Source organism: Erwinia aphidicola (assembly GCF_014773485.1).
GTDB lineage: Bacteria > Pseudomonadota > Gammaproteobacteria > Enterobacterales > Enterobacteriaceae > Erwinia > Erwinia aphidicola.
The window spans coordinates 338,343-395,865 of record NZ_JACXBP010000005.1; the positions used below are offsets into that span (position 1 = coordinate 338,343).

Genomic DNA, 57,523 nt, shown 5'->3' on the forward strand with positions numbered 1-57,523 from the left:
GCCATCCAGCAGCGCGACCCGGCCGCGAATATAGCCTTCATCCTCCAGCCTTTTCAAGCGCTTCCAGCAGGGGGTGGTGGTCAGGCTGACGGCATCGGCCAGCGCCTGCAAAGAGAGTGTGCAATCTCGCTGCAGCAGATCTAGCAGCATTCTGTCTTTTTTATCCAGCGGATTTGGGAGCAAAATTTTCTCTCAGAGATAAGAAAGGGAGTAGAATTATAGCAACCTTTTCCCCAGGCGTTTAGTTAATCTGGTCCCCTACTATTACAATCTTCAGGGATGACCAAAATGAACGCTAATCGTTACCATAATCTACTGATTATCGGCCTGTTTACGGCTGTTGCTCTGACCTGGGGCACGACGTGGATGGCGATGAAAATTACCGTGGCGACCGTGCCGCCGATTTTCGCTACCGGGCTGCGCTTTCTCTGTGCTGCACCGCTGCTGCTGCTGCTGGCGCGTTATAAAAAGGTGCCACTACTGTTTCCCCGTGGTCAGCGTGGCTTCCAGCTCTGCGTGATGCTGTTCTATTTTGCCATCCCTTTTACGCTGATGATTTACGGTGAGCGCTACACCTCGTCGAGCCTCGCAGCCATTATCTTTGCCACCATGCCTGCTGCCGTGCTGGCCGCTTCAATCCTGTTTTTACGTGAAAAGACCACGCTACAGCAGCTGCTGGGGTTGGCTATCAGTATCGGCGCACTGAGCACTATTTTATGGCATGAAACTCGCGCCAGCGGCGACAGCCAGTGGCAGGGCGTGGCCGCGCTGGTGGCGGCCGTGGTGATCCATGCGCTGATGTACGTACAGTGCAAAAAACGCTGCTCGGGCATCTCGGTACTGAGCTACAACGCGCTACCCTGCCTGGGTGCGGGCGTGCTGCTGACGCTGGCTGGCCTGACGGAAGCGCCGGATTATCACAGCTTTACCCCTCAGGCTCTGCTGTCTATTGCTTATCTCGGCGTAGTGGCGGGAGTGGGCGGTATTCTGGCGTACTTCGCGCTGCAGCAGGTGGCTAAGCCGTTTCAGGCCTCGCTGGTGTTCCTTGTGTTCCCGCTGATTGCCGTGGCGCTGGAGAGTGCGCTGAGCGGAAACAGCATCAGCCGCGAATCGCTGTGGCTTCTGCTGCCCTTCCTGCTGGGAATTTTGCTGACGCTGTACCGTGGCGCGCGTGCTCGACAGGCCATTTTGGCCGCAGAGCGTGCTGCACGTCACTAAACGAAAAAAGCCGGACATCCTGTCCGGCACACTGGATAACGGGCCTCATTATTCGGGGGAATAGTCGAGGTGTGGTGTGTTCAGCCAGTGATTCAGGTAATGAGACACGCCCTGTGTCGCACAGTCTCCAATGATCGGCAGCTGGGGCAGCATCGCTTTCAGCTGCTCCATCGCATTACGCATAATAAAGCCGTGACCCACGCTGCCCAGCATCTCCAGGTCATTCATCGCATCGCCAAACGCCATACACTCCGTCATTTCCACACCCAGCCGTGCGGACAGGCGAGCCAGTGCGGCGCCTTTATTGCAGCTGAGCGGCAGCACTTCCAGACAGTCGCGCGCAGAAAAACAGAGATGGACACTGTCGCCAAACGCTTCGCGCAGCTGGATCTGCAGCTGGCATAGCGCCTGATAATCAGCGATAAAGCAGACTTTCGTCACCTGATGCGCGGGGATCCGGCGCAGGTCGGTGAGCTGATAACGAAAACCACTCAGCTGATGCGCCCGCAGGATCTCTGGCACATCGTACTGCGTAAACCAGCCATTATCGTTAAACACGTGCAGGCTGGCGCGCGTCTCCCAGTGGCTGTGAAGAACCTGCCAGGCAGCATCGGGAGGGAGATCGCAGGCGTACAAAGGGTTCCCCAGCGGGTCGTGAATGCGGGTGCCGTTGCCGCTGATCAGATACGCCGGCAGATCGTACTGCTGCATCAGCGGCTGCATCTCAAGAAAATGGCGTCCTGTGGCAAACGTGAGCTGAACCGGATGCGATCTCAGCGCCCGCAGGCTTTGCAGGGTCTGCTCACCCAGTTTGTGGTCTGGCAGCAGCAGCGTACCGTCCATATCAAAAGCAGCAAGGCGCACCATTTTCTCTCCAAGTGGTCGAATTTTCATCTGCCAGGAGTATCCCCTGGTATTTGCGGAACTAATAGTGAATACTTTTTAAAAATTGTTCCGGGTTTGGGGCGAGATGCGACAGCTCAATCGATTGAACCAGTACCAAAGGCTCTGGCAGCACAGCGCCGGGCAGCCGCAGTCCACCAGCGTAAGCGAAATTGGCAGCCGCTGTTTTTGCAGCGAGCGCCATGCCCGAACCCTGTTACGCCAGTGGCAGCAGAGTGGCTGGCTGGACTGGCAGGCCAGTTCAGGGCGCGGCAAGCGCGGCACGCTGATTTTTCTGCAGTCCCCCGCCGCGTTACGCAGCGATCTGATGCTGCAACAGCTGGATAACGGCCAGCCGCAGCATGCGCTGCAAATGGTGGCGCTGGCGCCGGAACAGCTTAGCCAATTACTGCAGCCCTTTATGGGCGGCCAGTGGCAAAATAACCAGCCAACGCTGCGTATTCCCTACTATCGTCCGCTCGATTCGCTGCGCCCCATGCAGCAGGCCGGGCGCGCAGAGCAGCATCTGGCCCAGCAGGTGTTTGCCGGGCTGAGCCGCCTGGCGGGTGATGAGGCCATTCCCGACCTCGCCCATCACTGGCAGGTCAGCGATGATGGGCTAAGCTGGTATTTCTTTTTACGCCCGCAGCTACGCTGGCATCACGGTGAAGCCGTCAGCGCCGGACAGCTACAGCAGCGCCTGCAGGCTATCGTCGCCAGTCAGGTCGGCCAGCAGCTACTCCCGGCGGTAAAAACCGTCTGCGCCGCGCACCGGCTCTGCCTGCGGATTGATTTACTGCGGCCAGACTGCTGGCTGGCACATCGCCTCGCCAGCGTTCACTGCCTGCTGCCCCATCCGGACAATCCGGATATCGGCTGCGGCCCCTGGCGCGTGATGATCAACACACCCGCACTGCTGCGCCTGGAAAGCCACGGCTGGTATCACGCCGCGCACCCGCTGATGCAGGCCATAGAGTACTGGATAGCGCCGCAGCTCTTTGACCGTGAGCTCGGCACCAGCTGCCGTCATCCGGTGCAGATTGCGATTGGCACTCAGCACGAGCTGGCGCAGCTTCAGCCGGTCAGCCAGCGTATCAGCCTTGGCTTTTGCTATCTGGCGAGAGGCCAGCACAGCCCGCTGTCGGCCGCGCAGGCGCAGCAAATTATGGCGCTGGTACATCAGCCTGAAGTGATTGAACAGCTGCCGCTGGAAGAGGGATTAATTACGCCGAGCCGGGAAATGCTGCCGGGCTGGCAGATCCCCGACTGGCAGCCGCAGGCGCAGCTCTCTCTGCCTGCGCACCTTAGCCTGCACTACCATCTGCCGGTTGAACTGCATGCGATGGCGGAAAAATTACGTCAGCTGCTGGCGCTGCATGGCTGTGAGCTGACGCTCTGTTTCCATGCGGCAAAGAACTGGCAGGATTACCCGTCGCTGGGCCAGGCCGACCTGGTGATGGGCGACCGTCTGATTGGCGAAGCGCCGGTGTTTACCCTGGAAAGCTGGCTGCGGCTCGATCCGCTCTGGCCGGAGATGCTTGGCCAGCAGCGCTGGCAACGCCTGCTGCGCCAGCTTGACCATTTACAGCAGCATACTGAACTGACTCAGCGACACGCCGGGCTGCAGGCGCTGTTCCAGCAGCTGATGAGCGATGCCATCATCACCCCTCTGTTTAACTACCGCTATCAGGTCAGTGCCCCGCCGGACGTGGAGGGTATTCACCTGAATGCCTGGGGCTGGTTTGATTTCTCCCGTGCGTGGATCCCGCCTCCGGTTGCTATCTCCTGAGCAGTGCTGTTTTTATTGCGCATCAGGCAGTACCATAGCCGGCAGCAAATCATGAGGAAAAGATAATGAAACGTGCAGTGGTGGTATTCAGCGGTGGGCAGGACTCAACGACCTGCCTGATTCAGGCTTTGCAGCAGTATGATGAAGTGCACTGCATTACCTTTGATTATGGCCAGCGCCACCGTGCGGAAATCGACATTGCCGGCGAACTGTCGCAAGCGCTGGGCGCAAGGGCGCACAAAGTGCTGGATGTCACCATGCTCAACGAGCTGGCAGTCAGCAGCCTGACGCGCGACAACATTCCGGTACCGACTTACGACCCTGAAGCCAGCGGCTTGCCAAGTACCTTTGTTCCGGGCCGTAATATTCTGTTCCTGACGCTCGCCTCGATTTACGCTTACCAGATCGAAGCGGAAGCGGTGATCGCCGGCGTATGTGAAACCGATTTCTCGGGCTATCCGGACTGCCGCGATGAGTTTGTTAAAGCGTTGAATCATGCCGTGGCGCTGGGAATGGCGCGGGATGTCAGATTCGAAACCCCGCTGATGTGGCTGAATAAAGCCGAGACCTGGGCACTGGCCGACTACTGGCAGCAGCTGGCGCTGGTGCGTGACCAGACGCTGACCTGCTATAACGGCATTAAGGGCAGCGGCTGCGGTGACTGTGCCGCCTGCCATCTGCGTGCCAACGGGCTGCAGGAGTACCAGCAAAATCCGTCAGCGGTGATGCAGGCGATGAAGACAAAAACCGGACTTCAGTGACTAAAACGGCATGCTTAAAACCAGGGCGAGGCATGCCTCGCCCCTACGGGTAGGTTAGTGATATTCAGTCAAGCTAGCATACTTTCGAGGTGGGCTTTCAGTTCCCCTTCCAGCGGCAGCGCTTTCTGGCTGTGCAGATCGATGCAGACAAAGGTCAGCTGCGCATCAGCCACCTCAGTGCCATCGCCATCCAGCGTAATGCGCTGAGCAATCACTCCGCTTTTGCCTCCCAGCTTCAGCAGCTGACTGTCGATATTCAGCACATCGCCCATCACCGCCGGGCGGCGATAGTTAATGTTAATATTTACCACCACAAACGCCAGATTTCTCTGCGTCATCCACTGAAAGGCGCTTAGCTGTTCAAACCACGCCCAGCGCGCTTCTTCGAGGAATTCCAGGTAGCGGGCATTGTTCACGTGTTGATAGATATCCAGATGGTAGCCGCGTACTTTAATGGTGGTGGTTGTCACGATAATCTCCCGATAAAAAAGGCCATACCAACTGGTATGACCTCTGAGATTAGCAGCCAGGCTGCATTTGTTGCAGGTCGAATTAAAGACTCTGGATGCGGATCACAATTTAATATGTGACAGATTCCTTTCCACCAGCGTGCTGCCCATCCCCGGCACCTCTTTCAGCTGATCCAACTGAGTAAAGGGACCGTACTTCTCGCGGTAGCTAACAATCGACTCCGCCTTTTTCAAGCCGACGCCGTTCAGCGCTGCCGCCAGCTCCTGCGCGCTGGCGCTGTTAATGCTTACCTGCCCGGCGCTTTCCGCGCTGCCTTTATCATGCGGCGCCGTTTTGACCTCGGCGACCGCCTCTTTCGGTGCCGCAGCGCTGACCGCGACGGGTAGCGTGATGCCGATAGCCAGCGCCAGCGAAAGTGCCTGTAAAGTACGATTAAACATGCTGTTTTCCTCCATGTGTTTGACAGCACCGCCACCCTACTCCCGCGCCGTCACCCCGACAAACAGCCGATCCCAGAAATGGAAAAGGCCGCATAAGCGGCCTTTGGGTGTTGCAGTAAGTTGCAGTGAATTTGCGAGGCTTATTGCGCCTGCGCTGCTGCACCGTACTTGATCTTGGCTTCTTTGCGCAGGTTGCTCAGCAATGCAGCGAAGGCCAGCTGGGCATTGTTCTGGGTGATACCCTGAACCATTGCCTGCTTCTGCGCCTCCGGCAGGTTGCCGCTCTGCACTTTGTCCAGCGCCAGCAGTACGACGTTGCCCTGAGCATCTTCACTGATGCCGTACGACGGCTTGTCTGCGGCTGGCAGTGGCAGCGTGAATGCCGCCTGTGACAGTGCATCCTGACCGGTACGTGCCAGCGTCTGCTGAGCACCGAAGGTCAGACCGGCCGCTTTCAGCGCTTCATCGCCCTTACCTGCTTTCAGCTCGGCCAGCAGTTTCTCTGCCTGAGCTTTCGCCTGCTGCTGAGCTTTCTGCTGCTTCAGCGCAGCGGTGATCTGCGCGCTGACCTCAGCCAGTGGTTTTTCCGCTTCCGGTTTGTGCTCGCTGATGCGCAGTACGAAGGCACGGTCACCATCGACGGTAATAATGTCAGAGTTACTGCCCGGAGCACCGCCCTGACCAACCAGACCACCGTTGAAGATAGCATCCTGCACCGCTTTGAAATTCAGCTCGGCAGGCACGTTGTCGTGACTAAACCAGCTGGTTTCAACCGCTTTCACGCCCGCAACCTGCTCTGCGCTGGCCAGTGACTCATTGTCATTGCTGGCAGCATCGCTGACTTTGGTCTGCAGTTTGTAATAGGCATCGATGGCTTTTTCCTGCTTCACTTTCGCCGCGATGTCGTCGTGAACTTCAGACAGCGCTTTGATTTTTTGCGGCTGAATATCATCCAGACGGGCAATAATGAAGCCAACGGAAGATTTAATCACCTCAGACAGCTGGCCCTTCTCTTTCAGACCTGCGCCTTTCAGCTCGTCCGGCGTGGTATCCGGCTCAAGCCAGCCCATATCACCGCCGTTACGGGCAGAGATTGGGTCAGCGGATTTCTCTTTCGCCAGTGCGGCGAAGTCAGCGCCTTTTTTCAGCGCATCCAGTACCGACTGTGCTTCAGCTTCGGTTTTGGTCTGAATGATGCTGTAGCGCTCGCGCTGTGGCTGCGTGTAGTCCTGCTGATGTTGATCGTACCAGCTCTGAATATCCGCTTCGCTGACCGGCTGCTGCATGCTGGCTGCATCCAGCTTGATATAGCTGACGCGGAACTGCTCCGGCGACATAAACTCATTTTTATGCTGCTGGTAGTAGCTGTTAATCTCATCCGCGGTCACGTTCTGCTTCGCCGCCAGTGCATTGACGTTAATCGTCACTTCCCGCACCAGACGCTGCTGAGCGACCAGCGCTGCCAGCGAGTCTGCTTCGTTCCCCAGCACAAAATCTGTACCGGTAACGGACTGGATCAGCTGCTGAGTGGTCAGCTGCTTACGCAGCGCTTCCGCATACTGATCGGCGGAGAAGCCCAGGTTGCCGATCATGCCAAGGTATTTCGCATTATCAAACTTACCGTTGGTCTGGAAAGCGGGCTGGGTGAAGATTGCCTGTTTGATCTGGTCATCGCTAATCGCCAGGCCAATATCTTTCGCGTACTGGTCAAGCAGCTGCTCATCAATCAGCTGCGACAGTGCCTGCTGGCGGATCTGCTGCATGTAGCCTTCATTGCCTGCCAGCTGAGAGAACTGCTCGCCCAGCATCTGCTGCTGACGAGAACGTTCGCTGCTAAAAGCGCGCTCAAGCTGAGCACGGCTGATTTCCTGACCGTTCACTTTCGCGGCGTAATCACCGTTTCCGCCCGTCAGATAACCACCTACGCCGGTGAGGACGAAGGAAAGGATGATCAGACCCAGTAAAATTTTGAGCACGACATTGTTCGACGCCGCGCGTAAATTGTCCATCATGGTGTGACAACACTCCGCTGTAGTATGAATGTAAAACCCTGCGCTTATCATCCCTCCAGGGACGGACTACGCCGATGCGCTGCGGCAACTCAAAAACAACGTGGAGTTGCACTTTGTCGACAACCGCATTGCGCGTTTGTCATTGAAACATAAAAAAAGGCACATCATTATGCTGATGTGCCCGGTATGTTACATGAGAACGCGCGGGCGATCCTCACTCCGCCGAAGAAATCTGCTTCAACGGCAGCTTAATTAACTTAGTTTACTGAATCTTTCAGTGCTTTACCGGCACGGAAGCCAGGGACTTTGCCCGCAGCAATAGTGATCTCTTTACCGGTTTGTGGGTTACGACCGGTACGCTCAGCGCGCTCACGCACTGAGAAGGTGCCAAAACCAACCAGCGCTACTTCGTCGCCAGCCTGCAGAGATTCGGTGACTGAACCGATAAATGCATCTAATACACGTCCGGCTGCCGCTTTAGAAATATCGGCGTTTGCAGCAATTTTGTCGATCAACTGTGACTTATTCACTCACTCATCCCCTATTATTTTATACACCGTGAGTCGGACTCTTCCGCTCACCTGGGTGCAATCATTTGTTATGGCCGTTTAGCCTGAGTTTGTTGAGCCTCAGAGACTCGCAACCTTGCCGTCACTGGCTTAACAGCACTTAAAGTAGCGGCACATAAAAAAGCTGGCAAGCACCATTTCACTCGCCAGCCTTAGTTTTACAGTGAATTTGCCTTAAATCACTATTTCGCGGTGACAACCTGCATGCCGTAAGGGGCATTTTGCAGGGCCAGAGCCAGAACTTCCTCGATGCGTTTCACCGGGTGAATATCCAGATCGGCAATCACGTTGTCCGGGATCTCTTCCAGATCGCGCTTGTTCTCATCCGGGATCAGCACGGTTTTGATGCCGCCACGGTGAGCCGCCAGCAGTTTCTCTTTCAGGCCACCGATCGGCAGCACCTGGCCACGCAGCGTGATTTCACCGGTCATTGCCACATCGGCACGTACCGGGTTACCGGTCAGGCAGGAAACCAGCGCAGTACACATGGCGATACCGGCACTTGGACCATCCTTCGGCGTTGCCCCTTCCGGAACGTGGACGTGGATGTCGCGCTTCTCGTAGAAATCTGCGTTGATGCCCAGCTTCTCCGCGCGGGCGCGCACCACGGTCAGTGCGGCCTGGATAGATTCCTGCATCACTTCACCAAGCGACCCGGTGTAGGTCAGTTTGCCCTTGCCCGGAACACAGGCGGTTTCAATGGTCAGCAGATCGCCGCCCACTTCCGTCCATGCCAGACCGGTCACCTGACCGACGCGGTTTTCGCTGTCGGCACGACCGTAGTCGAAACGCTGCACCCCGAGGAAATCTTTCAGATTGTCGGCGTTGATTTCGATATGTTTGATCGACTTATCCATCAGCAGGGTTTTCACCGCCTTACGGCACAGCTTGGACAGTTCACGCTCAAGGCTACGCACGCCCGCTTCACGGGTGTAGTAACGAATGATGCCAACGATGGCGCTGTCGTCCACGGTCAGCTCATTTTTCTTCAGCGCATTGCGCTCAATCTGCTTGGACAGCAGGTGCTGCTTAGCAATATTGAGTTTTTCGTCCTCGGTGTAGCCGGACAGGCGAATCACTTCCATACGATCCAGCAGCGGTGCTGGAATGTTCATCGAGTTTGAGGTCGCGACAAACATCACATCGGAGAGATCGTAATCCACTTCCAGATAGTGATCGTTAAAGGCGATGTTCTGCTCAGGATCAAGAACTTCCAGCAGTGCCGAGGCCGGGTCACCGCGCATGTCCGAGGACATTTTGTCGATCTCATCCAGCAGGAACAGCGGGTTTTTAACGCCCACTTTTGCCATTTTCTGGATCAGCTTACCTGGCATAGAGCCGATGTAAGTTCGGCGGTGGCCGCGTATCTCTGCTTCATCACGCACCCCACCCAGCGCCATACGCACGTATTTACGTCCGGTGGCTTTGGCAATTGACTGCCCCAGCGAGGTTTTACCCACGCCCGGCGGTCCAACCAGGCAGAGGATTGGGCCTTTGATTTTGCTGACGCGGCTCTGGACGGCCAAATATTCCAGGATACGGTCTTTCACACGCTCAAGGCCGAAGTGGTCGGTATCCAGCGTTTCCTGTGCTTTCAGCAGGTCTTTCTTCACCTTGCTGCGCGCATTCCACGGCACCTGCACCATCCAGTCGATATAGCCGCGCACGACGGTAGCTTCTGCCGACATCGGCGACATCATCTTCAGCTTCTGCAGCTCAGCTTCCGTTTTGTCGCGCGCTTCTTTCGGCATTTTGGCCGCGTCGATTTTGCGCTTCAGCGCTTCGTTTTCGTCCGGGGCATCGTCCATCTCGCCGAGTTCTTTCTGAATCGCCTTCATCTGCTCATTCAGATAGTACTCACGCTGGCTCTTTTCCATCTGTTTTTTGACGCGGTTACGGATACGTTTCTCAACCTGCAACAGGTCGATTTCCGATTCCATCATCGCCATCAGATATTCCAGACGCTCGTTAACGTCGGACATTTCCAGAACGGACTGCTTATCAGCCAGCTTAAGCGGCATATGCGCCGCAACGGTATCTGCCAGGCGTGCAGCGTCATCAATGCTGTTCAGGGAAGTCAGCACTTCCGGCGGGATCTTCTTGTTCAGTTTGATGTAGCCTTCAAACTGATTGATCGCCGTACGCACCAGCACTTCCTGCTCGCGCTCTTCGATTTCCGGCGACGCCAGGTACTCTGCCTGGGCGGTAAAATGGTCGCCGTTATCAGATAACGTAGTGATATGTGCGCGCTGCAACCCTTCCACCAGCACTTTCACCGTGCCATCAGGGAGTTTCAGCATCTGTAAAATTGAGGCAACGGTCCCGACTGAAAAGAGATCGTTAATGCCAGGTTCATCCGTTGAAGCTTCTTTCTGAGCGACCAGCATGATCTTTTTGTCATGATCCATGGCGGCTTCGAGGCAGCGAATTGATTTTTCACGACCGACAAACAACGGAATGACCATGTGCGGATAAACCACTACGTCACGCAATGGCAACACAGGGATTTCAATGCGTTCAGAACGCTCAGGATTCATAGAGCTCTCTCTTAGTTTAATTTCCGCCAGGGTAAGGGGAACCACATCATCCAGAAAAAGTGCAGTTTGACCCACAGGTATCTGAGTATATGGGGATGAACGGAATAGATTCAATGTTGGGGTAACGAGAAAAGCAAAAGGGGGAACATTTTCCCCCTTTTAAGATAACTGACTGGATTGATTTGGTTATTTATTCGCCAGAAGCCTGCTGCGCTTCCGGTTTTCCATAAATCAACATCGGCTGGCTTTCACCGGCGATCACCGATTCATCAATTACCACCTTCTCGACGTCGTCAATCGACGGCAGATCGTACATGGTATCCAGCAGCGCGCCTTCCACGATTGAACGCAGGCCGCGCGCGCCGGTTTTGCGCGACATCGCCTTTTTAGCGATCGCCGTCAGCGCTTCATCACGGAACTCCAGCTCCACGCCTTCCAGATTAAACAGCGCCTGATACTGCTTGGTCAGCGCGTTTTTCGGCTCGCGCAGGATCTGGATCAGCGCGTCTTCACTCAGCTCGGTCAGCGTCGCCACCACCGGCAGACGGCCGATGAACTCCGGGATCAGACCAAACTTGATCAAATCTTCCGGCTCCACCTGCGCCAGCAGCTCGCCTTCGGTGGCTTTCTCTGACTTGCCCTTCACCGAGGCGCCAAAGCCAATCCCGGTGCCGGTATCCACGCGCTGCGACACCACTTTGTCCAGGCCGGCAAACGCCCCGCCGCAGATAAACAGAATTTTCGAGGTATCAACCTGTAAAAACTCCTGCTGCGGATGCTTACGCCCGCCCTGCGGAGGAACCGCCGCCACCGTGCCTTCGATCAGCTTCAGCAGCGCCTGCTGCACGCCTTCGCCGGAGACATCGCGGGTAATCGACGGGTTGTCAGATTTACGCGAAATCTTGTCAATTTCATCGATGTAAACAATGCCGCGCTGCGCTTTCTGCACGTCGTAGTCGCACTTCTGCAGCAGCTTCTGAATGATGTTTTCCACATCCTCGCCCACGTAACCCGCTTCGGTCAGCGTGGTGGCATCCGCCATGGTAAACGGCACGTCCAGCAGGCGCGCCAGCGTTTCCGCCAGCAGGGTTTTACCGCTACCGGTCGGGCCGATCAGCAGAATGTTACTTTTGCCCAGCTCAATACCGTTGCTGGTGTCGCCGTTGCGCAGGCGCTTGTAGTGGTTATACACCGCCACCGACAGCACCTTTTTCGCCCGCTCCTGGCCGATAACGTAATCGTCAAGGTGGTGGCGGATCTCATGCGGCGTAGGCAGGGAGTTACGCTCACGGTGCGGCGCAACCTCTTTAATCTCTTCACGGATGATGTCGTTACATAAGTCGACGCATTCATCGCAGATATAGACTGACGGGCCGGCAATCAGCTTACGCACTTCATGCTGGCTTTTGCCGCAAAAAGAGCAGTACAGCAGCTTCCCTGAACCGTCTTTGCGCTTCTCTGTCATCAGTTAACCTCATGCCTTATCAACAGACCTGAAGTGGGCTGTCTCATTTATGCGTATCAGCCCTTAATATAGCCCATTTCCCCCGACCAATGGCAGTAAAACTCCATAACACCGGGTTAAAGGTGCACAGGATAGTGCGCAGAGCGCGACTGTACTAAAAGTGAGCAAGGGGCTGAACATGATGCCAGATTTCGATTTAACATGCTGTTTTAGATAAGAAATAGGGGTCAATGTTACTGTTGATTTAGCTGATAATTGGATTATGCTAAACTCTGGTCACTTATGATAATCCGATGGAGTGTAAACATGCCGCAAGAGCCAGAGAAAGAAGAAACCGGCCAGGAAGAGAAGAGTTCAGCGCTGGCAGTCAATAAACTGCTGCAGTCACGCTCTATTATCATTTCCGGTGAGATTAATCAGGCACTTGCCGAGAAAGTTACCGCTCAGCTGCTGATCCTGCAGGAAATGGGCGATGAGCCGATCAAGCTGTTCATCAACAGCCAGGGCGGTCACGTCGAAGCGGGTGATACCATCCACGACATGATCAAATTCGTTAAGCCGAAAGTGATGGTTATCGGTACCGGCTGGGTCGCCAGCGCTGGGATCACCATCTTCCTTGCTGCCGAGAAAAATGACCGCTACTCGCTCCCTAATACTCGCTTTATGATCCACCAGCCGTTGGGCGGCGTGCGCGGTAAGGTTTCAGACATTGAAATCGAGGCCAAAGAGCTGCTGCGCGCCCGTGAGCGTATTAATAAGCTGATCAGCAATGCAACCGGTCAGCCGCTGGAGAAAGTCGAGAAAGACACCGACAGCAACTACTGGATGAGTCCGCAGCAGGCCGTTGATTACGGTATTGCTACTCACGTTGTCAGTAGCTGGGATGAACTCGAAGCCTGATTTACGTGCTCCGGGGATAAAAAACGGCCCGTATGTTTATACGGGCCGTTTTTATTTGCCTCGCTCGCCGCTTATTCGCCGGAAGCCTGCTGGGTTTCGTGCTGACCGTAGATCACCTTAGGCTCACTATCACCTTCGATAACCTGAGCATCCACCACCACTTTCTCGACGTCGTCCAGCGACGGCAGATCGTACATGGTATTCAGCAGTGCCGCTTCCACGATTGAACGCAGGCCGCGCGCGCCGGTTTTGCGCGACATCGCTTTCTTAGCAATCGCCGTCAGCGCATCCTCACGGAACTCCAGCTCCACGCCTTCCAGGTTAAACAGCGCCTGGTACTGCTTGGTCAGCGCGTTTTTCGGCTCGCGCAGGATCTGGATCAGCGCGTCTTCACTCAGCTCGGTCAGCGTTGCCACCACCGGCAGACGGCCGATGAACTCCGGGATCAGACCAAACTTGATCAAATCTTCCGGCTCCACCTGGGCCAGCAGCTCGCCTTCGGTGGCTTTCTCTGACTTGCCCTTCACCGAGGCGCCAAAGCCAATCCCGGTGCCGGTATCCACGCGCTGCGACACCACTTTGTCCAGGCCGGCAAACGCCCCGCCACAGATAAACAGAATTTTCGAGGTATCAACCTGTAAAAACTCCTGCTGCGGATGCTTACGCCCGCCCTGCGGAGGAACCGCCGCCACCGTGCCTTCGATCAGCTTCAGCAGCGCCTGCTGCACGCCTTCGCCGGAGACATCGCGGGTAATCGACGGGTTGTCAGATTTACGCGAAATCTTGTCAATTTCATCGATGTAAACAATGCCGCGCTGCGCTTTCTGCACGTCGTAATCGCACTTCTGCAGCAGCTTCTGAATGATGTTTTCCACATCCTCGCCCACGTAACCCGCTTCGGTCAGCGTGGTGGCATCCGCCATGGTGAACGGCACGTCCAGCAGGCGCGCCAGCGTTTCCGCCAGCAGGGTTTTACCGCTACCGGTCGGGCCGATCAGCAGAATATTACTTTTGCCCAGCTCAATACCGTTGCTGGTGTCGCCGTTGCGCAGGCGCTTGTAGTGGTTATACACCGCCACCGACAGCACCTTTTTCGCCCGCTCCTGGCCGATAACGTAATCGTCAAGGTGGTGGCGGATCTCATGCGGCGTAGGCAGCGAGTTGCGATCGCGGTGCGGCGCAACCTCTTTAATCTCTTCGCGGATGATGTCGTTACATAAGTCGACGCATTCATCGCAGACATACACTGACGGGCCGGCAATCAGCTTACGCACTTCATGCTGGCTTTTGCCGCAAAAAGAGCAGTACAGCAGCTTCCCTGAACCGTCTTTGCGTTTATCGGTCATTTACTTTCCCCTCATTGTCACACTCACCTTCCCACGTGGGGTCAGCTTCGCAGGCCGCCACCTGAACGGCCTGCAGAGGCAACGGCACTATGTCACAACAACATGTTAATCAGTTACGCTGGGACAACACGGAATCCACTAAGCCGTACTCTACGGATTCGCTCGCCGACAGGAAACGGTCGCGATTGGTATCGCGCTCGATCGTTTCAATCGTCTGACCCGTATGTTTCGCCATGAGTTCATTCATCATGTGCTTGGTTTTGATAATTTCACGCGCATGGATATCAATATCAGATGCCTGGCCCTGGAAACCGCCCAGTGGCTGGTGGATCATCACGCGTGAATTTGGCAGGCAGTAACGCTTACCTTTCGCCCCTGCGGTCAGCAGAAATGCTCCCATGGAGCAAGCCTGGCCCATACAGATGGTGCTGACATCAGGTTTAATAAACTGCATGGTGTCGTAAATCGACATCCCTGCGGTGATCACGCCACCAGGAGAGTTAATATACAGGTGGATGTCTTTTTCTGGATTCTCCGCTTCCAGAAACAGCATCTGTGCGACGATCAGGTTGGCCATGTGGTCTTCAACCTGGCCAGTCAGGAAAATAATGCGCTCTTTCAGCAGGCGCGAGTAGATGTCGTATGAACGCTCTCCGCGAGAAGTTTGTTCAACCACCATTGGCACTAAAGCCATCTGAGGTGCAGTTAGTTCACGTTCGCCGCTGTATGACATTATCGTCTCCTGGATAAATTTCATTTGGCAACACTCTGTAGTGATATTACTTGAGAGCGATCAGGAACACTATGATTCCAGGCCTTACACCCGATGCCGCCCGGACAGTTATCGGGCTGGTGACTTCGTGGTTACGATTTGGGGATGATCCCCTGCTATTTCAAGCATAACAACGTTTTTATCAACTGCTAACCAGGAAAAGTAGCTTACGCGATAATTTGCAGATTAAATGAGCAAACAACCGTTAAAAGTAGTCGGATTTTTCCCTATAAATGACAAAAGCCCGCAACCGGGAGGTTGCGGGCTTCACGTCAACTTACAGATTTGATAATCAGGCCGGCTGGCTCTGGTTCATCAGTTCCTGGAAGTTAGTGGCTTTTTCAGTCACTTTCGCTTTTTCCAGCACGGCTTCAACAGCCTGCTCTTCCAGCGCGACATTACGCATGTTGTTCATCAGCTCGTTGTTCTTGCTGTAGAACTCGATGACTTCTGATGGATCTTCGTAAGCAGAAGCCATCTCTTCGATCATCGTTTTCACGCGCTCTTCGTCAGCTTTCAGCTCGTGGGTACGAATCACTTCACCCAACAGCAGGCCAACAACTACGCGGCGTTTTGCCTGCTCTTCGAACAGCTCGCGTGGCAGCTCAAGTGCCTGCGCTTCGTTGCCGCCAAAGCGCTGTGCAGCCTGGCGCTTCAGCACGTCGATTTCACCGTCGATCAGTGCAGCGGGAACGTCGATGTCGTTCGCTTTCACCAGACCATCGATTGCCTGAGTCTTCACGCGGTTACGCACAGCGCCTTTCAGCTCACGCTGCATGTTTTTACGCACTTCTGCACGCAGACCGTCGACAGAACCATCTTCAACGCCAAAGCGTTTGATGAACTCTTCGGTGAATTCTGGCAGCTCACGCTCTTCAACTTTCTTCAGCACGATTTCAAACTTCGCTGCTTTCCCTTTCAGGTTTTCAGCGTGGTAATCTTCCGGGAAGTTGACGTCGATAGTGAAGGTTTCGCCCGCTTTGTGGCCAACAACACCCTCTTCGAAGCCTGGGATCATACGACCCTGGCCCATCGCCAGTACGAAGTCAGACGCTTTGCCGCCTTCGAACTCTTCACCGTCTACAGAACCGGAGAAATCGATGGTTGCGCGGTCTTCAGCTGTCGCTGCTGCGTCGGTTTCTTTCCAGGTGGCCTGCTGCTTGCGCAGGGTGTCCAGCATGGTGTCAACGTCAGCATCAGTCACTTCAACAACCGGTTTTTCAACTTCGATTGCGTCCAGACCTTTCAGCTCAACTTCCGGATAAACTTCGAACTCTGCAGAGAAAGTGAAGTCTTCGCCGATTTTGTATTCGCCCGGCACATACTGAGGTGCGCCAGCCGGATTGATTTTTTCTTTGATGATCGCGTCAACAAAGTTGCGCTGCATCAGATCGCCCAGAACATCCTGGCGAACGGAAGCACCGTAACGCTGTGTCACTACGCTCATCGGCACTTTTCCTTTGCGGAAACCGTCGATGCGCACTTTCTTAGCTACGCTGACCAGCTCACTTTTCACCGCGTTCTCGATCACATCTTTATCAACGGTAATCGTTACGCGACGGCCCAGGCCCTGAGTTGTTTCTACTGAAACTTGCATCTTATTACCTCAAAAAATCACGTGCTCGGTCAACTTCAGACGCCGCCTGTGGTGAACACAGGCGGCGTCTAAGAACCGGGACGGTTTCTGGTGCCAGAACCGCATTCCCTGTTAACAGAAGCGTCCCGAAGACATTCCGGAAAAATAGACGCAGCATTATAGCGACAACGTCTAAGCGAGTCGAGGCTACACGCCCCTCCAAATCGCGCTACTTTTACCCTTTTTGTCGATATTGCGTCAGATAATACTGAGGACAAGGGGTTTTGGCGGCTATAAATGATAAATGCGGCCCGTAGACCTTTTCAGTCTGGTGGCAAAGTAGTGGCTGTAAGACCAGGACTTTGTTCTCAGCCAGTACAATTTCCGACCGATTACCATGATCAAACAACCCGCTCCACAGCAACCCCGTTTGAAATTATCGCCTTCCATAATGGGCCCTGAGACTATCGGGTGGATAAAATCGAAACCGCTATTGAATTCGAATGCATTAGCAATGCCGTAAACATCTCATTGTCCCGACAACCGTAGGCCTGCCTTCAAGCCGTCCATGTGGGGGAAGCAGCTCGGATCACTGTGGCTACCTGGTCACTTGGCTGGCCTTTAAAAATTATTGCTTTTCGATAATCCCCTGTTGACCAGTTATCGTTTATCGATAATAATGCTCTTACTGACCGGTTCAGTAACTCAAAATTATCGTAGGATATATTCAGCTCCGGACTGAATCTGAAAAGTTCTACCCGATAGAGGAAAAAATGATGCTGAGAAATCCTAAAGTTCTCTTTTGGTGCAGATTTATGGAAAGTACATTAACTCTTGGCTTGATATCGCTCCCACTGATAAGTCAGCTTTTAATCTGGGGCCCTTCAGATTTTGAAATGATGGATTTCACTGGCACCATATACCCTTTGCATGATGTCCCATCAGATATTCATCCTGACAAGTTATCTCTGGCAATACAAAGTGCGATCAGCGATTTAATCATTTGTGTAATGCTGTGGCAGTTTCACCAGGTATTCAAAAGCATCAGAATGGCCGTAGTTTTCGGAAATAAACAGGTACAAAGGATTAAAGTAACGGGTGTCTGCTTTATCGCACTATCGATATACTCTTTAATTAGTGACCTTTTATTATCGCTTATGTACACCAGCACTCAAATGTTTTCATACACTATTGAATTCAATAACATGGTATATTTACCAATTGGCGCTGGACTTCTAATTTTGAGTCATGTTTTAAGACTGGCAAGCGACATTGAAGCAGAACAAGAGTTGGTGATTTAGCATGCCTGTCGTCATACATCTGGATAAACTTTTGAAAGAAAGGAAAATGACCGCAAAGGAGCTAGCTAATGCGATAGATATCACAGAGGCAAACTTATCTATCCTGAAAAGCGGCAAAGCAAAAGCCATACGATTCACTACCTTAGAATCAATATGCGAGGTACTTGATTGCCAACCTGGTGACATTATTAAATACGATAAAACTTAATTGATACGCTAAGAGTTATTCGAGTGCAGGAAAGCGATAAAAGAGACTCCCGATACATTTATTTATTCGTGTGACACTTTACAGCTAACTATCCTGCACTAGAAAACCAAGGATATAGTTATCTATCTTTACACCCCAAAACTCCAGGGGCGGTTAACCCATAACCAAAACCAACTATAAAGCATAAGAACATTAACTTACCTCTACTTCCAATCGATATTAAAATGGTGAAACAATGAAATTATTTTCAATAATAACCACTTCATTAATCGTTATTTTTTCATCATCAACCTCACAGGCAAAAGTAAATTTAAAAAATGAAGCATATGTAGAATCCATTTTTTCAGCCACCCGAAAGGCATGGCCAGCTCTGGAGAAGGTATGGGAAACTGACATATTTAGAAAACTCAGACTGGTTGTTGCCGATGACAAAAATGCCTGGGCCATCGACAGCCAGACTCTTATTAAAATCCCTTACAGCGAAATTCAGCGGCGAAACTTATCCATAGAGTATATGCATTATCAGATAATTCAGTGGCCTGATGGTCGGCCGACACTGTATGTGAGTTTGGGAACTAAACTGCCATATGAAGAGGAGCTCCGCCTTCAGAACGAGAAAAATCCCGTGCCAGAAATTTTCAACGTCGCAACTCATGAAGCTTTTCATTTTTTTGTGCAAGATGAGACATGGAAAAGAACCGGGTCAGATAATGTTTCTCGGGCAACCCCCTTCCCGGTTCAGGCCGCAGGGCGATATTACCGTAACAGCATCATACGGGCATTATACGCGGCACTCGACGGGACTGAAAACTCGCTGGGCCACGCAAGATATTGGTTTGATCTGTGGAAAGAACTTTACCCCGAGGATGCAAGGAGAATACGTCAAACAGATATTAACGAAGGCAGTGCGAAATATATTGAAATCATTGCGGAGATTATTTCACAAGGCAGTAATATAGACACCTTAGAGTTTCGACATGCGTTTACCAGAAAAATGAAAGATGATGCCACTCTCATACACACGCAATCTGATACAGAAAGTTATGCGATTGGCGCATTATCGGGATTTATTCTTAATATGAAAGAAAGGGAATGGCAATCACGTGTTGCCCAGGGAACCCCGCCCCTGGATATCCTTCTGGAAAATGTCCCCCCTGTTGTACAACAAAGGGACAGAGAAATCGGAATAATGTTGCGTAAAAAAATAAATGAAATTAATAGCACGCTGGCCTCTGCAATTGATAGATTTGAACAAGCGTACCATTATCGAGGAGCAACAAGAATCTTAATTTGTTCAAGTTTATCAGGAAGTTACTCAATCAGCCATGGCTTTTTCCGTTCCAAAAAGATCCCTTATGACCTTATGGTGGGATTAGATTCATCAGCGACCTGGCCCGGTGGAAGTTACAGTTTACAGCAGGTCGTAGCGGCTGAAATTAATAACCCCTCAGTTTGCAACGATACCGGTGGGTTAATGGTTATTTATCCAGGAAGAATTCCGCCTGCCAAAGATGGACGATTGATATTAAATACGAATAAAATATCGCTTAACATTCCTTACCCTGAGAATATTGATACTAAGCGAGAAATTCAATTGCCGTAATGACATTTTAAAGATCGTTGGATACATAAAAACCCATCAAGGTGATTTTATTGTAATAGGTAAAACTGGCCATACGTTACGCAAAAAAAGTATCTGTTTACTGACTCTTCTGGCGCAAGGATCGCCGTTATTTTATTCGTCCTGTAGTCACCTGTTGTCTATTAAGGCTAGAGAATACCGCTTTGCGTTCGGTCTGCTGTATCTACCACGGCAACTTAAAGGAAAGAAAAATCGTCGCCAGAAGAGGATGTAAAAATATCGCGATCAGGATCTGCGCTCGCGACATAAAAGAAACCCCACGAATAAACGTGGGGTTCATCTGTAGTCTGAAACGGACCCGTAGGCCGTTTTCTGTGAGTGCGCTTAATTTACGCCAGGGTTCCGGCGCCACGGCAGTTCGGTGAGGCGGGTACGGTATCCTGTAACCCCTCCCACTCCTTCAAGGTGTAGCTGTGTAATGCCAGTGCATGCACGCTGCCCGCCAGCTCCTCAGACAACACGCCATAAATAGCGCGATGCCGCGTGAGGAAACGCTGATCGACAAAGCTGTCGCTAACGATCACGACTTTGAAATGACTCTCTGCACCCGCCGGCACGTTATGGCGGTAGCTTTCATCATGCACTTCAAGGTGCACCGGCGAAAACGCCGTACGTAACTTTTCTTCTATTTGTTCGCGGATCATACCTGAACTCCTCTGATGCAGAGAACTACGCCCCATCCCTTTAAATCGTAGTCTGTTTTTAGCTAAAACTGGCCCGTTTTACTGAATTTTTCCCACCATGGCAGATAACTCTGACGGCACAAAGAAACCTAACGCGGTTCCGAAGGTCAAAGCGTCACGCGTTCAGATGTCTGAAAAATCCGCAACGCGATGAATTTACGCGCTATCAGGGCTTCCACTGGCTACTGGCGATGTTATGATGACCGCAGTTTTGTCAGCAATACTACTCACGTTATCGAGAAAATAAGCATGTTAAAAAAATTATTTTTCCCTCTGCTGGCCGCATTTATTCTGGCTGGCTGTGCGAGTAACAGCAATACGCTTGATGTAGCACCAAAAATTCAGCTGCCGCAGCGCGACCCAAGCCTGATGGGCATCACCGTCAGCATCAACGGGGCCGATCAGCGCAGCGATCAGGCTCTGGCGAAGGTAAACCGCGACGGCCAGCTCATCACGTTGACGCCATCACGCGACCTGCGCTTCCTGCTGCAGGAAACGCTGGAGAAACAAATGACGGCCCGTGGTTATATGATCGGCCCTAACGGCGCGGTTGACCTGCAGATCGTGGTTAATGGTCTGTATGCCGATGTCACCGAGGGCAACGTGCGTTACAGCATCACGACCAAAGCGGATATCTCGATCATTGCCACCGCGAAAAACGGCAGCAAACAGGTCAAGAACTACCGTCAGACTAACAGCGTTGAAGGGGCCTTCTCCGCCACCAATCAGAAAATCACTAATGTCGTGAACCAGAGTCTGGGCGACGTGATTGCTGATATGGCGCAGGATACCAGCGTGAGCGAATTCATTAAGCAGAACGCGCGTTAATCCCCCCTGGCCCGGCAGGAAGCCGGGCCTGATTTAAGGTCCGTATGTCCAATCACTATCTGCAGATTTTCACCCGGCGCAATTCTGCCCTCCTTCTATTACTCGGTTTCGCCTCCGGCCTTCCGCTGGCTCTGACATCCGGTACGCTGCAGGCGTGGATGGCGGTGGAAAATGTCGATATCAAAACCATCGGCTTCTTTTCACTGGTCGGTCAGGCCTATGTCTTTAAGTTCCTCTGGTCCCCGCTGATGGACCGCTACACGCCGCCGTTTCTCGGGCGCAGGCGTGGATGGCTATTACTCACGCAGCTGCTGCTGATTGTCGGCATTGCGCTAATGGGCTTTATGCAGCCCTCACGTGACCTGACCATGCTGGCTGCGCTGGCGGTGCTGGTTGCGTTCTGCTCGGCCTCCCAGGATATCGTTTTTGATGCATGGAAAACCGACGTGCTCTCCGCTGTTGAACGCGGTAACGGTGCGGCCATCAGCGTGCTGGGCTACCGGCTGGCAATGCTGGTTTCTGGCGGTCTGGCGTTGTGGCTGGCAGACCGTTACCTCGGCTGGCAGGCGATCTGGTGGCTGATGGCAGCGATGATGGTGCCCGGCGTGATTGCCACGCTGCTGGCGAAAGAGCCAGACAGCAGCATTGCCCGGCCTAACACGCTGGAAGAAGCGGTCATTGCTCCCCTGCGCGATTTCTTTAACCGTAATAATGCGTGGCTTATCCTGTCGCTGATTGTGCTCTACAAGCTCGGGGATGCCTTTGCGGCCAGCCTGACGACTATCTTCCTGATCCGCGGCGTTGGCTTTGATGCCGGCGACGTTGGGCTGGTGAATAAAACGCTGGGGCTGATCGCGACCATTATTGGCGCACTGGCAGGCGGCGTGCTGATGCAGCGGCTCAGCCTGTTCCGTGCCCTGCTGCTGTTTGGCATTTTTCAGGCAGTTTCTAACCTCGGTTATTGGGTACTTTCAGTCACCGACAAACATCTCTACAGCATGGCTGTCGCAGTGTTTGTTGAAAACCTGTGCGGCGGAATGGGCACGGCGGCCTTTGTCGCTTTACTGATGACGCTGTGCAATAAGTCATTTTCCGCCACCCAGTTCGCGCTGCTCTCTGCTCTCTCTGCCGTCGGGCGGGTCTATGTCGGGCCGGTGGCAGGATGGTTTGTTGAAAGCTGGGGCTGGCCTACCTTCTATGCATTCTCGGTGATCGCTGCGCTACCCGGGCTGTTACTGCTGCTCGGGTGCCGAACCACGCTGGAATATGCGCAGAATAATGCTGATTTTCTGCCACGCACAGACTACCCTTCAGGGTATCGCTGGGCGGTGCGCGGGCTGATCGCCGGCTGCGCACTGCTGATCGCGTGGCTGCTGACGCTGGCGGTAAATGCACTGGGCTGGCTGACGTTACAGGGCATCAGTTCTGCTCTGTTTGAAGGCGGGATCGCGCTGTTGCTGGCGGGCATTGTCTGTGGGACCCTGCTTGACTTCCTCTCCCTGCGTAAAACGCACAGACGGTTAAATTTGTAGCGTTTTTTGCCTGAAGCGAGAATGTTAATAAAATTATCCGTACAACAATGAGTTAACAAACCCGGATCGGCCGTTGGCCATCCGGGCGCCAGCCCAGCGGAAACCCATCAGCGATACTGATAGCTTCGCCCGAATATTATTTTGCCTATTTATTAATTCGCTCAAAAAAAAATCGCGCTCATCCGGCCTGTCATTTTGAGGTATTAAAACCCGGTGAGTAATTATTTTAAGTTAATTTATATCGCTTAAATGATGCGTTTTTGTTAAATAATTGGTGCATTGAATGACTGGTTATAGCAGATACAATTTCTGTAGGGTTTTTTTCATCGGATTTTGTTATATTAGCGCCAACCCTTTGCCAGCATTCATATTTTGTCACCTCCGGCAACATATGTGACAGCGTTTGCAAAAGGTGTCAACACGCCGCTGACACAACCTGTTGCAGGTTTACAGTACTGAAACCTTCCCGTAAAATGCCGCCACACTTAAACGACAATAGAGCCCTTGTCATTGAGGTCGTTAAATGAGACTCAGGAAATACAATAAAAGTTTGGGGATTTTGTCATTAATCGCAAGCATGGTTTTGTTAAGTGGTTGTGATAGTGCGTTATTAAGTCCCAAAGGACAGGTTGCAATGGAGCAACGCTCGCTGATTTTGACGGCCTTTGGCCTGATGATGATCGTCGTTATTCCGGCAGTCTTAATGGCCATCGTGTTCGCCTGGAAATATCGGGCATCGAACACCAATGCAAAATACAGCCCTAACTGGTCCCACTCGAACAAAGTGGAAGCCGTGGTCTGGACTGTGCCGATCTTGATCATTGTCTTCCTTGGTATTCTGACGTGGAAATCAACCCACGCGCTGGAACCGAGCAAGCCACTGGCGTCGGATGCTAAGCCTGTAGTGATTGAAGTTGTGTCACTTGACTGGAAATGGTTGTTCATTTACCCAGAGCAGGGTATCGCTACCGTGAACCAGATTGCTTTCCCGGCTAACCGCCCGGTCAGCTTCAAGATTACTTCAAACACCGTAATGAACTCCTTCTTTATTCCAACCCTCGGTAGCCAGATTTACGCTATGGCGGGCATGCAAACTAAATTGCATCTGATTGCGAATGAAGCCGGCACTTTTGACGGTATCTCCTCCAACTTCAGTGGTCGTGGTTTCTCTGGTATGAAGTTCAAGGCGATTGCTACCCCTGACGAAGCGACTTTCGATCAGTGGGTTGCCAAAGCTAAGCAGTCTCCAGATACCCTCACTACGATGGATGATTTTAAAAAGCTGGCAGCGCCTAGCGAAAATCACCCGGTTGAATTCTTCTCAAGTGTTAAACCTGAACTGTTCCAGGACATCATTGGTCAGTTCAAGATGAATCACGGCGGAAGCATGGACATGTCACACGGCGAAGGCCATGAAGGCATGGATATGAGCAACACCGCTAAAGCGGGAGCCGAGGAATAATACGATGTTAGGAAAATTAACACTGGATGCAGTGCCGTATCATGAACCTATTATCATGGTTACGGTTGCCGCTATCATCCTGGGCGGTTTGGCGCTTGTCGCCGCTCTGACTTACTTCGGTAAGTGGAAATACCTGTGGACCGAGTGGCTGACCTCAGTTGACCATAAAAAACTCGGTATCATGTACATCATCATGGCTTTCGTCATGCTGCTGCGCGGCTTTGCCGATGCAGTAATGATGCGTACTCAGCAGGTACTCGCTTCTGCGGGTGAAGCTGGCATTCTGCCACCGCACCACTACGACCAGATCTTCACTGCCCACGGCGTGATTATGATCTTCTTCGTAGCGATGCCGTTTGTTGTTGGTCTGATGAACATCGCTGTTCCTCTGCAGATCGGCGCACGCGACGTGGCCTTCCCGTTCCTGAACAACCTGAGCTTCTGGTTCACGGCTGTCGGTGTGGTGCTGGTTAACCTGTCACTGGGCGTGGGCGAATTCGCTCAGACCGGCTGGCTGGCTTATCCACCACTTTCGGGGGCGGAATACAGTCCGGGGGTCGGTGTTGACTACTGGATATGGAGTCTACAGCTCTCCGGTATTGGTACGACCCTGACAGGTATCAACTTCTTCGTGACCATCATGAAGATGCGTGCGCCTGGCATGACTATGTTCAAAATGCCGGTGTTCACCTGGGCTTCCCTGTGTACTAACGTGCTGATCATCGCTGCGTTCCCGGTTCTGACCGTGACGTTGGCTCTGCTGACCCTTGACCGTTATCTTGGTTTCCATTTCTTTACCAATGATATGGGCGGCAACATGATGATGTACGTCAACCTGATTTGGGTTTGGGGTCATCCGGAAGTTTACATTCTGGTTCTGCCGGTCTTCGGTGTGTTCTCAGAAGTTGTTGCTACCTTCTCGAAAAAGCGTCTGTTTGGTTACACCTCACTGGTGTGGGCAACGGTGGTTATTACCGTACTGTCCTTCATCGTGTGGCTGCACCACTTCTTCACCATGGGTGCGGGTGCCAACGTCAACGCCTTCTTCGGTATTATGACGATGATCATCGCCATTCCTACCGGGGTTAAAATCTTTAACTGGCTGTTCACCATGTATCAGGGTCGCATTCAGATGCACTCCTGCATGCTGTGGACCATTGGCTTCCTGGTGACCTTCTCTGTAGGTGGTATGACCGGGGTTCTGCTGGCCGTGCCAGGTGCAGACTTCGTGCTGCACAACAGTCTGTTCCTGATTGCTCACTTCCATAACGTGATTATCGGTGGTGTTGTATTCGGTTGCTTTGCTGGTGTGACTTACTGGTTCCCGAAAGCATTCGGCTTCAAGCTGAATGAAACTTGGGGTATCCGTGCGTTTTGGTTCTGGATTATCGGCTTCTTCGTTGCCTTTATGCCGCTGTACGTACTGGGCTTCATGGGTATGACCCGTCGTATTAGTCAGGATATCGATCCACAGTTCCACCCGATGCTGGTTGTTGCGGCATGTGGTGCTGGCCTGATCGCCTGTGGTGTTATCTGCCAGATTACCCAGTTCTACGTTTCGGTCCGTGACCGTGAACAGCTGCGTGACCTGACCGGTGACCCGTGGGGTGCGCGTACCCTGGAGTGGGCAACCTCTTCACCACCGCCGTTCTATAACTTTGCTGTAGTACCTGAAATTCACGAGCGCGATGCGTTCTGGGAAATGAAGGAAAAAGGTGAAGCGTATAAGCAGCCGGCTCACTATGAAGAAATTCATATGCCGAAGAACAGCGGCGCTGGTGTGGTAATTGGTTTCTTCAGCGTACTCTTTGGTTTTGCAGCGATCTGGCATATCTGGTGGCTGGTAGGCCTGTCATTCCTGGGCATGATCGTGTCCTGGATCGTCAAGAGCTTTGACGAAGACGTGGATTACTACGTTCCTGTTGCTGAGATTCAAAAAATCGAGAATCAGCACTTTGACGAAATTAGCAAAGCAGGTCTGAAAAATGTCGACTGAAACTGTGACTAAACACCACGACGCCCATGCGGAGCATGGGCATCACGATGCAGGAGCCAATAAAGTCTTCGGCTTCTGGATCTACCTGATGAGTGACTGCATCATCTTCGCAACCCTGTTTGCGACCTATGGTGTGATGGTAAACAACACCGCGGGTGGCCCGGCAGGGAAAGATATCTTTGAACTGCCGTTCGTCCTGGTGGAAACCGCCCTGCTTCTGTTGAGCTCCATTACCTATGGTTTTGCAGTTATCAACATGAACAAAGAGCAGAAAGGTGCAGTTATCGGCTGGTTGGCGATGACGTTCCTGTTCGGCCTGGGCTTCATCGGTATGGAGATCTATGAATTCCATCACCTGATTAAAGAAGGTTTCGGCCCTGACCGTAGTGGCTTCCTGTCTGCCTTCTTTACGCTGGTAGGAACTCACGGTCTGCATGTGACGTCTGGTCTGATCTGGATGCTGGTGCTGATGTATCAGATTGCCACTCGTGGTCTTAACGCAACTAACCGTACCCGTATCATGTGCCTCAGCCTGTTCTGGCACTTCCTGGATGTGGTTTGGATCTGCGTATTCACCATTGTTTACCTGATGGGGGTTATGTAATGAGCCATCCTGCAACTGAACATGGCGCTTCTCATGGTAGCGTGAAGTCTTATATGATCGGCTTTATCCTGTCGATCATTCTGACCGGTATCCCATTCTGGATGGTGATGGACGGTGGCGCTTCTAAAGCCACTATCCTAGCTGTGGTTCTGGTATGTGCCGTAGTCCAGGTGCTGGTGCACCTGGTGTACTTCCTGCACCTGGACAGCAAGTCCGAGGGGGGCTGGAACCTGATTGCTATCGTGTTTGCAGCACTTATCATCCTGATTGTTGTTGTCGGCTCGCTATGGATCATGTGGAACCTCAACTACAACATGATGAGCCACTAACCGAGCTACTGTGATGATTAAGCAATACCTGCAAGTAACAAAACCAGGAATTATTTTCGGAAATTTAATTTCTGTCATCGGGGGATTTCTGCTGGCTTCGAAAGGCAGCATTGACTATGCCCTGTTTGTCTCCACCTTAGTCGGTGTTTCGCTGGTGGTCGCATCGGGTTGTGTTTATAACAACTTTATCGACCGTGATATCGACAAAAAAATGGAGAGGACCAAGAATCGGGTGCTGGTAAAAGGCCTTATCTCTCCGAAATTAAGCCTGGTTTATGCAACCGTTCTGGGTATTGCTGGCTTCGCGCTGTTGTATTTCGGAGCAAATCCGCTGGCGATGTGGCTGGCGGTGATGGGCTTTGTGGTTTATGTCGGCGTCTACAGCCTGTACATGAAGCGCAACTCCGTGTACGGCACGCTGATTGGTAGCCTGTCCGGCGCTGCGCCGCCGGTCATTGGCTACTGTGCCGTGACCAACCAGTTTGATGCTGGTGCGTTGATCCTGCTGGCTATCTTTAGCCTGTGGCAGATGCCGCATTCTTATGCGATAGCCATCTTCCGCTTTAAAGATTACCAGGCCGCTAACATCCCGGTTCTGCCGGTGGTGAAAGGTATCTCGGTGGCGAAAAACCATATTACGCTCTATATCCTGGCGTTTATGGTTGCCACGCTGATGCTGACGCTGGTGGGTTATGCGGGCTACAAATATCTGGTCGTGGCAGCCGCCGTGAGTGTCTGGTGGCTGGGGATGGCACTGTCAGGTTACAAAACTCAGAACGATCGTGTCTGGGCGCGTAAGCTGTTTGTGTTCTCGATTGTGGCCATCACTGCGCTAAGCGTGATGATGTCCATCGACTTTATGACCCCGGCGTCAAAAGACCTGCTGACGATGGTCAGATAACAGCACGAACCATCACTACTAAGGGCGCGATTTCGCGCCCTTTCTTTTTGTTACCACTGCTTAAAAAGTAATGTTTTACCCGCCCTCTCCTGCCACTTAAAATAGACAAAAATTACCCCAAAGATTTCCAGATGAAGGGTATCCCCGCATTGAGGTAGTAATGAACGATAATAAAATGACCCCGGTCGAGCTGCGTGCGACATGGGGTTTAGGAACGGTCTTTTCCCTGCGCATGCTGGGAATGTTTATGGTATTACCCGTTCTCACCACTTATGGCATGGCATTGCAGGGAGCAAGTGAAGCACTGATCGGACTGGCTATTGGCATCTACGGCTTAGCCCAGGCCATCTTTCAAATTCCATTCGGGCTGTTGTCCGACCGCATAGGTCGTAAGCCGCTCATCGTTGGCGGCCTGCTGATCTTTGTTATTGGCAGCGTGATTGCCGCGATGACCACCTCTATCTGGGGGGTGATCCTTGGCCGCGCACTGCAGGGATCCGGCGCCATTGCCGCTGCAGTGATGGCGCTGCTGTCCGACCTGACGCGCGAGCAGAACCGCACCAAAGCGATGGCGTTTATCGGCATCAGCTTCGGGATTACCTTTGCGATAGCGATGGTTCTTGGCCCGATTATCACCAACGCGCTGGGCCTGCATGCGCTGTTCTGGATGATTGCCCTGCTGGCAACTGCGGGCATTGTTATCACGCTGCTGGTGGTTCCCTCTGCCTCCAACCACGTGCTGAACCGTGAGTCCGGGATTGTGAAAGGCAGTATACGTGATGTGCTGGCCAACAGCCGTCTGGTCAAACTCAATATCGGCATCCTCTGCCTGCACATCCTGCTGATGTCGAGCTTCGTTGCCCTGCCCGGCCAGTTTGAGCAGGCCGGCCTGCCCGCCGCCGAGCACTGGAAAGTCTATCTGGTCACTATGCTGGTGGCCTTCGCCGCCGTACTGCCGTTTATCATCTACGCCGAAGTGAAACGCCGCATGAAGCGGGTATTTGTCGGCTGCGTGGCGCTGGTGCTGGTGGCTGAAGTGGTGCTGTGGGGCGCAGGTAACCATTTCTGGACGCTGGTGATTGGCGTTCAGCTGTTCTTTATCGGCTTTAACCTGATGGAAGCCATCCTGCCCTCGCTGGTCAGTAAAGAGTCCCCTCCGGGATACAAAGGGACGGCGATGGGTCTCTACTCCACCAGCCAGTTCCTTGGGGTGGCCATTGGCGGCAGCATGGGCGGCTGGGTGTACGGTCATATCGATGCACAAAGCGTGTTCCTGGTCGGGGCGCTGGTGGCGTTCGTCTGGCTGCTGGTGAGCCTGACTATGCAGGAACCGCCCTATGTCAGCAGCCTGCGCGTTACTTTGGAAGGAAGTTCGCTGGATAAAAGCGAGCTGGAGCGCCAGCTGAAGGCTCAGCCAGGCGTTTCCGCGGTGTTTATCGTGGCGGAAGAGAAAAGTGCCTACATCAAAATCGACAGCAAAGTGACCAACCGTGCCGAGATTGAGAAACTCATCGCGACAGCAGCTTAATTAACAGGCGGGCAGAAAGCAGGGGCCGATGGTTTTCCAACCGGCCCCTGGAAGTTAGAGTTAGTCGCGGAAGTTCTTGAACTGGAACGGCTGGCCCAGATCGGCTTTGCGCACAATCGCCATCGCACTCTGCAAATCATCACGTGATTTACCGGTGACGCGCAGTTCATCACCCTGAATCTGCGTCTGCACCTTCACTTTGCTGTCTTTAATCTGCTTCACCAGCTTTTTAGCGATGTCAGATTCGATGCCTTTTTTCATTTTGGCTTCGACACTCCAGCTTTTACCGCTGTGTACGATCTGCTCCGGCACATCAAGCGCTGCACCTTCGATGCCACGCTTCAGCAGCTTCTCGCGCAGAATGTCCACCAGCTGCTTAACCTGAAAATCAGATTCGCTCAGCACCTTGATGGATTCGTTCTTATCATTCAGCTCAAAGCTGGCTTCCACGCCGCGAAAGTCAAAGCGGGTAGCGATTTCACGGTTAGCAGTATCTACTGCGTTACGCACTTCCTGCATATCAATTTCAGAAACGATATCGAAAGATGGCATGATCTATTCTCCTGATACTAAAGTGACAGGCATAATACCTGCTTGCCGCGGGTAAATAAAATGACAGGCGCTGATAGCTATAATAATGAGCAGGCGGGCTGCACGGCAATGAACATAACCCGCACGCGGGAGGAACAATGAAAATTACCGTACTCGGATGCGGCGCTTTAGGGCAGATCTGGCTGGCTGCTCTTGATAAACAGGGACACGAGGTACAGGGCTGGCTGCGGGTTCCGCAACCTTACTGCTCGGTGAATGTGGTTGACCTTGACGGTCACACCGTCAACAAAACCTTTATTGCCAACGATCCGGCTTTTCTCGCCGCCAGCGAACTGCTGATTGTGACGCTTAAAGCCTGGCAGGTTTCTGAATCGGTTAAAAACCTGCAGGCTATTCTGCCGGAAAATTGCCCGGTGCTGCTGCTGCACAACGGTATGGGTACGTTGGATGAGTTGAGAAGCCTGCCCCAGCCGCTGCTGCGCGGCGTGACCACGCATGCGGCTAAGCGCGACGGCACGGTGATCGTCCATGTTGCTTCCGGCATTACTCATATTGGCCCAACATCGCCCGCGAGCGAAGCGATGAGCGATCTGGCAGAAATGCTGCATCTCGCCCTGCCCGACGTTGCGTGGCATAACAACGTGGCTTCCGCCGCGTGGCAGAAGCTGGAGGTTAACTGCGTGATAAACCCGCTCACAGTGCTGTACAACTGCACCAACGGCGAGCTGGCGCACAGGCGTGCGGAGATTGAGGCGCTGTGCGACGAAGTCGCCAGCGTGATGGAGCGTGAAGGTCAGCATATTTCACGCGAATGGCTGGTCGACTATGTCCTGGAAGTCATTCGCACCACCGCGGGTAATACCTCATCAATGCTGCAGGATATCCGCGCCCAGCGCCGCAGCGAAATCGACTATATCAACGGCTACGTCATCCGCCGCGCCCGTGCTCAGGGCATCGCCACGCCGGAAAACAACCGTCTTTATGAATTTATTAAACGAAAGGAACATGATTATGACCGCGAATCCATCGGTTCTGGTTTGCCTGGCACCTGGCAGTGAAGAGACAGAGGCCGTCACCACCATCGATTTGCTGGTCCGTGCCGGGCTGAGGGTGGTCACCGCCAGCGTTGCCGATGACGGCAGCTGCGAAATCGTCTGTTCACGCGGCGTGCGCCTGCTGGCCGACGCGCCGCTGGTTGAAGTTGCCGACGATGACTACGCCGCCATCGTGCTGCCCGGTGGCCTCAAAGGCGCCGAGTGTTTTCGCGACAGCCCGCTGCTGGTGGAGACCGTGCGCCAGTTCAACCTGGCAGGACGCATTGTTGCCGCGATCTGCGCTGCGCCCGGCACCGTACTGATCCCCCACAATCTGTTCCCGGTCGGCAATATGACCGGCTTTCCGGCTCTGAAAGAGACCATTCCGGAAGAGAAGTGGATGGACCGCCGCGTGGTATGGGACCGCCGCGTCAATCTGCTGACCAGCCAGGGGCCGGGCACGGCGATCGATTTCGCACTGAAGCTGATTGATTTAGTGGCAGGGAAAGAGAAAGCGCGTGAAGTGGCTGAACAGATGGTGCTGGCGGCGGGAATTTACGATTATCGCGATTAATGGCGCGAGGCCGGATTTGCATGCGGGCGGACCGAAAAAAGGTCCGCCCCTACAGGTTATGGGCGATAAACCTTGACGTTTTTGAAGCCCTGCTCGTGCAGATAGAGTGCCTGCAGGCGGCTCATCACCCCACGCTCACAGTACAGCAGCCAGGTTTTGCTCTGATCGAGGTCGCCAAACTGCGTACCCAGCTTGTAAAACGGCAGGGATTTAACCTCGACGCCGTCTACGCTCAGCGGGCGGGCTTCCTGCTCGTCGTTCGAGCGAATATCCAGCACCACATCGTTTTCCGCAAACGAAGCCACCGTTTCGACTTCCACCACTTCCTCTTCGGTTTTCTCTGCAATCTCGCGGATATCCACGTTAGTTGCCTGCTCAACCATGCGGTCGAGAATAGAGAAATCAAAGTTCTGCTCTTCGGCCTCAATTTTCGCCTTCACCGCTTTCACGGTCGGGCTTTTTGAAATCACGCCGCAGTATTCCGGCATGGTGCGGGCAAAATCTTCGGTGCCAATCTCACGCGCAATCTTAATGATGTGCTCTTTATCGTGGGAGATCAGCGGGCGCAGGATCAGGGTATCGCTGGCATTGTCGATCAGGCGCAGGTTAGTCAGCGTCTGGCTGGAGACCTGCCCCAGCGCTTCGCCTGTCACCAGTGCCTGCACGCCGTAACGCTCAGCAATTTGTGACGCGGCGCGCACCATCATACGCTTCAGCACCACGCCCATCTGGCCGTCATCCACTTTTTCCAGAATCTCACCGACTACCGGCTCAAAGTTGATAGCGACAAAGCGCACGCGGTGCGAGCTACCGTAGCGCTTCCACAGATAGTGGGCCACCTGACGAACGCCAATCTCATGAGCAGCACCGCCAAGGTTAAAGAAGCAGTAGTGCACACGACAGCCGCGGCGCATCAGCATATAGCTGGAAACCCCGGAGTCAAAGCCGCCAGAAATCAGCGACAGCACATCCTCCTGAGTACCGATCGGATAGCCGCCGATGCCTTCGTAACGTGCGGTCACCAGCACCAGCTTGTCATCTTCAATTTCAAGATTGACCGTCACTTCCGGGCGGTTGAGCTGCACCTGGGCGCTGGCCACGTGCTGATTTAGCCCGCCCCCCACATAGCGTTCCACGTCCTGCGAGCTGAACTCGTGCTTCCCGCGCCGCTTAACGCGCACGCAGAAGGTTTTGCCTTCAATGCGCTCGCGATTCATCTCCAGCACCTGCTCAAAGATATTATGCACATCGGTATACGGACGATCTTCTACCGCCAGCACATGATGGATACCGGGAATGCGCGTCAGCTCGGCGATAATCGCCGCACGCTGGCTTTCATCTTTTGCACGCACTTCAATGTTGTCCCAGTGGCGCACCACGGCAAGGGTTTCATCGAAAGGTTTTAGGACGTTGCGAATATTTCCGGTCAGGATTTTGATAAAACGCAGGCGAACTGACTGACTTTTAATCGTAATTTCAGGGAATAACTTAATGATAAACTTCATGGCGGTATATATTCGTCAGGTAATTAAGTGCTGAAAAGAGGGGCGCTTAACTGATAAAATCAGAGTCTTGCAACGGGCTTGCGCTCTTTGCATCCAGGAAAAACAGTATATCATCTTTGACCGGTGGCTGCTGCCGATATCACCCTTCCCCGCCGCGTGAAAAATGCAGGGGATATTTTGCTAATCATTTAGAGTCGGCTACCATGAGCGCTTGCTGATGAAAAATGATAAGTCAGGATCTAAAAATGCCGAAAAAAGCCGAACCGCCTGCCAGTTTTGAAACATCGCTACAGCAGCTGGAGCAGATCGTCACCCGTCTGGAAAGCGGCAACCTTCCGCTGGAAGAGGCGCTGAATGAGTTTGAGCGTGGTGTGCAGCTGGCACGTGCCGGGCAGCAGACGCTACAGCAGGCCGAGCAGCGGGTACAGATATTACTCAGCGATGATAAGAACGCCGAACTGACGCCTTTCACGCCGGAAAATGAGTGATGGATTTTAACCTGATCCTTAGCGCGCACTTTCAACGAGTTAATGCTGCGCTTCAGCGCTTTATCTCCGGGCAACCATTTCAGAGTTCTCCTCTGGTGAATGCCATGGAATATGGTGCATTATTAGGGGGTAAAAGGCTGCGCCCTTTCCTGGTTTACGCCACTGGCACCATGCTACATGCTGACGATGCAGCGCTGGATGCCCCGGCTGCTGCGGTTGAATGTGTTCATGCGTATTCCCTGATCCATGACGATTTACCGGCCATGGATGACGACAGCCTGCGGCGTGGCCAGCCCACCTGCCATATTAAGTTTGGCGAAGACACGGCGATTCTTGCCGGTGATGCCCTGCAGACTCTGGCTTTCTCCATCCTTGCCGATACCCCGATGCCAGGCGTCACGGCGGAGGCGCGTATTGCAATGCTGTCCGAACTGGCCCAGGCTAGCGGCGTAGCGGGCATGTGCGGAGGACAAGCACTGGACCTGGCCGCTGAAGGCCAGCAGGTTGATTTAGCCGCGCTGGAGCAGATCCACCGCCACAAAACCGGGGCATTAATCCGCTCGGCGGTGCGTCTCGGTGCATTAACCGCGGGCGAACGCGGGCGCGATGCCCTCCCTGCGCTTGACCGCTACGCCAACGCAATTGGCCTGGCTTTCCAGGTGCAGGACGATATTCTGGACGTTATTGGTGATACCGCCATTATCGGTAAGCGGCAGGGAGCCGATCAGCAGTTAGGCAAGAGTACCTACCCGGCCTTAATGGGGCTTGACAGTGCGAAGGCAAAAGCATGGGATCTGTATCAGGAATCCCTCAGCGCATTAGAAACGCTGGCCGCGCAGTCGTATGACACGACCCCACTGCGGGCGCTGGCAGGCTTTATAATTGAACGCGATAAATAACTTCCAAATGAGTCTTCGATGAGCTTTGAACCTGCAAAATACCCGACGCTTGCCCTCGCAAGCACGGTGCAAGAATTACGTTTGCTACCGAAAGAGAGTCTGCCAAAACTCTGTGACGAGCTGCGCCAGTATCTGCTCGACAGCGTTAGCCGCTCCAGCGGTCATTTTGCTTCCGGCCTCGGCGTGGTTGAGCTCACCGTTGCGCTGCATTATGTCTACAACACGCCGTTCGATCATCTGGTGTGGGACGTTGGCCATCAGGCCTATCCGCATAAAATCCTGACCGGCCGCCGTGACCGTATCGGCACCATCCGCCAGAAAAATGGCCTGCACCCGTTCCCGTGGCGTGATGAGAGCGAGTACGACGTGCTGAATGTCGGCCACTCCTCAACCTCAATCAGCGCAGGTCTGGGCATGGCAGTCGCCGCCGGCAAAGAAGGCAAAGGCCGCCGTACCGCCTGCGTAATAGGCGATGGGGCGATCACTGCCGGGATGGCGTTCGAAGCGATGAACCATGCAGGCGATATCAAAGCCGACCTGCTGGTGGTGCTGAACGACAATGAGATGTCGATTTCAGAAAACGTGGGGGCGCTCAACAACCGTCTGGCACAGATCCTCTCCGGCAAGACCTATTCCCGCCTGCGTGAAGGCGGTAAAAAGGTGCTCGGCGGCCTGCCGCCGATCAAAGAGCTGGTGAAGCGCACCGAAGAGCACCTGAAAGGTATGGTGGTGCCGGGAACGCTGTTTGAGGAACTGGGCTTTAACTATATCGGCCCGGTCGACGGCCATGACGTGCTGGCGCTGGTGCAGACCCTAAGCAATATGCGCGCACTCAAAGGCCCGCAGTTCCTGCATATCATGACCAAAAAAGGCAAGGGCTATGCCCCGGCCGAAAAAGATCCGATTAGCTGGCACGCGGTACCTAAATTTGACCCGGCCAGCGGCCTGCTGCCAAAAAGCGCCGACGGTCTGCCAAGCTACTCTAAAATTTTCGGCCAGTGGCTGAGTGAAACCGCCGCGGAAGACAGCAAGCTGATGGCGGTCACCCCGGCGATGCGCGAAGGTTCCGGTATGGTGAGCTTCTCGCGCGACTATCCGCAGCAATATTTCGACGTGGCAATTGCCGAGCAGCATGCGGTGACGTTCGCTGCGGGCCTGGCAATTGGCGGCTACAAGCCGGTAGTGGCGATCTACTCCACCTTCCTGCAGCGCGCCTACGATCAGCTGATCCACGATGTGGCGATCCAGAAACTGCCGGTGCTGTTTGCCATTGACCGCGGCGGCATCGTCGGCGCCGACGGGCAGACGCACCAGGGTGCCTTCGACATCGCGTTCCTGCGCTGCATTCCGAACATGGTGATCATGACGCCAAGCGATGAGAACGAGTGCCGCCAGATGCTGTTCACCGGTTACCACCACAGCAGCGGGCCAAGCGCAGTGCGCTATCCGCGTGGCACCGGCACCGGGGCCCCCCTCGAACCGCTGGCATCATTGCCGCTGGGTAAAGGCCGCGTGCTGAGCCGCGGTGAAAAACTGGCGATCCTCAACTTCGGTACGCTGCTGCCTGAGGCCCGTGCGGCGGCTGAAGCCCTGAATGCCACGCTGGTGGATATGCGCTTTGTTAAGCCGCTCGACGAGGCGTTAATCCTTGAGCTGGCTGGCAGTCATGAAGCCCTGATCACCCTGGAAGAAGGGGCGATCAAAGGCGGTGCCGGTAGCGGCGTCAATGAACTGCTGATGGCAAAACGTCAGCCGGTTCCCGTGTTGAATATCGGCCTGCCGGATGAGTTTATTCCACAGGGCACCCAGGACGAGATCCGCGTAGATTATCAACTGGATGCCGCCGGTATTCAGCAGCAGATCGCCGACTGGCTGGCGCAGTAACTCCCCTTCGGCTCCCCCGCGGGGGAGCCTGTCACCTGCTATGCTTAGGGTAAATAACCAGCAGGAGCGACCCGAATGAAAACCCTTAAGTTAGCCAATACCGACCTGACCGTCTCCCGCCTGTGCCTCGGTTGCATGACCTATGGTGAGCCCGATCGCGGCCGCCATGCCTGGACACTGCCGGAAGAGAGCAGCCGCCCGCTGATTAAGCAGGCGCTGGAAGCCGGGATCAATTTTTTCGACACCGCCAACAGCTACTCGGACGGCAGCAGCGAGGAGATCGTCGGCCGCGCCCTGCGTGACTTCGCCCGCCGCGATGAGGTCGTCGTCGCCACTAAGGTCTATTTCCCGATGAGCAATCTTTCCGGCGGGCTGTCGCGCGCCAATATTTTGCAGTCGATAGACGACAGCCTTGAACGTCTCGGTATGGATCATGTCGACCTGCTACAAATTCACCGATGGGACTACGACACGCCGCTGGAAGAGACGCTGGAGGCGCTGCATGACGTGGTGCAGTCCGGCAAAGCGCGCTATATCGGTGCCTCTTCCATGCATCCCGAGCAGTTTGCCCGCGCGCTGCATACGGCGGACAACAACGGCTGGACGCGGTTTGTCAGCATGCAGGATCAGTACAACCTGATCCAGCGCGAGGAGGAGCGGGAAATGCACCCTCTGTGCCTGAAAGAGAACATTGCGGTGCTGCCGTGGAGCCCGCTGGCGCGAGGTCGCCTGACGCGCCCGTGGGGGGAAACCACCGCCCGCTCCGTCTCTGATGAATATGGCGCCACGCTTTACAGCCAAAGTGAACAGAATGACGCTGAGATTGCAGAACGGCTGGCCAATATCGCCAGCGATAAAGGCGTCAGCCGGGCGCAGGTTGCACTCGCCTGGCTGCTGAGCAAACCGGCCGTCACCGCGCCGATTATCGGCGCATCGCGCAGCGAACAGCTGGCCGACCTGGTGAAAGCGGTAGAGGTGGAGTTAACGCATGAAGAGATTTTCGAGCTGGAGAGCGTGTATCAGCCGCACAGCGTGGTGGGATTCGAGTAACGGATAACGGCGTATCGCGTGAGGGTCGGGCATGCCCGACCCGGAACATTTAGAGTGGCCAGTAGTGCGCGGCCGCAAACAAAATTCCTGCTGAGATCACCCCGGCGATAATATCATCCACCATGATCCCCATACCGCCGTGCACGTTACGGTCGAACCAGCGGATTGGCCACGGCTTCCAGATATCCAGCACGCGGAAAACCACAAAACCGGCCAGTACCCACTGCCAGCTGTTAACCGGGATCGCCATCAGCGTGATCCACATGCCGATAAACTCATCCCAGACAATGCTCCCGTGATCGTGCACGCCCATATCTTTCGCCGTGCGGTGACACAGGTAGACACCAATGCAGATCCCCAGCAGTACCACCAGTGAATAGAGGTCCTGTGGCAGGAAGCTCATCAGATACCAGAGCGGTATTGCGGCAACGGAACCCACGGTGCCCGGCATCCACGGGCTTAAACCGCTGCCAAACCCGGTCGCCAGCAGGTGCCACGGGTTACTCATCTTCAGGCGACTTTTCGCCACATCCTTAGCGCGTGCCAAAATGGTTAAATCCTTTCAGGTTGAACTCTACCGGCTTGTCGTTCTGCAACAGCGTCAGGCCTTCCGACTGCGGAGCAATCTGACCGATGCAGGTGAACGGCACGCCATGATAGCCCAGCGCCACGTCCAGCGCGCCGCGGTTAATTTCCGGTACCGTGAAGCACAGCTCATAATCCTCGCCACCGCTCAGCGCCCAGCGGATGGCCTGCTGCGGCTCGAAGTGCTGCTTCATCGCCGCAGAGAGCGGCAGCGCGTCCAGATTAAGGCGTGCGCCACAGTCGCTGGCTTTGAGAATATGGCCGAGATCGGAGATCAGCCCATCAGAAAGATCGATAGCCGAGCTGGCGAGATCGCGCAGCGCCTGGCCCTGCAAAATGCGCGGCATCGGGCGCAGATGGCGCTTGATCAACGCTTCATGCGCCGCCGGATCGTTAATTTTCACGTGGTGCTGCAGCAGTTCCAGCCCCGCCGCGCTGTCACCCAGCGTGCCGGTCACGTAGATCCAGTCACCGACGCGTGCGCCGCTGCGCTTCAGCGCTCTGCCCTGCGGCACCAGGCCGTGGATGCCCAGCGTCATGCTGAGTGGGCCACGCGTGGTGTCACCGCCGACCAGCTGCATATCGTAGTAGTCGAGCAGTTCAAACAGGCTGTTGCTGAAATCCTTGAGCCACTCTTCGTTAATTTCCGGTAGCGTCAGTGCCAGCGTTAACCAGGCAGGATCGGCCCCCATCGCCGCGAGATCGCTTAAATTGACGGCCAGGGCTTTGTAACCGAGATCGGCGGGGTGGATGTCGCGCAGGAAGTGAACCCCTTCCACCAGCGTGTCGGTGCTGATAGCCAGGGTCTGTTTTTCAGGTACGCTGAGTAGCGCACAGTCATCGCCGATGCCTTTTTCCACATCGCGACGGGAGCTTGTCACGCGGTCAAAGTAACGCGCGATCAGTTCAAATTCGCCACATGCCATAGTGCATTCCGGGAGTATAAAAGAAGAGGCCGGGTTAGCGGCCTCAGAGAATTATTTGCGGTTTGGGCGGATCTGCGGAGCGGCTTTATCCAGCACGCCGTTGACAAACTTATGGCTGTCTTCAGCGCCGAACACTTTGGCCAGCTCGATCCCCTCATTGATCGCCACTTTATAGGGAACGTCTGCACGCTTGCTGAGTTCAAACAGTGAGATACGCAGAACGGCCAGTTCAACCTGTCCCAGCTCTTCCAGCTGGCGCGACAGGTATGGTTTCATCAGGCCGTCGAGGTATGCACTGTTAGTTGCAACGCCGCCGACCAGCTCACGGAAGTAAGTAATATCGACGTCTTTGACGTCCTGTTCCGCCAGAAACTGGTATTCGACATCAGCGATGTCGTTTTTGGAGATTTGCCAGGAGTAAAGTGCCTGAACAGCACATTCACGGGCGCGGCGACGAGCAGCAGGTTTCACGAAATTCCCCTTAAAATCAGGCTTTGATGGCTTTCAATACGTTAATCATTTCCAGAGCGGTCAGGGCTGCTTCAGCACCTTTATTACCCGCTTTGGTTCCGGCGCGTTCAATGGCCTGCTCGATGCTTTCCGTCGTCAGCACGCCAAAGGCAACCGGGATATCGCTGTTCATGGCAACGCTGGCCAGGCCAGAACTGGCCTCACCTGCCACATATTCGAAATGAGCAGTACCGCCACGGATCACCGTGCCCAGTGCCACAATCGCATCATGCTTACCGGCTTTCGCCACGGCACGTGCAGTCATTGGCAGTTCGTAAGCGCCCGGAACCCAGATGACGGTGATGTTTTCATCTTTCACCTGGCCGATACGCTTCAGGGCATCGATGGCACCGCTCAGCAGGCTGTCGTTGATAAAGTTGTTGAAACGCGCAATAACCAGGGCAACGCGCGCGTCAGGGGTAGCAACAGCAGCTTCAATAACGTTCATAATCTTCCTTTCAGGGTTCTGTTTGGCCCCGCAGGGGGGCGGATTCTATCACACTCTTCGGCGCTCTGCTTGTTTTTGCAGAAACCGTCATAACGGGCTCAGCGTGAGGCGTAAATCAGGCCCCAGCTGACGAATATCACTAAAGGTAAAGGCCGGGGCGGCGGCCAGCTGCTGCAAGCCCGGCAGGTGGCACAGGCCACGCCCGGCATCACCCAGCAGCTTCGGCGCCAGGTAGACGATCAGCTCGTCTACCACGCCGGCCTGCAGCAGCGCCCCGGCAAACTGTGCTCCGGCCTCCACCCAGACGCTGTTAATCTGTTTTCTGCCGAGCAGCATCATCATCGACACCAGATCGAGGCGATCGTGATGACGCGGCACGCAAAACTGCGTCACGTTCTCCGGCCAGCTTTGCTCGTCACACTGCGTGCGTGCCAGCCAGGTTTCCCCCGATTGTGCAATCAATCGGTGCCCGGGCATGACGCGATTCTGGCTGTCGACGATAATTCTCACCGGCTGACGCAGCAGTTCGGGCGGGTATTCCGCCTGCGTGCCGCTGTCCAGCTCGTCGTACCGCACGGTCAGGGAAGGATTATCCGCCAGCACCGTGGCGCTGGTGCTGAGGATAGCCGAGCTCTGCGCGCGCAGCCGCTGCACATCGCGCCGCGCCTCGGGTGAGGTGATCCACTGACTTTCGCCACTGGCCATTGCCGTACGGCCATCCAGCGATGCCCCCAGCTTAAGCTGCACCCACGGGAACCCGGTGCGCATGCGCTTGAGAAAGCCACGGTTCAGCGCTTCCGCTTCCTGCATCATCAACCCGTGGCTGACTTCAATACCCGCCTGCTGCAAACGATAAAGACCGCGGCCCGCCACTTCCGGGTTTGGGTCCTGCATGGCGGCTACCACCCGGCTGACGCCCGCGGCAATCAGGGCATCACAGCACGGCGGCGTGCGTCCGTGGTGGCTGCACGGTTCCAGCGTGACGTAAGCGGTGGCCCCTTTGGCACGATCTCCTGCCATACGCAGGGCATGCACCTCCGCGTGCGGTTCACCGGCGCGCAGGTGATAGCCCTCGCCGACGATGGCGCCGTCGCGCACGATCACGCAGCCGACGTTAGGGTTCGGCGTGGTGGTAAAGCGGCCGCGACGCGCCAGTTCCAGCGCGCGCGCCATGTAGATTTCATCACGCATCGCGTCAGTCCTGTAAGCGGGCAATCTCTTCGCCAAATTCACGAATGTCTTCGAAGCTGCGGTAAACCGAAGCAAAGCGGATATAGGCAACTTTATCCAGTTTTTTCAGCTCATCCATTACCAGCCCACCGATAAGCTTGCTGGCAACTTCGCGTTCACCGGTGGCGCGCAGCTGGCTTTTAATGTGGCTGAGGGCGGTTTCTACCGCGTCGGAATTGACCGGGCGCTTCTCCAGCGCCTTCATCAGCCCGCTGCGCAGCTTGTCTTCGTTGAACGGTTCGCGCACATCATTGCTCTTGACCACGCGCGGCATCACCAGCTCCGCCACTTCAAACGTGGTAAAGCGCTCGTGACACACCAGGCACTGACGGCGGCGGCGCACGGAGGTGCCTTCCCCGACCAGGCGGGAATCGATCACTTTGGTATCGACGGCGGAACAGAATGGGCAATGCATGTCGCGTCCTGATAATCCTGAAAATTAGCGGTTAGTGTACCGCGATCGTGTCCTGCTGCCAAAGCCGGCTCGGTAATTACGCACCAATTTTATCGGTCTTGCGCAACAAAACAGAGGATTTATCTGCGGGCGGTTAAGACTCGTTTGCTCTAAGATAAAGTGAATCGGTTTAATCACAAGGAAATGAACAATGACAACGGCTTATCTCAGACTTTCGCTGGTCAGTTCTCTGCTGCTTTTGGCAGGGTGTGCCGCTACGCCGCCGCAGCCGAAAATCAGTCAGCTGCATAATGAGGTCGGAAAGCTGAGCCAGGAGATGCGCCAGCTAACGAATCAGGCCAGCGCACTGGAAAGGCAGGGTAATCTCAATAGCGGCTCTGCGCAGGGTGCCTGGCTGTTACCCGCAGCAAAAACCGGCGTGGTGCTGAAAAGCCAGGCCGGTGACCTCAAGCTGTCGCTAAGCCATGTGGAGGCGGAAGCCAACGGCACGCGCGCGATCCTGCAAATTCATGCCACCAATGACGCCCCGCTTCCTGCCTTCACTGCCGAAGTGGAATGGGGCGAGCTGGACGCCGCCACCGGCAAACCCCTCACCGTCAACAGCCAGTCACAGCAGATTCAGGTCGACAGCGCGCTGCTGCCTAAGAGTGAAGAAACTGTCTCGCTGCGCCTGAGCAACCTGCCGCCGGAGCAGCTGGGCTATGTGCGCATCCATGATGTGGTAGTGAAAACCGCGCCATAAAAAAAGCCGCATCATCCGATGCGGCTTTTTTGTCGGGGCGGACCTCTTTTTCGGTCCGCCCGCTCTGGCCCCTAACCCGTCTGGTTAAGGCAGAATCGAAGGCTGATCTGCACCCTCTTTTTCCACTTTCTGCTGCAGCATGTGCTCACGTTTCATACCCAACTTCAATGCCAGCGCCGAAGCCACATAGATTGAAGAAACGGTACCAATGGAAACACCGATCAGCATGGTCAGCGAGAAGCCTTCCAGCAGCGCACCGCCGAAGATAAACAGCATCAGCACCACCACCAGCGTGGTGGCAGAGGTCATGATGGTACGGCTCAGCGTCTGCGTCAGCGAGACGTTGACGATATCGTAAGGCGTACCGCGACGGATCTTGCGGAAGTTCTCACGAATACGGTCCGATACCACGATACTGTCGTTCAGCGAGTAGCCGATAACCGACATCAGCGACGCCACGATGGTCAGGTCAATCTCAATGTGGAACAGTGAGAGTATCCCCATGGTAATCACCACGTCGTGCGCCAGGGCCAGTACCGCCCCCAGTGCCAGACGCCATTCGAAGCGGAAGCCAACGTAAATCAGGATGGCAATCAAAGCCACCAGCAGCGCCATACCGCCCGCCTGCGCCAGATCGCTACCCACGCTCGGGCCGACGAACTCAATACGCTTAACGGTGGCGTTCTGCTGGCTGGCCTGGTTGATGATAGTCACCACCTTGTTGCCCAGCTCCTGACCGGCATTGCCTTCGTTTGGCGACATGCGAACCAGCACGTCGCGGCTGCTGCCGAAGTTCTGCACCTGCGGGTCGACGAAGCCGGATTTCTCCAGCGCGCCGCGCAGCTGCTCGATATCAGCCGGTTTTTCCAGGGTAATTTCAATCACCGTACCACCGGTGAAGTCCAGACCCCAGTTAAACCCCTTCAGGCCCATAATCAGGCAGGAAGCGATCAGCAGCAGCCCCGAAAGAGTAAAGGCCACTTTGTCCCAGCGCATAAAGTCATGGACTTTACGGCCGTAGTTCAGTTGTTCAACGCTATAGTCCTGTGCCACATCGCACTCCTCAGATAGACAGCTTGTTGATGCGTTTGCCGCCGTACAACAGGTTTACGATGGCGCGGGTACCGACAATGGCAGTAAACATTGAGGTCACAACGCCGATGGCGGTGGTGATCGCAAAGCCTTTAATCGAGCCGGTGCCCACAGCGTACAGAATGATCGCAGTAATCAGCGTCGTGACGTTGGCATCAATAATACTGGAGAACGCGCCTTTATAGCCTTCATGGATCGCCTGCTGAATGGAACGCCCATTCTTCAGCTCTTCCTTGATACGTTCGTTAATCAGTACGTTGGCATCAACGGCTACCGCCAGCGTTAACACGATACCGGCAATACCCGGCATGGTCAGCGTTGCGCCCGGCAGCAGTGACATGATTCCGACAATCAATACCAGGTTCGCCACCAGTGCAGAGGTCGCAATCACACCGAACTTACGGTAGTAAACCACCATAAAGACGATGGAAGCGATCAGGCCCCACAGGCAGGCTTCCAGACCCTGAGTGATGTTCTGCGCACCCATGGTTGGACCAATGGTACGTTCTTCCACAATCTGGATTGGCGCAATCAACGCACCGGCACGCAGCAGCAGCGACAGCTGACGGGCCTCATTCGGGTTGTTGATACCGGTAATACGGAAGCTGTTACCCAGTCGGGACTGGATGTTCGCCACGTTAATCACCTCTTCCTGCTTCGCCAGAATGGCACGGCCGTTGGCATCTTTCTTCCCGCTGTCTTTGTACTCAACAAACAGGGTTGCCATCGCTTTGCCGACGCTGTCCTTGGTGAAGTTGGACATGATGTTACCGCCAGCGCTGTCCAGGGAGATATTGACCTGAGGCTGGTTGTATTCATCGGTGCTTGAGGTGGAGTCGGTAATATGGTCACCGGTGAGGATCACACGTTTGTACAGCACCACTGGCTGGCCATCACGCATGTCTTTCACTTCAGAGTCACCCGGTACGCGGCCGTTAGCTGCAGCGGTGGCATCCACGCTGGTGTTAACCAGACGGAATTCCAGCGTCGCTGTCGCGCCGAGGATCTCTTTAGCACGTGCCGTATCCTGAATACCCGGCAGTTCAACCACGATACGGTCAGAACCCTGACGCTGTACCAGTGGTTCCGCAACGCCAAGCTGATTAACACGGTTACGCAGAATGTTGATGTTCTGCTGAACCGCATATTCACGCGCTTCACGCATACGCTCATCGCTCATTACCGCCGTCAGGGCATTGCTGCCGCTGCTGTTGATAACCATATCGCGATGGCGGCCGGTCAGATAACTCACCGCTTCGTCACGTGCGCCTGCGTCGCGGAAACGAATTTCCAGACCGTAGTTGTCGGTCTTGCGCACGTTAACGTAAGGAATATTTTTATCACGCAGGTCGCTACGCAGGTTGTCGATGTTCTGCTCCTGGAGTTTACCCAGAGCGGTATCCATATCGACTTCCATCAGGAAGTGAACGCCGCCGCGCAGATCGAGACCGAGTTTCATCGGCTCTGCGGCCAGCATCGCGAGCCAGGTTGGAGTAGCCGGGGCGAGGTTAAGCGCCACTACGTAATTCTCGCCAAGAGCCTGCATAATCGCTTCACGCGCGCGCAGCTGCACGTCGGTATTCGCGAAACGCGCCAGAATAGCGCCATTTTCCAGTGCCAGTGATTTGCTCTGGATATTATCTTGTTTTAATGCATTCTGGATCTGAACCAGCGTTTGCTCACTGGCGGCGCTTCCGCGCGCACCAGTGACCTGAACAGCCGGATCCTCACCATACAGGTTGGGCAGTGCATACAGCAGACCGACGAGTAATACGACGATCAGCATGATGTACTTCCACAAAGGATAACGGTTTAACACGGCAGTTCCCTTAGGGAAATCAAAAGATTACAGCGCCTTCATGGTACCTTTCGGCAGAACGGCAGCTACGAAGTCACGTTTGACCACAACTTCAGTGGTATCGTTCAGTGCGATAGCAACATAGCCAGTCTCAGCTACTTTGGTCACGCGACCGACCAGGCCACCGGTCGTCAGCACTTCATCACCCTTAGAGATAGAGTCCATCAGTTTCTTGTGCTCTTTCGCACGTTTCTGCTGTGGGCGCAGGATCATGAAGTAGAAAATCAGGCCAAATACCACCAGCATGATCACCAGAGAATAAGGACTTCCCTGAGATGGAGCTGCGGCTGCCACGGCATCAGAAGTGAAAAAGCTCATTAAATTTCCCTCATTGTTTAATTATCAGACGGCAATGGCGGAACCGCCAGCCCCGTCCGTTGGTAGAATTCGGTCACGAAGTGCTCTAACTTACCCTCTTCGATAGCCTGGCGTAAACCGGCCATCAGGCGCTGATAGTAACGCAGATTGTGGATGGTGTTCAGACGCGCACCCAAAATTTCGTTACAGCGATCAAGATGATACAGGTATGCACGGCTGTAATTGCGACAGGTGTAGCAATCACACTCAGCATCCAGCGGCGACGTGTCATCTTTGTACTTCGCGTTGCGGATTTTTACCACCCCGTCGGTCACAAACAGATGGCCGTTACGCGCATTACGCGTCGGCATCACACAGTCAAACATATCAATACCGCGACGGACGCCTTCCACCAGATCCTGTGGCTTACCGACGCCCATCAGATAGCGCGGTTTATCCTGCGGAAGCTGCGGGCAGACGTGCTCCAGAATACGGTGCATATCTTCCTTTGGCTCACCGACCGCCAGGCCGCCCACAGCGTACCCATCAAAGCCAATCTCTACCAGTCCTTTAACTGACACATCTCGTAAATCTTCGTAAACACTGCCCTGGATTATGCCAAATAAGGCATTTTTATTTCCTAAGGAATCAAAGCGATCGCGGCTACGTTGCGCCCAGCGCAGCGACATCTCCATCGAACGCTTCGCGTAATCCCAGTCGGCCGGGTACGGTGTGCATTCATCGAAAATCATTACGATATCAGAGCCGAGATCGTACTGAATTTCCATCGATTTTTCAGGATCGAGGAAGATCGCATCGCCGTTAATCGGGTTGCGGAAGTGCACGCCCTTTTCGGTGATCTTACGAATGTCGCCCAGGCTGAAGACCTGGAAGCCGCCGGAGTCAGTCAGGATCGGCCCTTTCCACTGCATAAAGTCGTGCAGGTCGCCGTGCAATTTCATGATCTCCTGGCCTGGACGCAACCATAAATGGAAGGTGTTGCCGAGGATGATCTGCGCACCGGTATCCTGTACTTCTTCCGGAGTCATGCCTTTTACGGTGCCGTAAGTGCCCACGGGCATAAATGCCGGAGTTTCTACCACGCCACGGTCAAAGACCAGGCGGCCACGACGCGCGCGGCCGTCAGTTGTGTCTAATTCAAACTTCACATTGCCTCCACCGGATAAACAGTCCGATGCAAATGGTTATAAAGGACGGGAGTGTCCCGTCCAGGGAGATTACTGGCCCGGGATCTCGGCGTAAGCCTCAGGATTTCGGGTGATAAACATGGCATCGCCATAGCTGAAGAAACGGTACTGCTCTGCCACCGCCTGCTGATAAGCATGCATGGTGTGCCGATAACCGGCAAACGCTGATACCAGCATAATCAGCGTTGATTCTGGCAGGTGGAAATTGGTCACCAGCGCGTCAATCACCTGGTAGTGATAGCCCGGGTAGATAAAGATTTTGGTATCGCCGAAGAACGGGGCAATCAGCGCGTTCTCTGCCGCCTGCGCCGCGCTTTCCAGCGAGCGTACCGAGGTAGTGCCAACCGCGATCACCCGGTTGCCACGCGCCTTACAGGCCAGCACCGCATCGACCACCTCCTGCGGCACTTCGGCGTATTCGGCATGCATAATGTGATCTTCAATGCTGTCGACGCGCACCGGCTGGAAAGTGCCCGCCCCGACGTGCAGGGTGACGAAAGCCGTCTCAATCCCCTTCTCACGCAGCGCTTCCAACAGCGGCTCATCAAAGTGCAGGCCGGCGGTTGGGGCTGCCACCGCACCCGGCTTCTGGCTGTAAACCGTCTGGTACAGTTCGCGGTCGGCATCTTCATCCGGGCGATCGATGTACGGCGGCAGCGGCATATGTCCGATGGCGTTAAGGATATCCAGCACCGGGCGCGCATCGTTAAATTCAATTTCAAACAGCGCATCGTGACGGGCAACCATTGTCGCCTGCACGCTCTCATCGTCACCCAGCAGCAGCGCTGTGCCCGGCTTTGGCGCTTTTGAAGAGCGCACGTGGGCCAGCACGCGAGTGTCATCAAGCATGCGTTCAATCAGCACTTCAATCTTGCCGCCGCTGGCCTTGCGGCCAAAAATACGCGCCGGGATCACCCGCGTATTATTAAATACCAGCAGGTCGCCTGGATTGAGTTTGTGCAATAAATCGGTGAAAACCCCGTGCGACAGCGCACCGTCCGGGCCGTTAAGGCTCAGCAGGCGGCATCCGCTGCGCTGAGCCTGCGGGTAGTGGGCAATCAAAGATTCAGGTAACTCAAAGGTAAAATCGGCAACGCGCATGATCATTCACAGTCTGGGAAATCAGGGCGCACATTCTAGCTGAAAACTGACCATAGCTAAACAATCTGCGTAAACTCAGCGAAAAGTGGGATAGAATCATCTCATGAACTATCTTGCACACCTTCACCTTGCCCACCTGGCCGACAGCTCACTGCTTGGTAATCTGATGGCCGATTGCGTTCGCGGCAACCCCTATCCGCAGTGGCCAGAACCGATCGCTGACGGCATCGCGATGCATCGCCGCGTTGATGTGATGACCGACTCTCTGCCGGAGGTTCGTGCGGCGCGCCAGTTTTTCCGCACGGAAACCCGCCGCGTCGCGCCGATTACGCTGGATGTCATCTGGGACCACTTTCTGTCATTACACTGGGATAAACTGGTGCCGGAAATTTCCCTGCCAGATTTTTTAGGTGATGCCAGAAATGTGATCGCCCCGAAATTAGCCAGCACGCCGGAGTCCTTCCAGAATCTTAACCGCTATTTATGGCAGGATCGCTGGATGGAGCGCTACGCGGAGGCCGCTTATTTGCAAAAGGTGCTGCGCGGCATGGCCAGCCGTCGCCCACGGCTGGCGGCACTGGCAGAGAGCTACCAGGATTTCATTGATAACTATCAACGGCTTGAAGATTTTTTCTGGCAGTTCTATCCGCGCATGATGGCGCAGGCAGTGCTGAAAGCGCTGTAAACAGACGAGCGCAGTTTTACACCTTGCCCTTTTTGTAAAAAAGGTTATTGTATGAAACTGCTTTATTATTCAAAGATTTTTGATAGGTACAGCCTATCTCAATAATCGGCGTTTATCGCTGGTTAGCAGTGTGACGCAGATCATATACTGCCTGCGTCTTGTCCCCTTATTTCAACTTACTTCTACAGGAGTGAACATGGTCCTGGTAACTCGTCCAGCCCCTGATTTTACCGCCGCAGCTGTGCTGGGCAACGGTGAGATCGTAGAAAACTTCAACTTTAAAAAACACACCGCTGGTAAAGCCACCGTTGTGTTCTTTTGGCCAATGGACTTCACCTTCGTCTGCCCTTCTGAGCTGATCGCTTTCGACAAGCGTTATGCAGAATTCCAGAAGCGCGGCGTGGAAGTAGTCGGCGTTTCCTTCGACTCAGAGTTCGTGCACAACGCATGGCGCAAAACGCCAGTTGATAAAGGCGGCATCGGCGAAGTTCAGTACGCGATGGTTGCTGACATCAAACGTGAAATCCAGAAAGCTTACGGCATCGAGCACCCGGATGCGGGCGTTGCTCTGCGTGGTTCTTTCCTGATCGACAAAGCCGGTGTGGTTCGCCACCAGGTTGTTAACGATCTGCCACTGGGCCGTAACGTTGATGAAATGCTGCGCATGGTTGACGCGCTGCAGTTCCACGAAGAGCACGGCGAAGTGTGCCCGGCTCAGTGGGAAAAAGGAAAAGAAGGTATGGGCGCATCTCCAGAAGGTGTGGCTAAGTACCTGTCCGAGAACGCAACTAAGCTGTAATTGCTGGCGTTTTCAAAAAAAGCTCGCTTCGGCGGGCTTTTTTTTCGCCCGTGCTTTACTCTCTCCCCACCTCTTATGTCCCTTTTGATGCTGAAAATTTGCCATCATATCTGTCGAATAGCGCGTTCCCTGCAAGGATGACCTGATGAAAAAATCCCTCCGCACTCTCTCACTCGCCGCCTGCTGCCTTACCGCCAGCCTGAACGCCGGGGCAGAACCTCACTACGTGCTGGAAAAGGTGGTGGAGGTCAGCCGCCACGGCGTGCGCCCACCGACCGCCGGCAACCGTAAAGAGATGGAAGCGGCCAGCGGTCGGGCGTGGGCAAGCTGGCTGACTGCTGACGGCCAGCTGACCGGGCACGGTTACACTGCTGCCTGGCTGAAAGGCAAGTATCAGGCCGAGAGCTATCGCCAGCATGGCTTACTGGGCGCTGGCTGCCCGAGCGCAAAAGAGGTCTACGTCTGGTCCAGCCCGCTCAAGCGCACTCTGGCCACGGCGGAGGCGCTGACTGACGCCGCCTTCCCCGGCTGCGGTATCCGCGTGCATCACTCGGCACAACATAACGACCCGCTGTTCCAGAATGACAGCCCGGGCTATGCCACGCTGGATGAAGAGACGCAGCGCAAGGGTGCGCTCAATGCGCTGGGCGGCAGCCTGGCTGCGGCGCAGCAGCGGTTTAAACCAGAAATAGACCTGCTGAAAAATGCCGTATGTCAGGCCGGTTCGCCTTGCCCGGTGTTTGATCAAGCCTGGGAGATTAAATTTGCCCGCGATGGCCGCATTATGATTAGCGGGCTGGATACGCTGGCTGCGATGGCAGAAACGCTGCGGCTGGAGTGGAGTGAGAATAAACCGCTGAGTGAAGTGGCCTTTGGGCATGCCGCCAGTGCGGCGCAGATCGGCAAACTGATGGCGATGCAGACGCCAAAATATGATGCCACTAACGATCAGCCCTATGTTGCACAGCGCGGCGGCTCACTGTTAATGGACCAGATAGCCAAAGCGTTGCAGAGCGGCGTCACGCCGCAGGAGAATGCGCCACCTGACACCCGCTGGCTGCTGTTTGTGGCGCACGACGTCAATATCGCCTACCTGCGCACCCTGCTCGACTTCAGCTGGACCCAGGGCGATTACCCGCGCGGCAGCGTGCCACCAGCGGGCAGCCTGATTTTCCAGCGCTGGCAGGATAATAGCAGCGGTAAGCGCTACCTGCGTATTCTGTTCCAGGCCCAGAGCCTCGATCAGATCCGCAACCTGACGCCGCTCAGCGCTCAGCAGCCACCTTTGCTGACCGAACTTACCTTTAACGGCTGTAAGATGACTCCAGTGGGTACGCTCTGCCCGTATCAGGCCACGCTGCAGCGTATCAGGCAGCATATCGACCCTGTGCTGGCGATCCCGGTAAATTACCCGCAATAAACAGAAAGGGCCGATGCAAACAGCGATCGGCCCAGATAATTATCCGTCCCATTACTCGTAGGGGCCGATCCTCTTTTTCGATCGGCCCGCCCCGCAGAGTATCAATGAATCCGGCGCTTCACCCACTGCCAGCTAATCACCAGCAGCGCTATCCACGCGATGCCGACATACAGCGACACGCGAGTATCCGGGAAGTAGCCAATCAGGCAGATCACAAAGGCGAGGAAGATAATTCCCACCACCGCCGTGAACGGCCCCCCGGGCAGCGTAAACTTCAGCTGCTGGCGCTGTTCCGGCGTCAGCGTGCGGCGGAAACCTATCTGCGAAAACAGGATCATAATCCACACCCAGACGGTGGCAAAGGTAGCCAGCGAGGCGATGACCAGGAACACTTTTTCCGGCATCAGATAGTTGAGATAAACCGCAATTAACATTGCCGCCATCATTGCCAGCACCGTGACCCACGGAATGCCCCGGTTAGAAACGGTGGAAAATATCTTCGGTGCATGCCCCTGCTGCGCCATACCGTGCAGCATGCGCCCAACGCCAAACACATCGCTATTAATCGCCGACAGGGAGGCGGTAATCACCACAAAGTTGAGGATCGCTGCCGCAGCCGCAATCCCCATATGCTGGAAAGTCAGCACAAACGGACTGCCGTTGGTCCCTACCTGGTTCCACGGATAGATCGACATAATGACAAACAGCGTGCCGATGTAGAACACCAGGATGCGCAGCGGAACGGTGTTAATCGCCTGCGGAATCGACACCTGGGGATTTTTCGCTTCGCCAGCGGTAATGCCAATAATCTCAATACCGCCGAAGGCAAACATCACCACCTGCAGCGACAGCACCACGCCAATCCAGCCATTGGGCACAAAGCCGCCGTTGGTCCACAGATTGCTGATACCCGTTGCCTGGCCGCCGTTACCGATGCCCCAGAAGATAATGCCAAGACCCGCGAGGATCATCACAATTATCGTGGCCACTTTAAACAGCGACAGCCAGAACTCCACCTCACCAAACACCTTTACCGTCGCCAGATTGATAGCACCAATAATCAGCACCACGCTCAGCACCCAGATCCAGTGCGACACATCCGGGAACCAGACGCCCATATAGATACCAAATGCGGTCACATCAGCAATGGCTACAATTAGGATTTCAAAGCAGTAGGTCCAGCCTGTAATATAGCCGGCGAGTGGACCGAGATAGTCTTGTGCATAGCGAGAGAAAGAGCTGGCTTGAGGGTTATTGACCGACATTTCGCCGAGGGCGCGCATAATGATATACGCGGCGATACCGCCAATAACATAAGCAAGAAGAACGGCGGGACCGGCCATTTTGATGGCATCTGCCGAGCCATAAAACAGCCCGGTGCCAATAGCCGAACCCAGAGCCATAAAACGAATATGGCGGGTACTCAGTCCCTTTTTGAGTGTTGTACTTGTCATATTTCCACCTGTCGATTCCCCTTTTCCAAGGGGAAAAGGGGAAAGTTTACAACGCTATTGCTGATGCGCAGTAACTGACTGGCGGCCAGAAACACGATCGTACACGGCTACCAATACCAGCATCACCAGTGAAGGCGGCAACCATGCCAGACCCTGATCGGCCAGCGGCAGATTTTGGGTAAAGGCAGGAAGCACGTCTTTAAAGTGGGTGGTTTTAATTGCATCAACGATACCGAACAGCAGGCTGACCAGCATGGTTGGCGCAATAATTCTCGTACTCTTATTCCACCAGCGCAGCGTAAAGCTCAAGAGTACCAGCACAATGCACGGCGGATAAATCGCAGTTAACACTGGAATTGAGAATTGGATTAGCTGGCTGAGGCCGAGGTTGGATACCACCATCGAGAACAAGCCAAGAATAAACACCAGCTGGCGATAGGTGAGTGGCAAATGATGCTCAAAAAACTCAGCACAGGCACAGGTCAGACCCACTGCGGTGACCATACAGGCGACAAAGATAAGCGCCGCAAGGAAGAAACTGCCCATATCACCGAAGGTGTGCTGCACGTAGGCATGCAGAATAGCGGCACCATTGGCGCTCTGATCGACGATAGCCGCGCTGTCTGAGCCAAGTTTAAACAGCGCCAGATAGACCAGCGTCAAGCCCACGCCGGCAATCAGACCGGCAATCACCGTGTAGCGGGTCAGCAGCTTCGCCTCGCTGATACCGCGCGAACGGGCGGCATTAACAATCACGATGCCAAACACCAGCGCGCCCAGGGTATCCATGGTCAGGTAACCATTGACGAAACCGCTGGAGAACGCCGCACGCTGGTAGTCAGCGGTTGCCGGTGCAAGACCGCCCGCAGGCCACAGCAGCGCCGCAACGCCAAGGATAGCCAGCGCGACAATTTTCAGCGGCGCCAGCACGTGGCCGACGGTATCCAGCAGTTTGCCCGGGTAGAGTGAAATGCCAATCACCAGCACGAAGTAAATCAGGCTGTAAATAAACAGCGGCAGCGGGCCGTCGCCGGTCAGCGGGGCAATACCCACTTCAAACGACACGGTGGCAGTACGCGGCGTGGCAAACAGCGGGCCAACGGCGAGGTAGCAGACGGTGGCCAGCACCAGGCCCGCAGCTTTACCGATTGGTGAGCTTAGAGCATCAATACCGCCCCCGACGCGCGCCAGCGCAATCACGGTGATCACCGGCAGGCCTACCGCGGTAATCAGGAAGCCAAGGGCGGCAATCCAGACGTGTTCGCCGGACTGAATCCCGACCATTGGCGGAAAAATAATGTTCCCGGCGCCGACAAACAGGGCAAAAGTCATAAAGCCCAGCGCCAGAATGTCTTTAGAAGTTAAACGATGCGTCATAAGAATCGTGTTGCCTGTGGTGATGTTAAAAGTCGTGATGCTGTAATACATCTGCCCCGCTTGCTCTAAAAACGTCGTCAGATCATAACAATGCAGTGAATTACACCGTTTATTGTTCGAACAGGCAGCGATTCTGAGCAGGTTATTCTCTGTATGCAGGGGATTGCGAAAAAACGGGGCTAAGTAGAACGTTTATAGGGGAGAAAGGCAATACGGGATCGGAAAAGCAGGATGATATAGCGCAAAAAACTGCATAAGCAGTGCATATCTTTATCTTCTGCAAAAAAGGCGTTACATGATTTGTATGTTTTTTACTCCCAACGCGCTTATTTTCTGCATTAACATCGCCTCATATGCACAAAAGGCGCGCAAATCCGCGCCCTGTACACTTTTTGCTGCACGGGTTACCAGACGCGATTAGCGATATCCACCACCAGGCGCAGCTTGGCCCACTGCTGCGCTTCCGTCAGGCTGTTGCCCTCTTCGGTCGAGGCAAAACCGCACTGCGGGCTCAGGCAAATCTGGTCAAGGCTGACGAACTGTGCGGCCTCTTTGATCCGCTGCTCCACGGTTTCCGCCGCTTCCAGCTCGCCGGTCTTGGTGGTGATCAGGCCCAGCACCACCTGCTGCTCTCCCTTTTTGATAAAGCGCAGCGGCTCAAAGCCCCCCGAGCGCTCATTATCATATTCAAGGAAAAACGCATCGATATTGACGCCGCCAAACAGGATTTCCGCCACCGGCTCGTAGCCGCCTTCAGAGATCCAGGTCGAGCGGAAATTACCGCGGCAGACGTGCAGACCGATAGTCAGGTCATCCGGCTTACCTGCGATCGCCTGATTCAGCACGCGAGCATAGGTACGCGCCAGCTCTTCCGGGTCATCTCCACGTTCGCGGATCTGCTGCTTTTGATCGTCCGAGCACAGGTAAGCCCACACGGTGTCGTCAAGCTGCAGATAGCGGCAACCGGCATCGTAGAAGGCTTTGATCGCATCGCGGTACGTTTGCGCCAGGTCGTCGAAATAGGCATCCAGCGTCGGATAAACCTGCGCATCAATCATTTTGCGCCCGCCGCGGAAGTGCAGCACGCTCGGGCTTGGGATAGTCATTTTCGCCACAGCATCGCCGCTGATGCTCTTGAGGAAGCGGAAATCCTCCAGCATCGGGTGGTTGCTGAAGCCCAGCTTGCCGGTCACTTTTACGCCGCGAGCCTTGGTCTGCACGCCGTTAAACTGAATACCCTGCTCGGCTTCATAGCGCTCAACGCCGTCCAGACCATCGAAAAAGTCGAAGTGCCACCAGGCGCGGCGGAATTCGCCGTCCGTCACCACCTGCAAACCGCTGGCACGCTGCTGCGCCACTACCTGGCGAATCGCCTCATCTTCAACGCTGCGCAGCGCTGCGGCGTCAATTTCACCCGCTTCAAACTGCTTGCGCGCCTGCTTGATGGCGGCCGGACGTAAAAAGCTGCCAACGACTTCAGCACGGTAATGAATAGGATGAGTCATGAGTTTGCTCCTGGCTGCGCCACGGCGGGCGCGTAATTTAGTGACGTAACAATTACGTGAAGTTATTTATAGACTTCTGGACGTCTATATGTCTGTCACTAAGAGTGTCATGAGAGGCCTGCCACGGCAAACGAGGAAATTTCATCACGCATGAATAAAATTCATCTCACCGCCCCCGTAGTGGCCGACCTTCTTTTTCGGTCGGCCTGCCGTTCCGATTTTTCGGTCGGCCTTAATCACCGCGCCAACATCGCTCTGGCCTGGGTCATCTGTGCATCCGACAGCGGCAGATACCCGGCCTGGCTGACCAGCGCCTGCCCCTGCGGCGACAGAGCTAATCGCAGAAACGCGGCGGTTAACGGCTCCATCGGTTTGCCCGGCGCCTTATTCACGTAGATATACAGCGGGCGGGCATACGGGTAGCGGCCGCTGCGAATATTCTCCGCGCTCGGCGCGATCCAGTCGTGACCTTCACGCGCCACCGGCACAATCTTTACCCCGCTGATATGAAAGCCGGCGCTGGCGTAGCCAATCCCATTCAGGGATGCGGCCACCGCCTGCACCACCGCAGCAGAACCCGGGTACTCACCGACATCATTGCGGAAATCCCCGTTGCACAGCGCCTGCTGCTTAAAGAAACCCCAGGTGCCGGACGCAGAGTTGCGGCCAAAGCGCTGCAGTCCGCGCTGCGCCCATCCCGGCTGATTCAGCTGCAGATCGCCCCAGGTTTTCGGCACGGAGCGCCCGCCGCAGCGGCGGGTAATGGAGAAAATGGCATCCAGCTGCTGCGCGTTCAGCCCGACCAGCGGATTGTCCTGATTCACCACCACCACCAGCGCATCCATCGCCACCGGCACGGCCAGCGGCGGGTAGCCGTAGCTGTCTTCAAACAGCTGGCGCTCTACCGTCTGCATCGGGCGGCTCATCGCCCCCAGCTGGGCGGCGCCCGCTGCCAGCGCGGTCGGTGCCGTTGACGATCCCGCCGCCTGGATCTGCACATTCACTCCGGGATAGAGGCGATTAAAATTCTCGCCCCACAGCGCCATCAGGTTGCCAAGCGTGTCGGAGCCGACGCTGGTCAGATTGCCGGCCAGCATCCCCTCTTTGGCGTGGGAGCAGGCAGCCACCAGCAGGAGTACCAGGGCGATTCGCTTTTTCATTACGTCAGGTCCGGTTGTCTTATCGCAGGGCATTCTCAGCCAGTTCGGCAGTGACAATCAACCTCGGCGGCAGATGAAAGCTGAAACAGGTCTCGCGATGCGGCACGCTGCTGATCTCCAGCCGCGCATTATGGTGGCTGAGCGCATGTTTAACGATCGCCAGCCCCAGCCCGCTGCCGCCTGTCTGCCTTGAGCGGGCTTTATCCACCCGGTAGAAGCGTTCGGTCAGGCGCGGCAGGTGCTCAGCGGCAATTCCCGGCCCGTTATCCTTTACCCTGAACTCGGCGCCGTGGCTGCTGCGCAGCCAGCTGATATCGATGCGCGTGCCGTCCGGGGTGTGATTCACCGCGTTGTAAACCAGGTTAGAGATGGCGCTGCGCAGCTGCTCGTCATTGCCGTACACGCGCAGCTGAGGGTCGGTATTGAAGTGGATCTCATGGCGACCATTGCTGAGGGTTTCCGCCTCGCGCTGCAGCACGCGCAGCATCATCGGCACGTCGACTTTTTCCTGCAGATCCAGCGCCGGCGCCGCCTCAATGCGCGACAGCGTCAGCAGCTGTTTCACCAGGCTGTCCATACGCCGGGTCTGCTCCTGCATGGTGTGCAGCGCTTTATCGCGCAGCGTGCCCTCCAGCACCGAGTCGTTCATCATCTCCAGGTAGCCCTGCAGCACCGTCAGCGGGGTGCGCAGTTCATGGCTGACGTTGGCGAAGAAGTTACGGCGCGCCCCTTCCAGCTGGTGCATCTGCGTGACGTCGCGCGCCACCAGCAGCCACTGCCCTTCGCTGTAGGGCATTACGCGGAATTCGAGGTGGCGGTGGCTGTTAAGCACCAGCGTCAGCGGGCGGGAAAAATCGCGCTGGCGCAGATAGCGGGTAAATTCCGGGTAGCGCAGCAGGTTAAGGATGTTCTGACCGTTATCTTCCGGCCAGCGCAGGCCAAGCATCTGCTGAGCCAGGCCATTACACCAGAA

Annotated in this window: 55 protein-coding genes (2 of these 55 only partly in view); 25 read left to right on the top strand and 30 right to left on the bottom strand. The window is 54.8% G+C overall.

The features are described 5' to 3' along the window. Positions 1-183, bottom strand: the 5' end (the start) of a protein-coding gene (locus tag ID864_RS14500) for an Lrp/AsnC family transcriptional regulator (protein WP_099754779.1). The gene continues 291 nt to the left of window position 1, outside the view; only the first 183 of its 474 coding nucleotides appear in the window; the start codon lies at positions 181-183; its stop codon lies off the left edge, out of view. 105 nt (positions 184-288) lie between these two features. On the opposite strand from ID864_RS14500, the gene ID864_RS14505 reads away from it, so the two are divergent. Beyond that, entirely contained in the window at positions 289-1,218 is a 930-nt protein-coding gene (locus ID864_RS14505; RefSeq protein ID WP_455709046.1) for a DMT family transporter, read from the top strand. A gap of 48 nt (positions 1,219-1,266) precedes the next feature. On the opposite strand, the gene cof is transcribed toward ID864_RS14505, so the two are convergent. Beyond that, entirely contained in the window at positions 1,267-2,085 is an 819-nt protein-coding gene (cof, locus tag ID864_RS14510; protein ID WP_191150009.1) for an HMP-PP phosphatase, read from the bottom strand. Positions 2,086-2,188: 103 nt separating this feature from the next. On the opposite strand from cof, the gene ID864_RS14515 reads away from it, so the two are divergent. Then, a complete protein-coding gene (locus ID864_RS14515; protein WP_133624271.1) occupies positions 2,189-3,889 on the top strand; it encodes an SgrR family transcriptional regulator in 1,701 nt (566 codons plus the stop codon). A gap of 65 nt (positions 3,890-3,954) precedes the next feature. After that, positions 3,955-4,650, top strand: a complete 696-nt coding sequence (queC, locus tag ID864_RS14520) for a 7-cyano-7-deazaguanine synthase QueC (protein ID WP_048916926.1) — start codon at positions 3,955-3,957, stop codon at positions 4,648-4,650. 68 nt (positions 4,651-4,718) lie between these two features. Here queC and ID864_RS14525 read toward each other — a convergent pair whose 3' ends face one another. The 6 genes from ID864_RS14525 to clpX (ID864_RS14550) all read right to left on the bottom strand — a co-directional run bounded on the left by ID864_RS14525 (position 4,719) and on the right by clpX (ID864_RS14550) (position 12,144). Next, positions 4,719-5,120, bottom strand: a complete 402-nt coding sequence (locus tag ID864_RS14525) for an acyl-CoA thioesterase (protein ID WP_048916927.1) — start codon at positions 5,118-5,120, stop codon at positions 4,719-4,721. 102 nt (positions 5,121-5,222) lie between these two features. Continuing rightward, the gene (locus ID864_RS14530) at positions 5,223-5,561 is read right to left on the bottom strand and encodes a ComEA family DNA-binding protein (RefSeq protein WP_191149983.1); all 339 of its coding nucleotides are present in this window, start codon (positions 5,559-5,561) and stop codon (positions 5,223-5,225) included. Between the two features lie 140 nt (positions 5,562-5,701). Beyond that, positions 5,702-7,573, bottom strand: a complete 1,872-nt coding sequence (ppiD, locus tag ID864_RS14535; RefSeq protein WP_191149984.1) for a peptidylprolyl isomerase — start codon at positions 7,571-7,573, stop codon at positions 5,702-5,704. Positions 7,574-7,830: 257 nt separating this feature from the next. Beyond that, a complete protein-coding gene (gene hupB, locus ID864_RS14540; protein WP_062744954.1) occupies positions 7,831-8,103 on the bottom strand; it encodes a nucleoid-associated protein HU-beta in 273 nt (90 codons plus the stop codon). Positions 8,104-8,324: 221 nt separating this feature from the next. Beyond that, positions 8,325-10,679, bottom strand: coding sequence for an endopeptidase La (gene lon / locus ID864_RS14545; RefSeq protein ID WP_048916931.1), 2,355 nt, complete (start codon positions 10,677-10,679; stop codon positions 8,325-8,327). A gap of 190 nt (positions 10,680-10,869) precedes the next feature. Further along, the gene (gene clpX / locus ID864_RS14550) at positions 10,870-12,144 is read right to left on the bottom strand and encodes an ATP-dependent protease ATP-binding subunit ClpX (protein WP_048916932.1); all 1,275 of its coding nucleotides are present in this window, start codon (positions 12,142-12,144) and stop codon (positions 10,870-10,872) included. Positions 12,145-12,450: 306 nt separating this feature from the next. Between clpX (ID864_RS14550) and ID864_RS14555 the strand changes: the two genes are divergently transcribed. After that, positions 12,451-13,044, top strand: a complete 594-nt coding sequence (locus tag ID864_RS14555) for an ATP-dependent Clp protease proteolytic subunit (RefSeq protein ID WP_048916933.1) — start codon at positions 12,451-12,453, stop codon at positions 13,042-13,044. A 71-nt stretch (positions 13,045-13,115) separates the two neighbouring features. Here ID864_RS14555 and clpX (ID864_RS14560) read toward each other — a convergent pair whose 3' ends face one another. From clpX (ID864_RS14560) to tig, 3 genes are all read right to left on the bottom strand, one after another. Then, the gene (clpX, locus tag ID864_RS14560; protein ID WP_099754980.1) at positions 13,116-14,390 is read right to left on the bottom strand and encodes an ATP-dependent protease ATP-binding subunit ClpX; all 1,275 of its coding nucleotides are present in this window, start codon (positions 14,388-14,390) and stop codon (positions 13,116-13,118) included. 109 nt (positions 14,391-14,499) lie between these two features. Next, a complete protein-coding gene (gene clpP, locus ID864_RS14565; RefSeq protein ID WP_048916936.1) occupies positions 14,500-15,123 on the bottom strand; it encodes an ATP-dependent Clp endopeptidase proteolytic subunit ClpP in 624 nt (207 codons plus the stop codon). Between the two features lie 331 nt (positions 15,124-15,454). Then, positions 15,455-16,759 carry a trigger factor gene (gene tig / locus ID864_RS14570; protein WP_048916937.1) on the bottom strand — a complete coding sequence of 435 codons (1,305 nt, stop codon included), beginning with the start codon at positions 16,757-16,759 and terminating at the stop codon, positions 15,455-15,457. A 752-nt stretch (positions 16,760-17,511) separates the two neighbouring features. On the opposite strand from tig, the gene ID864_RS14575 reads away from it, so the two are divergent. The 3 genes from ID864_RS14575 to ID864_RS14585 all read left to right on the top strand — a co-directional run bounded on the left by ID864_RS14575 (position 17,512) and on the right by ID864_RS14585 (position 19,850). Beyond that, positions 17,512-18,039 carry a DUF2975 domain-containing protein gene (locus ID864_RS14575; RefSeq protein WP_099754978.1) on the top strand — a complete coding sequence of 176 codons (528 nt, stop codon included), beginning with the start codon at positions 17,512-17,514 and terminating at the stop codon, positions 18,037-18,039. A gap of 1 nt (position 18,040) precedes the next feature. Next, complete coding sequence (locus tag ID864_RS14580) at positions 18,041-18,247, top strand: helix-turn-helix domain-containing protein (protein ID WP_062818370.1); 207 nt, start codon at positions 18,041-18,043, stop codon at positions 18,245-18,247. 235 nt (positions 18,248-18,482) lie between these two features. After that, positions 18,483-19,850, top strand: coding sequence for a hypothetical protein (locus ID864_RS14585; RefSeq protein ID WP_191149985.1), 1,368 nt, complete (start codon positions 18,483-18,485; stop codon positions 19,848-19,850). Between the two features lie 368 nt (positions 19,851-20,218). Here ID864_RS14585 and bolA read toward each other — a convergent pair whose 3' ends face one another. Further along, entirely contained in the window at positions 20,219-20,533 is a 315-nt protein-coding gene (gene bolA / locus ID864_RS14590; RefSeq protein WP_048916941.1) for a transcriptional regulator BolA, read from the bottom strand. 288 nt (positions 20,534-20,821) lie between these two features. Between bolA and ID864_RS14595 the strand changes: the two genes are divergently transcribed. The 8 genes from ID864_RS14595 to ID864_RS14630 all read left to right on the top strand — a co-directional run bounded on the left by ID864_RS14595 (position 20,822) and on the right by ID864_RS14630 (position 29,752). Beyond that, positions 20,822-21,400: a lipoprotein gene (locus tag ID864_RS14595; RefSeq protein ID WP_048916942.1), complete on the top strand. Its 579-nt coding sequence runs from the start codon at positions 20,822-20,824 to the stop codon at positions 21,398-21,400. 44 nt (positions 21,401-21,444) lie between these two features. Then, positions 21,445-22,932, top strand: a complete 1,488-nt coding sequence (gene ampG, locus ID864_RS14600) for a muropeptide MFS transporter AmpG (RefSeq protein WP_048916943.1) — start codon at positions 21,445-21,447, stop codon at positions 22,930-22,932. 523 nt (positions 22,933-23,455) lie between these two features. Beyond that, entirely contained in the window at positions 23,456-24,394 is a 939-nt protein-coding gene (gene cyoA, locus ID864_RS14605; RefSeq protein ID WP_048916944.1) for a cytochrome o ubiquinol oxidase subunit II, read from the top strand. 4 nt (positions 24,395-24,398) lie between these two features. Next, positions 24,399-26,390, top strand: a complete 1,992-nt coding sequence (gene cyoB / locus ID864_RS14610; RefSeq protein WP_048916945.1) for a cytochrome o ubiquinol oxidase subunit I — start codon at positions 24,399-24,401, stop codon at positions 26,388-26,390. Continuing rightward, positions 26,380-26,994, top strand: coding sequence for a cytochrome o ubiquinol oxidase subunit III (locus ID864_RS14615; RefSeq protein WP_048916946.1), 615 nt, complete (start codon positions 26,380-26,382; stop codon positions 26,992-26,994). The genes cyoB and ID864_RS14615 overlap by 11 nt, the downstream gene beginning before the upstream one ends. Further along, entirely contained in the window at positions 26,994-27,323 is a 330-nt protein-coding gene (locus ID864_RS14620) for a cytochrome o ubiquinol oxidase subunit IV (RefSeq protein ID WP_004156287.1), read from the top strand. The genes ID864_RS14615 and ID864_RS14620 overlap by 1 nt, the downstream gene beginning before the upstream one ends. A 13-nt stretch (positions 27,324-27,336) precedes the next feature. Then, entirely contained in the window at positions 27,337-28,224 is an 888-nt protein-coding gene (cyoE, locus tag ID864_RS14625) for a heme o synthase (RefSeq protein WP_048916947.1), read from the top strand. A gap of 160 nt (positions 28,225-28,384) precedes the next feature. Further along, positions 28,385-29,752 carry an MFS transporter gene (locus ID864_RS14630; protein WP_191149986.1) on the top strand — a complete coding sequence of 456 codons (1,368 nt, stop codon included), beginning with the start codon at positions 28,385-28,387 and terminating at the stop codon, positions 29,750-29,752. A gap of 60 nt (positions 29,753-29,812) precedes the next feature. Here ID864_RS14630 and ID864_RS14635 read toward each other — a convergent pair whose 3' ends face one another. Continuing rightward, positions 29,813-30,304 (bottom strand): YajQ family cyclic di-GMP-binding protein, encoded by a 492-nt coding sequence (locus ID864_RS14635; RefSeq protein ID WP_048916949.1) that lies wholly within the window; start codon positions 30,302-30,304, stop codon positions 29,813-29,815. A gap of 137 nt (positions 30,305-30,441) precedes the next feature. Between ID864_RS14635 and panE the strand changes: the two genes are divergently transcribed. Next, a complete protein-coding gene (gene panE / locus ID864_RS14640) occupies positions 30,442-31,362 on the top strand; it encodes a 2-dehydropantoate 2-reductase (protein WP_191149987.1) in 921 nt (306 codons plus the stop codon). Further along, the gene (yajL, locus tag ID864_RS14645) at positions 31,316-31,912 is read left to right on the top strand and encodes a protein deglycase YajL (RefSeq protein WP_048916951.1); all 597 of its coding nucleotides are present in this window, start codon (positions 31,316-31,318) and stop codon (positions 31,910-31,912) included. Before panE ends, yajL begins: the two co-directional genes overlap by 47 nt. A gap of 56 nt (positions 31,913-31,968) precedes the next feature. On the opposite strand, the gene thiI is transcribed toward yajL, so the two are convergent. Then, positions 31,969-33,417: a tRNA uracil 4-sulfurtransferase ThiI gene (thiI, locus tag ID864_RS14650; RefSeq protein WP_191149988.1), complete on the bottom strand. Its 1,449-nt coding sequence runs from the start codon at positions 33,415-33,417 to the stop codon at positions 31,969-31,971. A gap of 245 nt (positions 33,418-33,662) precedes the next feature. On the opposite strand from thiI, the gene xseB reads away from it, so the two are divergent. From xseB to ID864_RS14670, 4 genes are all read left to right on the top strand, one after another. Beyond that, positions 33,663-33,905 carry an exodeoxyribonuclease VII small subunit gene (gene xseB, locus ID864_RS14655; protein WP_048916953.1) on the top strand — a complete coding sequence of 81 codons (243 nt, stop codon included), beginning with the start codon at positions 33,663-33,665 and terminating at the stop codon, positions 33,903-33,905. Continuing rightward, positions 33,905-34,804 carry a (2E,6E)-farnesyl diphosphate synthase gene (gene ispA, locus ID864_RS14660; RefSeq protein ID WP_191150010.1) on the top strand — a complete coding sequence of 300 codons (900 nt, stop codon included), beginning with the start codon at positions 33,905-33,907 and terminating at the stop codon, positions 34,802-34,804. The genes xseB and ispA overlap by 1 nt, the downstream gene beginning before the upstream one ends. Before the next feature lie 18 nt (positions 34,805-34,822). Beyond that, positions 34,823-36,688, top strand: a complete 1,866-nt coding sequence (gene dxs / locus ID864_RS14665) for a 1-deoxy-D-xylulose-5-phosphate synthase (protein ID WP_048916955.1) — start codon at positions 34,823-34,825, stop codon at positions 36,686-36,688. A 75-nt stretch (positions 36,689-36,763) separates the two neighbouring features. Further along, positions 36,764-37,738: an aldo/keto reductase gene (locus ID864_RS14670; protein ID WP_048916956.1), complete on the top strand. Its 975-nt coding sequence runs from the start codon at positions 36,764-36,766 to the stop codon at positions 37,736-37,738. Between the two features lie 49 nt (positions 37,739-37,787). Here the strand turns inward: ID864_RS14670 and pgpA are convergent, their stop codons facing one another. The 6 genes from pgpA to nrdR all read right to left on the bottom strand — a co-directional run bounded on the left by pgpA (position 37,788) and on the right by nrdR (position 41,852). Continuing rightward, a complete protein-coding gene (gene pgpA / locus ID864_RS14675) occupies positions 37,788-38,285 on the bottom strand; it encodes a phosphatidylglycerophosphatase A (RefSeq protein ID WP_191149989.1) in 498 nt (165 codons plus the stop codon). Further along, entirely contained in the window at positions 38,272-39,249 is a 978-nt protein-coding gene (thiL, locus tag ID864_RS14680; RefSeq protein WP_191149990.1) for a thiamine-phosphate kinase, read from the bottom strand. The genes pgpA and thiL overlap by 14 nt, the downstream gene beginning before the upstream one ends. A gap of 51 nt (positions 39,250-39,300) precedes the next feature. Continuing rightward, positions 39,301-39,720: a transcription antitermination factor NusB gene (gene nusB, locus ID864_RS14685; protein ID WP_048916958.1), complete on the bottom strand. Its 420-nt coding sequence runs from the start codon at positions 39,718-39,720 to the stop codon at positions 39,301-39,303. A 16-nt stretch (positions 39,721-39,736) separates the two neighbouring features. Further along, positions 39,737-40,207, bottom strand: coding sequence for a 6,7-dimethyl-8-ribityllumazine synthase (gene ribH / locus ID864_RS14690; protein ID WP_048916959.1), 471 nt, complete (start codon positions 40,205-40,207; stop codon positions 39,737-39,739). A gap of 87 nt (positions 40,208-40,294) precedes the next feature. Further along, a complete protein-coding gene (gene ribD / locus ID864_RS14695) occupies positions 40,295-41,398 on the bottom strand; it encodes a bifunctional diaminohydroxyphosphoribosylaminopyrimidine deaminase/5-amino-6-(5-phosphoribosylamino)uracil reductase RibD (RefSeq protein WP_191149991.1) in 1,104 nt (367 codons plus the stop codon). A 4-nt stretch (positions 41,399-41,402) separates the two neighbouring features. Continuing rightward, the gene (gene nrdR / locus ID864_RS14700) at positions 41,403-41,852 is read right to left on the bottom strand and encodes a transcriptional regulator NrdR (RefSeq protein WP_048916961.1); all 450 of its coding nucleotides are present in this window, start codon (positions 41,850-41,852) and stop codon (positions 41,403-41,405) included. A gap of 190 nt (positions 41,853-42,042) precedes the next feature. Between nrdR and ID864_RS14705 the strand changes: the two genes are divergently transcribed. Continuing rightward, positions 42,043-42,594, top strand: coding sequence for a SadB/YajI family lipoprotein (locus ID864_RS14705; RefSeq protein ID WP_048916962.1), 552 nt, complete (start codon positions 42,043-42,045; stop codon positions 42,592-42,594). A gap of 84 nt (positions 42,595-42,678) precedes the next feature. On the opposite strand, the gene secF is transcribed toward ID864_RS14705, so the two are convergent. From secF to queA, 5 genes are all read right to left on the bottom strand, one after another. Beyond that, complete coding sequence (gene secF / locus ID864_RS14710) at positions 42,679-43,647, bottom strand: protein translocase subunit SecF (protein ID WP_048916963.1); 969 nt, start codon at positions 43,645-43,647, stop codon at positions 42,679-42,681. Between the two features lie 10 nt (positions 43,648-43,657). Beyond that, the gene (gene secD / locus ID864_RS14715; RefSeq protein ID WP_099754246.1) at positions 43,658-45,505 is read right to left on the bottom strand and encodes a protein translocase subunit SecD; all 1,848 of its coding nucleotides are present in this window, start codon (positions 45,503-45,505) and stop codon (positions 43,658-43,660) included. A gap of 27 nt (positions 45,506-45,532) precedes the next feature. Next, on the bottom strand, positions 45,533-45,862 hold the full coding sequence (gene yajC, locus ID864_RS14720; protein WP_048916965.1) for a preprotein translocase subunit YajC: 330 nt from the start codon (positions 45,860-45,862) through the stop codon (positions 45,533-45,535). 17 nt (positions 45,863-45,879) lie between these two features. Further along, positions 45,880-47,010: a tRNA guanosine(34) transglycosylase Tgt gene (tgt, locus tag ID864_RS14725; protein WP_048916966.1), complete on the bottom strand. Its 1,131-nt coding sequence runs from the start codon at positions 47,008-47,010 to the stop codon at positions 45,880-45,882. Positions 47,011-47,079: 69 nt separating this feature from the next. Next, positions 47,080-48,150, bottom strand: coding sequence for a tRNA preQ1(34) S-adenosylmethionine ribosyltransferase-isomerase QueA (gene queA, locus ID864_RS14730; RefSeq protein WP_099754251.1), 1,071 nt, complete (start codon positions 48,148-48,150; stop codon positions 47,080-47,082). Between the two features lie 103 nt (positions 48,151-48,253). On the opposite strand from queA, the gene ID864_RS14735 reads away from it, so the two are divergent. The 3 genes from ID864_RS14735 (at position 48,254) to ID864_RS14745 (ending at position 51,054) form a co-directional block, all read left to right on the top strand. Continuing rightward, positions 48,254-48,835, top strand: a complete 582-nt coding sequence (locus ID864_RS14735) for an ACP phosphodiesterase (protein WP_048916967.1) — start codon at positions 48,254-48,256, stop codon at positions 48,833-48,835. Positions 48,836-49,031: 196 nt separating this feature from the next. Then, entirely contained in the window at positions 49,032-49,634 is a 603-nt protein-coding gene (locus ID864_RS14740; protein WP_048916968.1) for a peroxiredoxin C, read from the top strand. A 145-nt stretch (positions 49,635-49,779) separates the two neighbouring features. Next, complete coding sequence (locus ID864_RS14745; RefSeq protein WP_048916969.1) at positions 49,780-51,054, top strand: histidine-type phosphatase; 1,275 nt, start codon at positions 49,780-49,782, stop codon at positions 51,052-51,054. 101 nt (positions 51,055-51,155) lie between these two features. On the opposite strand, the gene proY is transcribed toward ID864_RS14745, so the two are convergent. The 5 genes from proY to phoR form a co-directional block, all read right to left on the bottom strand. Then, positions 51,156-52,508 carry a proline-specific permease ProY gene (gene proY, locus ID864_RS14750; protein ID WP_191149992.1) on the bottom strand — a complete coding sequence of 451 codons (1,353 nt, stop codon included), beginning with the start codon at positions 52,506-52,508 and terminating at the stop codon, positions 51,156-51,158. Between the two features lie 54 nt (positions 52,509-52,562). Continuing rightward, positions 52,563-53,885 (bottom strand): branched-chain amino acid transporter carrier protein BrnQ, encoded by a 1,323-nt coding sequence (brnQ, locus tag ID864_RS14755; protein ID WP_048916982.1) that lies wholly within the window; start codon positions 53,883-53,885, stop codon positions 52,563-52,565. A gap of 404 nt (positions 53,886-54,289) precedes the next feature. After that, complete coding sequence (locus ID864_RS14760; protein ID WP_048916970.1) at positions 54,290-55,390, bottom strand: cobalamin-independent methionine synthase II family protein; 1,101 nt, start codon at positions 55,388-55,390, stop codon at positions 54,290-54,292. A 236-nt stretch (positions 55,391-55,626) separates the two neighbouring features. Further along, on the bottom strand, positions 55,627-56,550 hold the full coding sequence (locus ID864_RS14765) for a PstS family phosphate ABC transporter substrate-binding protein (RefSeq protein ID WP_099754244.1): 924 nt from the start codon (positions 56,548-56,550) through the stop codon (positions 55,627-55,629). A gap of 19 nt (positions 56,551-56,569) precedes the next feature. Continuing rightward, a protein-coding gene (gene phoR / locus ID864_RS14770; RefSeq protein WP_048916972.1) for a phosphate regulon sensor histidine kinase PhoR crosses the window boundary here: on the bottom strand, positions 56,570-57,523 show its 3' portion. The gene runs 360 nt beyond the window's last position; only the last 954 of its 1,314 coding nucleotides appear in the window; the start codon falls outside the window, past its right edge; it ends in the stop codon at positions 56,570-56,572.

Excerpts from the sequence above, each read along its gene's own strand:
- dxs (WP_048916955.1), top strand. The coding sequence starts at position 34,823 with ATGAGCTTTGAACCTGCAAAATACCCGACGCTTGCCCTCGCAAGCACG.
- clpP (WP_048916936.1), bottom strand. The coding sequence starts at position 15,123 with ATGTCATACAGCGGCGAACGTGAACTAACTGCACCTCAGATGGCTTTA.
- ID864_RS14745 (WP_048916969.1), top strand. The coding sequence starts at position 49,780 with ATGAAAAAATCCCTCCGCACTCTCTCACTCGCCGCCTGCTGCCTTACC.
- ID864_RS14735 (WP_048916967.1), top strand. The coding sequence starts at position 48,254 with ATGAACTATCTTGCACACCTTCACCTTGCCCACCTGGCCGACAGCTCA.
- queC (WP_048916926.1), top strand. The coding sequence starts at position 3,955 with ATGAAACGTGCAGTGGTGGTATTCAGCGGTGGGCAGGACTCAACGACC.
- cyoE (WP_048916947.1), top strand. The coding sequence starts at position 27,337 with ATGATTAAGCAATACCTGCAAGTAACAAAACCAGGAATTATTTTCGGA.
- ID864_RS14505 (WP_455709046.1), top strand. The coding sequence starts at position 289 with ATGAACGCTAATCGTTACCATAATCTACTGATTATCGGCCTGTTTACG.
- ID864_RS14585 (WP_191149985.1), top strand. The coding sequence starts at position 18,483 with ATGAAATTATTTTCAATAATAACCACTTCATTAATCGTTATTTTTTCA.
- ID864_RS14615 (WP_048916946.1), top strand. The coding sequence starts at position 26,380 with ATGTCGACTGAAACTGTGACTAAACACCACGACGCCCATGCGGAGCAT.
- ribH (WP_048916959.1), bottom strand. The coding sequence starts at position 40,207 with ATGAACGTTATTGAAGCTGCTGTTGCTACCCCTGACGCGCGCGTTGCC.
- ID864_RS14620 (WP_004156287.1), top strand. The coding sequence starts at position 26,994 with ATGAGCCATCCTGCAACTGAACATGGCGCTTCTCATGGTAGCGTGAAG.
- tig (WP_048916937.1), bottom strand. The coding sequence starts at position 16,759 with ATGCAAGTTTCAGTAGAAACAACTCAGGGCCTGGGCCGTCGCGTAACG.
- lon (WP_048916931.1), bottom strand. The coding sequence starts at position 10,679 with ATGAATCCTGAGCGTTCTGAACGCATTGAAATCCCTGTGTTGCCATTG.
- ID864_RS14580 (WP_062818370.1), top strand. The coding sequence starts at position 18,041 with ATGCCTGTCGTCATACATCTGGATAAACTTTTGAAAGAAAGGAAAATG.
- ID864_RS14515 (WP_133624271.1), top strand. The coding sequence starts at position 2,189 with ATGCGACAGCTCAATCGATTGAACCAGTACCAAAGGCTCTGGCAGCAC.
- ID864_RS14705 (WP_048916962.1), top strand. The coding sequence starts at position 42,043 with ATGACAACGGCTTATCTCAGACTTTCGCTGGTCAGTTCTCTGCTGCTT.
- brnQ (WP_048916982.1), bottom strand. The coding sequence starts at position 53,885 with ATGACGCATCGTTTAACTTCTAAAGACATTCTGGCGCTGGGCTTTATG.
- ID864_RS14595 (WP_048916942.1), top strand. The coding sequence starts at position 20,822 with ATGTTAAAAAAATTATTTTTCCCTCTGCTGGCCGCATTTATTCTGGCT.
- ID864_RS14630 (WP_191149986.1), top strand. The coding sequence starts at position 28,385 with ATGAACGATAATAAAATGACCCCGGTCGAGCTGCGTGCGACATGGGGT.
- cyoA (WP_048916944.1), top strand. The coding sequence starts at position 23,456 with ATGAGACTCAGGAAATACAATAAAAGTTTGGGGATTTTGTCATTAATC.
- yajL (WP_048916951.1), top strand. The coding sequence starts at position 31,316 with ATGACCGCGAATCCATCGGTTCTGGTTTGCCTGGCACCTGGCAGTGAA.
- yajC (WP_048916965.1), bottom strand. The coding sequence starts at position 45,862 with ATGAGCTTTTTCACTTCTGATGCCGTGGCAGCCGCAGCTCCATCTCAG.
- ID864_RS14670 (WP_048916956.1), top strand. The coding sequence starts at position 36,764 with ATGAAAACCCTTAAGTTAGCCAATACCGACCTGACCGTCTCCCGCCTG.
- bolA (WP_048916941.1), bottom strand. The coding sequence starts at position 20,533 with ATGATCCGCGAACAAATAGAAGAAAAGTTACGTACGGCGTTTTCGCCG.
- ID864_RS14635 (WP_048916949.1), bottom strand. The coding sequence starts at position 30,304 with ATGCCATCTTTCGATATCGTTTCTGAAATTGATATGCAGGAAGTGCGT.
- ID864_RS14575 (WP_099754978.1), top strand. The coding sequence starts at position 17,512 with ATGATGCTGAGAAATCCTAAAGTTCTCTTTTGGTGCAGATTTATGGAA.
- nrdR (WP_048916961.1), bottom strand. The coding sequence starts at position 41,852 with ATGCATTGCCCATTCTGTTCCGCCGTCGATACCAAAGTGATCGATTCC.
- ID864_RS14555 (WP_048916933.1), top strand. The coding sequence starts at position 12,451 with ATGCCGCAAGAGCCAGAGAAAGAAGAAACCGGCCAGGAAGAGAAGAGT.
- clpX (WP_048916932.1), bottom strand. The coding sequence starts at position 12,144 with ATGACAGAGAAGCGCAAAGACGGTTCAGGGAAGCTGCTGTACTGCTCT.
- xseB (WP_048916953.1), top strand. The coding sequence starts at position 33,663 with ATGCCGAAAAAAGCCGAACCGCCTGCCAGTTTTGAAACATCGCTACAG.
- cof (WP_191150009.1), bottom strand. The coding sequence starts at position 2,085 with ATGGTGCGCCTTGCTGCTTTTGATATGGACGGTACGCTGCTGCTGCCA.
- ispA (WP_191150010.1), top strand. The coding sequence starts at position 33,905 with ATGGATTTTAACCTGATCCTTAGCGCGCACTTTCAACGAGTTAATGCT.
- ID864_RS14765 (WP_099754244.1), bottom strand. The coding sequence starts at position 56,550 with ATGAAAAAGCGAATCGCCCTGGTACTCCTGCTGGTGGCTGCCTGCTCC.
- cyoB (WP_048916945.1), top strand. The coding sequence starts at position 24,399 with ATGTTAGGAAAATTAACACTGGATGCAGTGCCGTATCATGAACCTATT.
- ppiD (WP_191149984.1), bottom strand. The coding sequence starts at position 7,573 with ATGATGGACAATTTACGCGCGGCGTCGAACAATGTCGTGCTCAAAATT.
- panE (WP_191149987.1), top strand. The coding sequence starts at position 30,442 with ATGAAAATTACCGTACTCGGATGCGGCGCTTTAGGGCAGATCTGGCTG.
- ampG (WP_048916943.1), top strand. The coding sequence starts at position 21,445 with ATGTCCAATCACTATCTGCAGATTTTCACCCGGCGCAATTCTGCCCTC.
- thiL (WP_191149990.1), bottom strand. The coding sequence starts at position 39,249 with ATGGCATGTGGCGAATTTGAACTGATCGCGCGTTACTTTGACCGCGTG.
- thiI (WP_191149988.1), bottom strand. The coding sequence starts at position 33,417 with ATGAAGTTTATCATTAAGTTATTCCCTGAAATTACGATTAAAAGTCAG.
- ribD (WP_191149991.1), bottom strand. The coding sequence starts at position 41,398 with ATGCGTGATGAAATCTACATGGCGCGCGCGCTGGAACTGGCGCGTCGC.
- ID864_RS14760 (WP_048916970.1), bottom strand. The coding sequence starts at position 55,390 with ATGACTCATCCTATTCATTACCGTGCTGAAGTCGTTGGCAGCTTTTTA.
- clpX (WP_099754980.1), bottom strand. The coding sequence starts at position 14,390 with ATGACCGATAAACGCAAAGACGGTTCAGGGAAGCTGCTGTACTGCTCT.
- queA (WP_099754251.1), bottom strand. The coding sequence starts at position 48,150 with ATGCGCGTTGCCGATTTTACCTTTGAGTTACCTGAATCTTTGATTGCC.
- proY (WP_191149992.1), bottom strand. The coding sequence starts at position 52,508 with ATGACAAGTACAACACTCAAAAAGGGACTGAGTACCCGCCATATTCGT.
- ID864_RS14740 (WP_048916968.1), top strand. The coding sequence starts at position 49,032 with ATGGTCCTGGTAACTCGTCCAGCCCCTGATTTTACCGCCGCAGCTGTG.
- ID864_RS14530 (WP_191149983.1), bottom strand. The coding sequence starts at position 5,561 with ATGTTTAATCGTACTTTACAGGCACTTTCGCTGGCGCTGGCTATCGGC.